Source organism: Amylolactobacillus amylotrophicus DSM 20534 (genome assembly GCF_001434555.1).
Taxonomy (GTDB): Bacteria; Bacillota; Bacilli; order Lactobacillales; family Lactobacillaceae; genus Amylolactobacillus; species Amylolactobacillus amylophilus.
Genome location: NZ_AZCV01000002.1, coordinates 296,361 through 352,971 on the forward strand (window position 1 = coordinate 296,361; position 56,611 = coordinate 352,971).

Annotated in this window: 57 protein-coding genes, 1 tRNA gene, 1 pseudogene and 2 riboswitches; of the genes and pseudogenes, 29 read left to right on the forward strand and 30 right to left on the reverse strand. The window is 44.6% G+C overall.

The genetic code is table 11. The annotated features are described in order from the left end of the window. Positions 1–18: 18 nt before the first annotated feature. Entirely contained in the window at positions 19–684 is a 666-nt protein-coding gene (locus FC62_RS04320) for an alpha/beta fold hydrolase (RefSeq protein WP_056945876.1), read from the reverse strand. Between the two features lie 90 nt (positions 685–774). Here FC62_RS04320 and FC62_RS04325 point away from each other — a divergent pair, with 90 nt between their 5' ends. Further along, complete coding sequence (locus FC62_RS04325; RefSeq protein ID WP_054746159.1) at positions 775–1,002, forward strand: hypothetical protein; 228 nt, start codon at positions 775–777, stop codon at positions 1,000–1,002. A gap of 78 nt (positions 1,003–1,080) precedes the next feature. On the opposite strand, the gene FC62_RS04330 is transcribed toward FC62_RS04325, so the two are convergent. Continuing rightward, positions 1,081–1,833 carry an alpha/beta fold hydrolase gene (locus tag FC62_RS04330; protein ID WP_056945875.1) on the reverse strand — a complete coding sequence of 251 codons (753 nt, stop codon included), beginning with the start codon at positions 1,831–1,833 and terminating at the stop codon, positions 1,081–1,083. Between the two features lie 102 nt (positions 1,834–1,935). Between FC62_RS04330 and FC62_RS04335 the strand changes: the two genes are divergently transcribed. Then, complete coding sequence (locus FC62_RS04335) at positions 1,936–2,901, forward strand: DUF1002 domain-containing protein (protein ID WP_056945874.1); 966 nt, start codon at positions 1,936–1,938, stop codon at positions 2,899–2,901. Between the two features lie 101 nt (positions 2,902–3,002). On the opposite strand, the gene FC62_RS04340 is transcribed toward FC62_RS04335, so the two are convergent. Further along, positions 3,003–3,674, reverse strand: a complete 672-nt coding sequence (locus FC62_RS04340; RefSeq protein ID WP_054746161.1) for a Fic family protein — start codon at positions 3,672–3,674, stop codon at positions 3,003–3,005. Between the two features lie 14 nt (positions 3,675–3,688). After that, the gene (locus tag FC62_RS04345; protein ID WP_054746162.1) at positions 3,689–4,390 is read right to left on the reverse strand and encodes a ribonuclease H family protein; all 702 of its coding nucleotides are present in this window, start codon (positions 4,388–4,390) and stop codon (positions 3,689–3,691) included. Between the two features lie 138 nt (positions 4,391–4,528). Between FC62_RS04345 and FC62_RS04350 the strand changes: the two genes are divergently transcribed. Continuing rightward, positions 4,529–5,359 carry an alpha/beta hydrolase gene (locus FC62_RS04350; RefSeq protein ID WP_082611540.1) on the forward strand — a complete coding sequence of 277 codons (831 nt, stop codon included), beginning with the start codon at positions 4,529–4,531 and terminating at the stop codon, positions 5,357–5,359. Between the two features lie 82 nt (positions 5,360–5,441). Here FC62_RS04350 and FC62_RS04355 read toward each other — a convergent pair whose 3' ends face one another. From FC62_RS04355 to FC62_RS04370, 4 genes are all read right to left on the reverse strand, one after another. Further along, positions 5,442–5,729 (reverse strand): hypothetical protein, encoded by a 288-nt coding sequence (locus FC62_RS04355; protein ID WP_054746163.1) that lies wholly within the window; start codon positions 5,727–5,729, stop codon positions 5,442–5,444. Next, complete coding sequence (locus FC62_RS04360; protein ID WP_056945872.1) at positions 5,726–6,277, reverse strand: DUF6036 family nucleotidyltransferase; 552 nt, start codon at positions 6,275–6,277, stop codon at positions 5,726–5,728. Before FC62_RS04360 ends, FC62_RS04355 begins: the two co-directional genes overlap by 4 nt. Positions 6,278–6,533: 256 nt before the next feature. Continuing rightward, on the reverse strand, positions 6,534–7,154 hold the full coding sequence (locus FC62_RS04365) for an alpha/beta hydrolase (protein WP_057890710.1): 621 nt from the start codon (positions 7,152–7,154) through the stop codon (positions 6,534–6,536). A gap of 1 nt (position 7,155) precedes the next feature. Then, positions 7,156–8,121 (reverse strand): ring-cleaving dioxygenase, encoded by a 966-nt coding sequence (locus FC62_RS04370; protein ID WP_056945870.1) that lies wholly within the window; start codon positions 8,119–8,121, stop codon positions 7,156–7,158. 222 nt (positions 8,122–8,343) lie between these two features. Between FC62_RS04370 and FC62_RS04375 the strand changes: the two genes are divergently transcribed. The 4 genes from FC62_RS04375 (at position 8,344) to cls (ending at position 13,903) form a co-directional block, all read left to right on the forward strand. Continuing rightward, positions 8,344–11,091, forward strand: a complete 2,748-nt coding sequence (locus tag FC62_RS04375; protein ID WP_056945869.1) for a YhgE/Pip domain-containing protein — start codon at positions 8,344–8,346, stop codon at positions 11,089–11,091. A 62-nt stretch (positions 11,092–11,153) separates the two neighbouring features. Further along, positions 11,154–11,672, forward strand: a complete 519-nt coding sequence (locus tag FC62_RS04380) for a GNAT family N-acetyltransferase (protein ID WP_054746167.1) — start codon at positions 11,154–11,156, stop codon at positions 11,670–11,672. A gap of 31 nt (positions 11,673–11,703) precedes the next feature. Then, the gene (locus tag FC62_RS04385; protein WP_056945868.1) at positions 11,704–12,396 is read left to right on the forward strand and encodes a zinc metallopeptidase; all 693 of its coding nucleotides are present in this window, start codon (positions 11,704–11,706) and stop codon (positions 12,394–12,396) included. Positions 12,397–12,445: 49 nt separating this feature from the next. Further along, positions 12,446–13,903 (forward strand): cardiolipin synthase, encoded by a 1,458-nt coding sequence (gene cls / locus FC62_RS04390; protein WP_057890711.1) that lies wholly within the window; start codon positions 12,446–12,448, stop codon positions 13,901–13,903. Positions 13,904–13,947: 44 nt separating this feature from the next. On the opposite strand, the gene FC62_RS04395 is transcribed toward cls, so the two are convergent. Beyond that, the gene (locus FC62_RS04395) at positions 13,948–14,418 is read right to left on the reverse strand and encodes a hypothetical protein (protein ID WP_054746168.1); all 471 of its coding nucleotides are present in this window, start codon (positions 14,416–14,418) and stop codon (positions 13,948–13,950) included. A 118-nt stretch (positions 14,419–14,536) separates the two neighbouring features. On the opposite strand from FC62_RS04395, the gene FC62_RS04400 reads away from it, so the two are divergent. Both FC62_RS04400 and FC62_RS04405 read left to right on the forward strand, forming a co-directional pair. Then, positions 14,537–15,355: a hypothetical protein gene (locus FC62_RS04400; RefSeq protein ID WP_056945866.1), complete on the forward strand. Its 819-nt coding sequence runs from the start codon at positions 14,537–14,539 to the stop codon at positions 15,353–15,355. Between the two features lie 45 nt (positions 15,356–15,400). After that, positions 15,401–16,087 (forward strand): NAD-dependent protein deacylase, encoded by a 687-nt coding sequence (locus FC62_RS04405; RefSeq protein ID WP_054746170.1) that lies wholly within the window; start codon positions 15,401–15,403, stop codon positions 16,085–16,087. Positions 16,088–16,137: 50 nt separating this feature from the next. On the opposite strand, the gene lepB is transcribed toward FC62_RS04405, so the two are convergent. Further along, positions 16,138–16,680, reverse strand: coding sequence for a signal peptidase I (gene lepB, locus FC62_RS04410; RefSeq protein ID WP_056945865.1), 543 nt, complete (start codon positions 16,678–16,680; stop codon positions 16,138–16,140). Between the two features lie 58 nt (positions 16,681–16,738). Continuing rightward, positions 16,739–17,512: a pyrroline-5-carboxylate reductase family protein gene (locus FC62_RS04415; RefSeq protein ID WP_056945864.1), complete on the reverse strand. Its 774-nt coding sequence runs from the start codon at positions 17,510–17,512 to the stop codon at positions 16,739–16,741. A 442-nt stretch (positions 17,513–17,954) separates the two neighbouring features. Between FC62_RS04415 and FC62_RS04420 the strand changes: the two genes are divergently transcribed. After that, positions 17,955–18,728, forward strand: a complete 774-nt coding sequence (locus FC62_RS04420; protein WP_056945863.1) for a TerC family protein — start codon at positions 17,955–17,957, stop codon at positions 18,726–18,728. A 4-nt stretch (positions 18,729–18,732) separates the two neighbouring features. Here the strand turns inward: FC62_RS04420 and FC62_RS04425 are convergent, their stop codons facing one another. Beyond that, the gene (locus FC62_RS04425) at positions 18,733–19,098 is read right to left on the reverse strand and encodes a DUF488 domain-containing protein (protein WP_056945862.1); all 366 of its coding nucleotides are present in this window, start codon (positions 19,096–19,098) and stop codon (positions 18,733–18,735) included. 41 nt (positions 19,099–19,139) lie between these two features. Here FC62_RS04425 and FC62_RS04430 point away from each other — a divergent pair, with 41 nt between their 5' ends. Continuing rightward, positions 19,140–19,772, forward strand: a complete 633-nt coding sequence (locus FC62_RS04430) for a DNA-3-methyladenine glycosylase (protein ID WP_056945861.1) — start codon at positions 19,140–19,142, stop codon at positions 19,770–19,772. A gap of 8 nt (positions 19,773–19,780) precedes the next feature. Here the strand turns inward: FC62_RS04430 and FC62_RS04435 are convergent, their stop codons facing one another. Both FC62_RS04435 and FC62_RS04440 read right to left on the reverse strand, forming a co-directional pair. Beyond that, entirely contained in the window at positions 19,781–19,966 is a 186-nt protein-coding gene (locus FC62_RS04435) for a restriction endonuclease subunit S domain-containing protein (RefSeq protein ID WP_056945860.1), read from the reverse strand. Continuing rightward, complete coding sequence (locus FC62_RS04440) at positions 19,953–20,639, reverse strand: NAD(P)H-dependent oxidoreductase (protein ID WP_056945859.1); 687 nt, start codon at positions 20,637–20,639, stop codon at positions 19,953–19,955. Before FC62_RS04440 ends, FC62_RS04435 begins: the two co-directional genes overlap by 14 nt. Before the next feature lie 74 nt (positions 20,640–20,713). Beyond that, a riboswitch (Lysine riboswitch) is annotated at positions 20,714–20,899 on the forward strand. A 95-nt stretch (positions 20,900–20,994) separates the two neighbouring features. Here FC62_RS04440 and lysA point away from each other — a divergent pair. The 11 genes from lysA (at position 20,995) to FC62_RS04495 (ending at position 33,192) form a co-directional block, all read left to right on the forward strand. Then, entirely contained in the window at positions 20,995–22,350 is a 1,356-nt protein-coding gene (lysA, locus tag FC62_RS04445; RefSeq protein WP_054746177.1) for a diaminopimelate decarboxylase, read from the forward strand. Beyond that, on the forward strand, positions 22,337–23,047 hold the full coding sequence (dapD, locus tag FC62_RS04450) for a 2,3,4,5-tetrahydropyridine-2,6-dicarboxylate N-acetyltransferase (RefSeq protein ID WP_056945858.1): 711 nt from the start codon (positions 22,337–22,339) through the stop codon (positions 23,045–23,047). The genes lysA and dapD overlap by 14 nt, the downstream gene beginning before the upstream one ends. A 4-nt stretch (positions 23,048–23,051) precedes the next feature. After that, complete coding sequence (locus tag FC62_RS04455) at positions 23,052–24,203, forward strand: N-acetyldiaminopimelate deacetylase (protein WP_054746178.1); 1,152 nt, start codon at positions 23,052–23,054, stop codon at positions 24,201–24,203. Then, complete coding sequence (gene dapA, locus FC62_RS04460) at positions 24,200–25,078, forward strand: 4-hydroxy-tetrahydrodipicolinate synthase (protein WP_054746179.1); 879 nt, start codon at positions 24,200–24,202, stop codon at positions 25,076–25,078. Before FC62_RS04455 ends, dapA begins: the two co-directional genes overlap by 4 nt. Continuing rightward, positions 25,078–25,848: a 4-hydroxy-tetrahydrodipicolinate reductase gene (gene dapB, locus FC62_RS04465; RefSeq protein ID WP_056945857.1), complete on the forward strand. Its 771-nt coding sequence runs from the start codon at positions 25,078–25,080 to the stop codon at positions 25,846–25,848. Before dapA ends, dapB begins: the two co-directional genes overlap by 1 nt. A 15-nt stretch (positions 25,849–25,863) precedes the next feature. Further along, complete coding sequence (locus FC62_RS04470) at positions 25,864–27,072, forward strand: aminotransferase class I/II-fold pyridoxal phosphate-dependent enzyme (RefSeq protein ID WP_056945856.1); 1,209 nt, start codon at positions 25,864–25,866, stop codon at positions 27,070–27,072. Further along, positions 27,069–28,121, forward strand: a complete 1,053-nt coding sequence (locus tag FC62_RS04475) for an aspartate-semialdehyde dehydrogenase (RefSeq protein WP_054746181.1) — start codon at positions 27,069–27,071, stop codon at positions 28,119–28,121. The genes FC62_RS04470 and FC62_RS04475 overlap by 4 nt, the downstream gene beginning before the upstream one ends. Before the next feature lie 24 nt (positions 28,122–28,145). Next, positions 28,146–29,516, forward strand: coding sequence for an aspartate kinase (locus FC62_RS04480; RefSeq protein ID WP_056945855.1), 1,371 nt, complete (start codon positions 28,146–28,148; stop codon positions 29,514–29,516). Positions 29,517–29,518: 2 nt separating this feature from the next. After that, a complete protein-coding gene (gene dapF, locus FC62_RS04485) occupies positions 29,519–30,496 on the forward strand; it encodes a diaminopimelate epimerase (protein ID WP_056945854.1) in 978 nt (325 codons plus the stop codon). Positions 30,497–30,561: 65 nt separating this feature from the next. After that, positions 30,562–30,737: riboswitch (Lysine riboswitch) on the forward strand. A 107-nt stretch (positions 30,738–30,844) separates the two neighbouring features. Continuing rightward, positions 30,845–32,446 carry an ABC transporter substrate-binding protein/permease gene (locus FC62_RS04490; RefSeq protein WP_056945853.1) on the forward strand — a complete coding sequence of 534 codons (1,602 nt, stop codon included), beginning with the start codon at positions 30,845–30,847 and terminating at the stop codon, positions 32,444–32,446. A 2-nt stretch (positions 32,447–32,448) separates the two neighbouring features. Further along, positions 32,449–33,192, forward strand: coding sequence for an amino acid ABC transporter ATP-binding protein (locus tag FC62_RS04495; RefSeq protein WP_054746182.1), 744 nt, complete (start codon positions 32,449–32,451; stop codon positions 33,190–33,192). 88 nt (positions 33,193–33,280) lie between these two features. Here the strand turns inward: FC62_RS04495 and FC62_RS04500 are convergent, their stop codons facing one another. From FC62_RS04500 to FC62_RS04525, 7 genes are all read right to left on the reverse strand, one after another. Then, on the reverse strand, positions 33,281–34,213 hold the full coding sequence (locus tag FC62_RS04500) for an HNH endonuclease (RefSeq protein WP_054746183.1): 933 nt from the start codon (positions 34,211–34,213) through the stop codon (positions 33,281–33,283). A 2-nt stretch (positions 34,214–34,215) separates the two neighbouring features. Further along, a complete protein-coding gene (locus FC62_RS04505) occupies positions 34,216–34,851 on the reverse strand; it encodes a YfbR-like 5'-deoxynucleotidase (protein ID WP_054746184.1) in 636 nt (211 codons plus the stop codon). A 99-nt stretch (positions 34,852–34,950) separates the two neighbouring features. Further along, on the reverse strand, positions 34,951–35,088 hold the full coding sequence (locus FC62_RS08240) for a hypothetical protein (RefSeq protein ID WP_169787588.1): 138 nt from the start codon (positions 35,086–35,088) through the stop codon (positions 34,951–34,953). 63 nt (positions 35,089–35,151) lie between these two features. Then, positions 35,152–36,180 (reverse strand): lipoate--protein ligase, encoded by a 1,029-nt coding sequence (locus FC62_RS04510; RefSeq protein WP_056945852.1) that lies wholly within the window; start codon positions 36,178–36,180, stop codon positions 35,152–35,154. Positions 36,181–36,255: 75 nt separating this feature from the next. Beyond that, on the reverse strand, positions 36,256–36,648 hold the full coding sequence (locus FC62_RS04515) for an iron-sulfur cluster biosynthesis family protein (RefSeq protein ID WP_054746185.1): 393 nt from the start codon (positions 36,646–36,648) through the stop codon (positions 36,256–36,258). A 97-nt stretch (positions 36,649–36,745) separates the two neighbouring features. Next, the gene (purB, locus tag FC62_RS04520) at positions 36,746–38,050 is read right to left on the reverse strand and encodes an adenylosuccinate lyase (RefSeq protein WP_056945851.1); all 1,305 of its coding nucleotides are present in this window, start codon (positions 38,048–38,050) and stop codon (positions 36,746–36,748) included. Between the two features lie 12 nt (positions 38,051–38,062). After that, positions 38,063–39,349, reverse strand: a complete 1,287-nt coding sequence (locus FC62_RS04525; protein ID WP_056945850.1) for an adenylosuccinate synthase — start codon at positions 39,347–39,349, stop codon at positions 38,063–38,065. Positions 39,350–39,535: 186 nt separating this feature from the next. Between FC62_RS04525 and FC62_RS04530 the strand changes: the two genes are divergently transcribed. Both FC62_RS04530 and FC62_RS04535 read left to right on the forward strand, forming a co-directional pair. Next, the gene (locus FC62_RS04530) at positions 39,536–40,510 is read left to right on the forward strand and encodes a GMP reductase (protein WP_056945849.1); all 975 of its coding nucleotides are present in this window, start codon (positions 39,536–39,538) and stop codon (positions 40,508–40,510) included. Positions 40,511–40,715: 205 nt separating this feature from the next. After that, complete coding sequence (locus FC62_RS04535) at positions 40,716–41,822, forward strand: SLC13 family permease (RefSeq protein WP_056945848.1); 1,107 nt, start codon at positions 40,716–40,718, stop codon at positions 41,820–41,822. Positions 41,823–41,828: 6 nt separating this feature from the next. On the opposite strand, the gene FC62_RS04540 is transcribed toward FC62_RS04535, so the two are convergent. From FC62_RS04540 to yycF, 8 genes are all read right to left on the reverse strand, one after another. Beyond that, positions 41,829–42,374 carry a cob(I)yrinic acid a,c-diamide adenosyltransferase gene (locus FC62_RS04540; RefSeq protein WP_054746187.1) on the reverse strand — a complete coding sequence of 182 codons (546 nt, stop codon included), beginning with the start codon at positions 42,372–42,374 and terminating at the stop codon, positions 41,829–41,831. A 13-nt stretch (positions 42,375–42,387) separates the two neighbouring features. Next, entirely contained in the window at positions 42,388–42,867 is a 480-nt protein-coding gene (gene rlmH, locus FC62_RS04545; protein ID WP_054746188.1) for a 23S rRNA (pseudouridine(1915)-N(3))-methyltransferase RlmH, read from the reverse strand. Between the two features lie 448 nt (positions 42,868–43,315). Next, entirely contained in the window at positions 43,316–44,569 is a 1,254-nt protein-coding gene (locus FC62_RS04550) for a S1C family serine protease (protein ID WP_056945847.1), read from the reverse strand. A gap of 84 nt (positions 44,570–44,653) precedes the next feature. After that, positions 44,654–45,448 (reverse strand): MBL fold metallo-hydrolase, encoded by a 795-nt coding sequence (locus FC62_RS04555; RefSeq protein ID WP_056945846.1) that lies wholly within the window; start codon positions 45,446–45,448, stop codon positions 44,654–44,656. Positions 45,449–45,469: 21 nt separating this feature from the next. After that, the gene (locus FC62_RS04560) at positions 45,470–46,288 is read right to left on the reverse strand and encodes a two-component system regulatory protein YycI (protein WP_056945845.1); all 819 of its coding nucleotides are present in this window, start codon (positions 46,286–46,288) and stop codon (positions 45,470–45,472) included. A gap of 1 nt (position 46,289) precedes the next feature. Continuing rightward, the gene (gene yycH, locus FC62_RS04565; RefSeq protein WP_056945844.1) at positions 46,290–47,612 is read right to left on the reverse strand and encodes a two-component system activity regulator YycH; all 1,323 of its coding nucleotides are present in this window, start codon (positions 47,610–47,612) and stop codon (positions 46,290–46,292) included. Next, positions 47,602–49,455: a cell wall metabolism sensor histidine kinase WalK gene (gene walK, locus FC62_RS04570; protein ID WP_056945843.1), complete on the reverse strand. Its 1,854-nt coding sequence runs from the start codon at positions 49,453–49,455 to the stop codon at positions 47,602–47,604. Before walK ends, yycH begins: the two co-directional genes overlap by 11 nt. A gap of 42 nt (positions 49,456–49,497) precedes the next feature. Beyond that, on the reverse strand, positions 49,498–50,202 hold the full coding sequence (gene yycF, locus FC62_RS04575) for a response regulator YycF (RefSeq protein ID WP_054746193.1): 705 nt from the start codon (positions 50,200–50,202) through the stop codon (positions 49,498–49,500). Positions 50,203–50,365: 163 nt separating this feature from the next. Between yycF and FC62_RS04580 the strand changes: the two genes are divergently transcribed. The 5 genes and pseudogenes from FC62_RS04580 (at position 50,366) to FC62_RS04600 (ending at position 55,497) form a co-directional block, all read left to right on the forward strand. Next, a tRNA-Lys gene (locus FC62_RS04580) sits at positions 50,366–50,438 on the forward strand. 419 nt (positions 50,439–50,857) lie between these two features. After that, positions 50,858–51,875: pseudogene (locus FC62_RS04585) on the forward strand (virulence RhuM family protein). 51 nt (positions 51,876–51,926) lie between these two features. Continuing rightward, entirely contained in the window at positions 51,927–52,856 is a 930-nt protein-coding gene (locus FC62_RS04590) for a Gfo/Idh/MocA family protein (RefSeq protein WP_056945842.1), read from the forward strand. 228 nt (positions 52,857–53,084) lie between these two features. Further along, on the forward strand, positions 53,085–54,728 hold the full coding sequence (locus FC62_RS04595) for a glycosyltransferase family 8 protein (protein ID WP_141322578.1): 1,644 nt from the start codon (positions 53,085–53,087) through the stop codon (positions 54,726–54,728). A gap of 82 nt (positions 54,729–54,810) precedes the next feature. Then, complete coding sequence (locus FC62_RS04600) at positions 54,811–55,497, forward strand: MgtC/SapB family protein (protein WP_054746200.1); 687 nt, start codon at positions 54,811–54,813, stop codon at positions 55,495–55,497. Positions 55,498–55,546: 49 nt separating this feature from the next. Here FC62_RS04600 and FC62_RS04605 read toward each other — a convergent pair whose 3' ends face one another. Then, positions 55,547–56,455, reverse strand: coding sequence for an IS3 family transposase (locus FC62_RS04605; protein WP_141322579.1), 909 nt, complete (start codon positions 56,453–56,455; stop codon positions 55,547–55,549). Positions 56,456–56,611 lie beyond the last annotated feature (156 nt).

The following is a 56,611-nucleotide window of genomic DNA, read 5'->3' on the forward strand; positions in this document are numbered from 1 at the left end:
TATTCAACAATCACAGTTTTACGATTCCTCGATGAAGAAGTCCTTCATGAGTCCCAGCAGCTTGAGGCTGTGTACAACATAGCTTGCGTGTGTCTGGCGGGGCATCACAACAATCCGGCTATCCGGAATCTGTTCTGCAAACTCGCGTGTATGCTCGACCTTCACCACATCTTTCTCACCCACAACGCAAAGCGTCTTTGCTCTAATTCGCTGCAATTCGGTATTCGTGATATCTGGCTCGGTCAGCATCATCGTGACTTCCTGCTTCCGCTGGAAAAAGTTCAAAAAATTATTCTTTACTTGCTCTCTTTTGAGCAACCCATTTGGATGAACATTCGCACCCGCGACCATCAGGCGGGGCACCAGATTAGGATACTGGCTGGCGAGCATCAGGCCCACAATTCCGCCGTCGCTATAACCGAAGACGAACGGATGGCGTAAATCGAGCTTCCTAATGAAGGCCGCCACATCCCCGACGTAGGTCTGATAATGGTATTCTCCTGTTGATTCGCTCAGGCCGTGTCCGCGAGCGTCGAGGGCATAGACCGTGTAGTACAAGGCCAAAGGCGCAATGATTTTATCAAAAATGGTACTGTCTTCTTGATTGCCGTGCAGCAGAATCAACGGGTGGCCCGAACCGGCCTGTTGATAATTCAATTCGACATCGTTAACTTTAATTCGCATATCTTCCCCTGTCACTAAAACCCTATTTCTTTTATTTTACACTCTCTAACTGGTAAAATTACAGTAACAATAATGTAAGGAGTGTTGCTGATGAATAACGAAACGGTTTTCTTCAATCCTGGTGATGCAATTGCTAACTCGCGCGACTTCCGTGAGGCACGGCGCAGTGCAGAAATCTTCAAAACAGAACGCCCCACAGAGCGCAAAATTGTGATTGCGGAGGCTGACGGCAAGGAACTATTTGCAGTCTACTACGCCGACACCCAAAAGACCGCAGAGGCCGGCGGAACTGCGCATCACATCAAGGATGAGTTATAGTTTAGTATGAGTCCACGAAAGTGGGCTTTTTCTATTATAGCATTGCTCGTCAGGGCGTTTTAACAATCAGCCAGCTCACTAATGCAGATTTGCTTGGAAAAATTGCACTGTCTGCTCCATGATACCAGCCGTCAGCATGTGGCCATACTGATTAGTATGCACGAACGTCAGCTGTTGATTCGCCGGATGGTTCTTAGTATGCTCGTAGAAGTCGGCCACATGCGCAAATGGAATGCGTTTATCCTGCTCGTCGTGCCAGACGTAAAACGGGCGATTATTGATCAGCTCCGGGTGGACCGAGAGGTCAAACGCCCTGACCCAACTCAAACTCAGCTCAAGCGCACGCGGTACTTGAATACTGTTTGCCCGAGCATGCGCAAACACAAGCTTACGGTAGTTTACCAACTCAGGTGTGCCCATCAGACACGCAGCAGCCTGAATATTTGGGTTGGCACTCAGCAATGCGGATGCGGTCATTCCACCCATCGAGACGCCAGCAACGCCAACACGTGCTGGGTCAATCAGCTCTAACTCGGTGGCATGGGCCACAATTTGGTTAAACTCATTAATGTTAGCGTTAATGGTCTGCCAAAAGGTGAAGGACGGCAATGGTGCAACCTCGGCCCACCGCTCACCGTGATTTAGGGCATCGGGCACAAGTACACGAAACCCGACGTCCGCCAGCTTGCGCACATTGGTCAGTACAAGTTCTTTATTCGAGCGCCAGCCATGATAATAGACAATCGCCGGGATAATCTGGCCTTCCGTCTCGGCCGGGAAGACCTCCAGTAGTGGAATTTGGTTGAAGTGTCGTTTACGAATAGAAAGCATAAAATTCTCCTATTTTTTCTCTAAGTAATCATTAAAAAGAGCGTACGGTTCTTTTGCACTCGTAATTTTTGCTATAATAACAAGGACAAAGGAGCTAAAACAATGAAAAAGATTATTACATTCTTCACGTCCATTCTAACAGTTTTTGGCATTTTTTTTGCATTCAACAGTAGCATCAACACAGTAGTTGCCGCCGACGATGATCCCATGGTCACGCTGGGGACGTCCCTGACCAGCAGCCAGCGCGATGGCACAATCACAAAGCTGACGAATCCGCTGAACGGCGCGAACTATAACACAATCACCATCACTGGTACCGAGCTGGTGAAGTACCTGAATCCCTCCGGCTCCAACTTCAACACTAATTCCGGCGTTTGGTCCAGCGCGATGATTCAAAAGACCAATAACGGGTCCGGGATTAACGTCAAGATTCTGCCATACAACGGCAAGAACAACATTACCACCATTACGGCCAACCAATACAAAAACGCGGCACTGACGGCCGGGATTGCCGACGCGAATATCTACGTCACCAGTGCCGTGCCGATTGATGGTTCAGGAGCCCTCGCTGGCGTCTACGCGGCCTACGCCAAGAACGGTGAGGCACTGAATCAGCAGCAGGTTAACGCTGCCCAAGACGAAATGAACACCCTGAGCGATATCAATGAGCAGAATTCAGGTAAAGATGGGTATTCTGACGCCCAGTTAAACAATGCCGTTGCCGGTGCGAAGGCCGAGATGGCTAAAATTGGCGATAACGTCTCAAACAGCCAGATTGCGGATATCATCAACAATCAGATTACCATCAATAATCTTGGCGACGTCATCAATAACAATCAGAAACAACAAATCATTAACATCCTGATTAACGTCCGTGATTCGGGCGCTTTGAAGAACAGCAACTTCAAGGAGCAGGCCCAAAAACTCGGTACGCAGATCAAGGCTAGTGCCCAGAATATTTTCAACAAGTTGAATACGGCAGAGAACCGGAACTTCATCCAGAAAATCTGGGACGCAATCGTCAACTTCTTCCAGAACCTCGTGCAGACCATTAGCAACTGGTTCTAAGATCTCAGCCCAGATTGCCTGTGTGAATTTAGCGGGTAGCTGCCCGACATGACATAAAAGGAGCCCGAAAAATTGGGCTCCTTTTTGGTTGTGTAATTAGACTAGATTTGCGGGACCTGCACGGCAATATCGTATGCCCATGCCTTGATGGGTCCTAACTCACCAGTATGATAGAAGGACGCAATCTGATTATTATATTCTTCCCAGTGATCTAATGGAACGTTGATTAGGCCGGCACCGTCGTCAATCATGACTTTGTTGGCGACAAGTGTTGCGGTTCTCTTATTACCGTCCCAAAATAATTGACCACGCATCAAATGAAACATCAACGTTAGTGCCTTATCTGTCGTCGAGATATCAGCATTGAAAAGTTCATGCAAAAATTGATTTTCCTTAGTTTCATCAACCAACTCAGGTATAAATTGCTCATCCAACCCGAGCGTCACAGCTCCACGACCCGTTCTAAACTCGCCTGGAGCTAAAGAATCATGTGCGGCTACGATTCGGTTAACTTTTTGAGCAAAAGCTAGTGTGACGGGTTCAGCCGTTTCCGTAACGAACTGCCACGCCCGCTTCAGGTCCACAATCACGTTAATATCAGCTAACGAAACATCGGAAACAGCCATTCCATCGATGATTGTCTGGGTCTGGGACAAGGTAGTATTCACTCCTTCGAACCTGGCACTAGTGTGAACTAAATTAGTGAAATTCTGTCGTGCATACCTGATATTAGTTGCCCGATTAAGAACTATTTTATCTGGAAATTTTGTCATTATTTTTTCCCTCTTCACATCCGATCCATGGTCTGATTCAACAACTCATCGACGAACACGTTGCCCTGATTGTTCTCATGGCCCTTCGTCCATTCGAAATTCATCTGCTTGAAACGGGGTAGTAACCGATAAATGTCCTGCCACAGCTCTTTGTTAGCTAGTTCTCCGGCAGATCTAGTCCAACCACGCTTAGCCCAGCCGTAGATCCACCGCTTCGTGAAAGCCTGCAGGACATATTGCGAGTCTAACACGAACAATAGTTTCTGTTCATTTAGGCCCAGCTCAATTAATTTCCGCATAGCTGCCAACAACGCGGTAATCTCCATCTTGTTATTAGTCGCCCCAAGTTCACCTGCCGAGGCAGAGATATTCTGGCCAGCCACCTGTATCAAGTAGGCCCAGGCTGCTTTATCGCCTGTTCGCACATGCCCACCGGCAACATTACCAGTATTCCGCGAACCACCGTCCGTGTAAATGATTGCAGCATATTGAGCTAGCTTTGGCTGCTTCACCGGAGCCTTTTGTTGGGTAGGTGTCGGGAGTTTAGAACTCTGTATCCTAGCTGGCTCCTCACCTGCCAGAAAGGCCTTGGCGTCTTGTACAGAGCTAAAACTCTTGTAGACAGCTCCGGGAAAGCCATCAACCTGCCGTTTCGTATCGTCCCAATTGTAATAAATTCCCGTAATTCGGCCTTTTCTTACTGCGTAGTATTTCATAATCGTCCTTCGCTATAGCTATTATAATTAATGTGTTAGAATATCAAGAGTATTTTAACATGAAAAATCTGGGAGGTGGTCAAGTTGGCTAAACAAATAAAAGAACCTAGTTTCGCACACTTGGTGCTACTTGGTCTCATGGCGACTTTCCCTCCCACCCGCTTTCTGCTAAACCTCCACCGCAAGAAAATAATCGATCATTCAACCATTGAGGAGAAGCCCCACCACCTGACCCAGATTCCCGTCATTTACATTCACGGCTTCCGGGGGGGCGACTACACAACAAAGGTGATGGTCGACGAGGCACTGAAGCAGAAGGGTAACCCCAAGTTTCTGAAGGTGACGGTCGACCTCTTCAAGAATGTGACACTAGAGGGCACATGGACCGCTGACGAGAATCCTGTTATACAACTGATTTTCCAGCAGAAGATTGTTGGGGTATACGCAATTTGCTACTACCTCAACTATATTCTACCGTTCCTGGCCAAAAAATATCATTTCGTCAAGTACAATGCAGTCGGGCACAGCCTTGGTGCACCAAGTATTATCAGGACTGAGATGAAGTCACCGAAGCGAAAGAGCTCGTTTCCCCACTTACAGAAGGTAGCCCTCGTGGCGGGTCCGTTTGACGGCGTAATGTTTCTCGGCGATATCCCAAACGTCAACTATCTCAACCGGCGGGGCCGCCCACTCCTGATGAATCTGAGCTATCTCAGTATGCTACTCAACCGCCGTAAGTTTCCGGAGAACATCTCGGTTTTGAACGTCTATGGTAACGTCGAAGACGAGACCAACACAGATAAATTTATCTCCGTCGTTTCCGCCAAATCGATTAGGTACATCCTGGCACCAATCGTGCGGCGGTTCAGCGAGGTTGAGGTGCGCGGAGCAGCAGCCGAACACAGCGAGATGCACGATAACCAACTGGTAATCGGGATCGTCAACAGTTTCATCTATTCGAACAAATAAATGCCAATTAACTCACAAATCCACTAGAAAAAATCCTTATTTGCAGGCTAATGAAGCTTGTAAATAAGGATTTTTTACTTTATCAGGCATGCTGCCACCGCGACACAGCCTCTTGGTAGCGCCAATTATCTTTTGCTGGCTCGGAATATTCAACAACTATCTGCCAAATAATAGTAGTCTTATCCATTGCCAATTCTAAAATGGCTTTCTGCCACTCCTGCAGCTTTCCCGATTCAGTAATAACTTTCACATCATCTGCCGTAATCAACGTTGCTGCGCGGCTTATATGCTTGTTTAAATACCTAATCCAGAGCTTGAAAGACCATTGTGACTCTTCCGCCGCCTTAATATAGTACTGTGCAATGTTCATATCAAGTACCTCTTCAATTCTGGATTATCACGGACCTGCTCATCAAATGAACCCCTCCCAAAAGCGTTAATATAGGCTTCAACAATTACCGCCGGATCAGTAGTTCCATCGGAGTATTCATAAATTTTCATTATACTTGCTAAATCATGTTTGTTTAAAGCAATCATCAACTCTTTAATATCTTCTCTATCTTTTACCCTAGAAGATACAATTTTATCTTCAAATATAGTTTCAAGTGAAGCAATATTGACTGTTAAGTTTGTACCTGCGTAAATGGTAGTCTCTTGGTCTAAATTGTTGTTAGAAATGATATTTTGAATACTATTATTCAGCCAAGGACTGGAGTTAGTCCCTACACCATATTCATTACCAACTTCGTCAATTAATCTATCTATCTTTTCGTTAGATTCATAAAACGCATCAATATCGCTGGTAGCTTTTAATCCATAATACTCTAGAACAAAGCCACCTACACAGTGAATATCCAATTCTAAATTTTCACGAGCGAGTTTTTTGTTTAAGCTATCAAATAATTTAATATATTCCATACAAAACATCCCTCACATTTACCATAACTAGCTTCACAACAGATTGTATCACGACATAACAGTTATCTACCATTTTATCTATCATTTATCGCTCACTTTATCTACCATTCCGTTTTTTTAGGCAAAATAATACCCCGAAGGAATCTTCGGGGTATTTGTTGGCGGCTATTTTTGTCGCCGATTTTAATCTTCTCTACAAATATAATTTTACTTATTTTACTGCCTAAATTTCGCTTAACTAAGGGATTAGCTTTGATTACAAGATATGCTCGTCGTACCACTGCTTAGCTGCAACCATCTCGTCACGGTTGATGTTATGTGACTGCTGGTGATTGAAAATTGTGTAGTCCATGCCAGCCGCATTGATCTCGCCCACCAGAAACTCAAAATTATCCGCACTCACGATTGGGTCACGGTCACCGTGTGATAACCAGACCTTATTCTCTGGCAAACGCGGAATCTTCGGCGATTCCTTCAAGGCCATTGGGTGGAACAGGATGGCATTTCTAAACTGGACATACTTCTCCAACATGCTGTAAATCGCAACATTCGCCCCGTTGGAGTAACCAATTACCGTCAGCTTAGTAACGTCAAATCCATGTTCTTTGGCCAATAGGTCAACCTGCTCCAGCAGCCAGTCGGTCTCGCTACTCAGACTCTCGAGGTCAAACCCACCACTCGCTGTGTGGTTAAAATAACGGGTTTGCCCATTTTCTACCAACCTTCCGCGTATACCAATCAAAGTCGCCTTAGCGTTGATCAGTCGCGCAATCGGCACAAGATCCTTCTCGTTTCCACCGGTGCCATGGAGCATCAAGATTGGGTGCTCGTTATCCTCACATTTTTCGAAGAAGTAGTTTGCTGTAATTTCGGCCATCTTATTTTCCCTTCGGTGAATCTGTATTGAATGGGACTAAGTGCGCCTCGATGTCCTCCCGTTCGCTCTCTAGGAACGGTGGCAACTCTAGGTGAACACCAGCTTCCTCGTAGGTTTCGTCTAATAGGAAGCCAGGACCGTTTGTAGCAATTTCGAAAAGCACGCCGATGCCCGGTCTGAAGTACTCAGACTTGAAGTAGAAACGGTCAACGAAGCCTGAGTTTGGCAAGTTGTAATTCCGAATCTTGTCAATCCACTCACGCAGAGCTGGTTCATCTTCAACTGAGAAAGCAATGTGGTGCACTGTGCCGTATCCTTGGAACTGGTCTAGCATAATCTCAGAATTTTCCACAATAATCTGCGCGCCATGACCGTTACCGTGGAGTTCATAGAGGTAGAGGTCACCATCGCGGTCTATTTGCTTGAAGCCCATCAGATCCGTCAGGACCTTGTCCATCCGGTTGAAGTAGTTCACGGTCACAAAGCTCGGTCCAAGGCCGACAATTGCGTATTCCTCAGGAATTGGTGAGTAACGGTAGTAATCACCGCCACCTAGGCCATAGTTCTTCTCGTCAGAGACCAGTTGATACTGTTGGTCATCGAAATCGTAGAAGTAGAGGTACTTTGCACCGAAACGCTCCTTGATTGCGGTATGCTCGACATTATTCTTGTCAAAGTGACCAGCCCACCACTCGAGTGCCCGATCATTTGGAACACGGAAGCCGATTCTAGTAATACCGTTCTTACCTTGTCTACCCTTAGGGATTCCTGGGAAGTCGAAGAATGTCAAATCAGTACCAGCCTTACCTTGGTCATCAGTGAAATACAGATGATAGGTCCGAACATCGTCTTGGTTCACCGTTTTTTTAATGAGGTGTAAACCGAGAATATTTGTCATAAAATCAAAAATTTTGGGAGCATCCGACATAATTGCAGTAATGTGATGCAAGCCAATTAATTCTGTCATGTGGGGGTTCCTCCTGTATAATAAGTATTAACAACCTTACAAATATAATAATACTTATTTTTTGTAAGTAAAGTTTTTTATTCTATTTTGCGTATTTTTTTAACCATAGGTATTTTAAGTCTAAGACAGTAAATTTTATTAAGAATTTTTTTAATCGGGCAAAAATATTTGGAATTATACTATCCTAGTATATAATTGTTTCTTTGAGGAGATTTGATACACATGAAGAAGATTCTACAATTATTCGTACTTGACTGGAAAAGAATATTCAAGAGCCCCCTAGCCACACTACTGTTTGTGGCCCTTTTAATTCTACCGGCACTATATTGTTGGTTTAACGTTTGGGCCCTCTGGGATCCCTATTCCAACACTTCGGACCTGAAGATTGCAGTCTACGCCGAGGATACGGGCACCAAATTCGATGACAAGGAAATAAACGTCGGGAAGGAACTGACGTCGCAGCTGAAGCATAACGATAAACTCGGCTGGACATTTGTCTCGAACAAACACACCGTTACAGAAGGCGTTAAGAGCGGCAAATACTATGCGGGTATTTACGTACCCAAGAATTTCTCAAAGGACCTACTGACTTTTGTCAACGGTAAGGTGACAAAGCCCAAGCTGGAATATTACGTCAACACCAAGATCAACGCTGTTGCACCCAAAATCACCGATACCGGGGCAAGCACCCTTCAGACCACCATCTCTGACGAATTCCAGACCACGGTCGGTAAGACGCTTGTGACTGTTCTCAACAAAGCCGGGATTGACCTTCAGAATAACCTACCAATGTTACAACGGTTTGCATCCCTCATCACCGAGACAAATGCAGATTTACCGACTATCGAGGGCTATTTGAATGAAATACAGACCGTTAAGCAGAAGCTACCAGAGTTAGATGAGAAGCTGGACCAAGCGAACCAAATCACCAAGTTTATTCCCGAAATAAATCAATTCAGCACCAAATTAATTGCCGCTAACCAATATCTCCCCCTAGTAGATAACGTGGGTCAAATGTCACTACAGGCTCAACAGAACATTCCAAACATCAAAAATGCTGGCACACTTTTGAACAACGCGGACAGCAACTTTGATAATGCGGCGGAGACATTAGACACCAGCCTAACTGTGTTGCAACAGAGTTCAACACTACTGACGAAGCTAGAGGCTGCCATGCCTGATATCAAACAGTTCAGTCAGGATGCAGAGAGTTTAACAACCTACACCAAGGGCTCACTCATTCCAGCCCTGAAGGCGGCCCTTCCCGTGGTTGACTCTACTGTGAAATCCGCCTTAAGCATTGTCCAAACCACTGTCACCGATGTTAATGATCTCTCCAGCCAACTGATTAAATTGATTAATGAACTTCAAAACGACCCCAATAGTGCACAACTCAAGCAGGATATTGAGGCAATCTTAACCAACATGGCGGAAGATACCGCAACTATTACCCGGGTCAACACCAGTCTGCGCAATACGCTCCAAAATGTAGAGGACGTTTACAACCAGATTGCACAAAATGCTGGATTACCACAATCTACATTACTTCAACCGATCATCAGCCGCCTAGACACGCTCATCGATACAGCGAAGTCGAGCAACCAACTCATTCAAGATATCAAAGAAAACATGCCGCAGATTAGTGCCGACGAGCTAATTAGCAAGCTCAACAACCTGATAACAGTCAACAAGCAGATTTCTGCTGGCATCGACCAACTAAACGCATTGAATATTGCCGGAACGGTGAGCGACTTTTTGGACAAAACAGCGTCGTTACTGGCTGATGCAAGTAAGTCACTTCAGACAGTTAACTCCGAGCTATTGCCACTAGTTCCAGACTTACTCACAAACACCAAAACCGTCCTCAACCAATTAACTAGCTTCTTAAAGAAGGTCCAGACTGATACGCCAATAATCAAATCTGCCTTACACGGGGCAAACACGCTAGTTAACGACAACATGGGCACGATTGTATCAGGTATTAATGCGTTAGCGAATCTCTACAAAGGTGACTATCCTGAGTTAAAGCTCAAATTAACACGATTGATGTTACTGGCACAAAACGACTTACCACGCATCGAGCGTGAACTGACTGATGCCATCAACTTAGCAAACGAGAAGATGCCTGAGGTCAAAGCCGGACTGGCTACTGCTGACAAGTTCATCAAGGAGGATTGGCCGACTCTGAAGGCTGGGATCCAGAAGGGTTCGAAGATTCTAGACAAAGTTGAACACACTGTCGACATGGATAAGCTGATCAAGTTGCTCAAAAGAGATGCAAACAAGGAAGCAAACTTCCTTGCTAATCCGGTTGAATTAGAGACGAACACGCTCTACCCAATTCCTACCTATGGCTCACAGAGTGCACCATTCTACACCGCCCTTTGTATCTGGGTTGGTGCCCTACTCCTTTCAAGTGTCATCTCGACAGACTTTGTCCTTTCTGACAAGCAAAAGAAGCAGTATTCGAAACGCCAACAGTACTTTGCGCGTTATCTGACATTCCTCGTAGTTGGGCTCACTCAAGCCATCATTGTGACGCTCGGTAACATGTTCTTAATTCACGCTTACGTTGCGTCACCTGTCTGGTTCGTCTTCACCACAATGTTCATCGCATTCGCCTTCTTTAGTGTCCTCTACTCGCTTGTCGCGTTATTCGGGAACATTGGTAAGGGAATCGGAATCATCATCCTGGTCCTCTCCATTTCTGGTGCAGGTGGTAACTTCCCGGTTGTGCTATCTGGCAAGTTCTTCCAGGCGATTAATCCATTCCTGCCGTTCACTTATGCGGTCAATGCGCTGCGTGAAACTGTCGGTGGTATCTACTGGAACAACTTCAGATTGGACTGGCTCTTCCTCGGTGGCGTTGGGCTCTTGTTCCTGATTATTGGTGCAATCCTCATCACAGCCATCCATCCCTGGATTGAACGGATCCACAAGAGTGCCCAGAAGAGCATGATTATTCATTAGACGCTTCGGCCGCTTATATTACATATTTATATGATAAAATAGGCTCAATGGAGGGCGAACTAATGAAACGCTTTGAACTATACCATCCCATCATGACCAAAAGATATAATCTCGACTGGCTCAACAAATTCACGGTCAAGGAGATTAATCCTTTAAGAGCTAACCAAGATGTTGCACTGAGTGCCGGCCGCACTGCTGATTTCGATTTAGAAGCCACTGTGAAGTTTATTCAAGATGCCATGCGCCAGGTAATGAAAGATCAATCGCTTATTTGGGGCATTGCAGAACGCTCCTCAAAGGAGTTTCTAGGCGAATTTGCGCTACTAAACTATGACGCAGAAGAGCGTACAATGGAACTGCACTATGAGTTGTTACCTGCGGCGCAGAATCATGGCGTAATGACCGAGATTCTAAAGCACATGATTGAGTTCTCATTTAAGGAACTTGGCCTGCAGTATCTAAAGGCAGTCACACCAATTAACAATGTGGTGGCACAACACCAGTTAGAACAGCTCGGTTTTGCACGGACCATTCAAACTAAACAAAGCATCCATTACAGACTCTATTCAACTGAACAGTAATTAACCATCATTTAAACATTGTGAGGTGTCTATGTTTCCATTCTTCTTTGACCCATACTATTTCCTAGTAATCATTGGCCTCCTAATAACTGGGTGGGCCGCAATCAACGTTAAATCAACTTTTGCACGGTATGATAAAGTTCGTAGCCACAAGAACATCACGGCGCGAGAAGCGGCAGAGTACATTCTCGAACACGCCGGCATTCATGATGTCGAGGTACGCCAGATTAGCGGTAATCTAACCGACAACTACAACGGCCGCGACAAGACGCTCAACCTCTCGGATTCAACAGCAAACTCCACATCTGTAGCGGCTATCGGCGTGGCCGCACATGAGGTGGGACACGCAATTCAAGATGCCCACAACTACCAGCCAATGCGCCTCCGCGCGGGCTTAGTACCCGTCGTGAATCTCGGTTCGACCTTGGCAATGCCACTAATCCTCATCGGGATAATTCTCGGCATGAACCAAACCTTGATTTATGCCGGTATCTGGGCTTTCGCCGCAGTTGTGCTTTTCCAACTGGTGACCTTACCCGTAGAATTCAACGCCTCTAACCGTGCCATCGCGATTCTGGGTGAGAGCGCACTCCTAGATAGTACGGAGATTCCCGCAGTCAAAAAGGTGCTGCGTGCTGCGGCCCTAACCTACGTTGCGGCAGTGCTTTCCACATTACTACAGTTACTACGTCTCGTCTTGTTGTTCACGAATCGAGACGACTAACTAATAACTAATTAAATCAACTAATTCATATTACAAGGAGGAGTGTAAAGTGGATTTTTTAGTCAGCCTTTGGCAAATTATCATTATTCTAAACGCCATTCTTGCGCTCTACCTTGTCTTTCGTAGGCCAAGAAGTATCGCAACCACACTTGCGTGGCTGCTTGTGCTCATCAGTTTTCCTGTACTCGGTTTTATTCTCTACGCATTCTTCGGCCGTGGGCTCGCACAGGAGAACCTCTTCGCCATTAACAGCCAAGAGCATATTGGTTTGAGTAAGGTCGAGGAGATGATCCCACCTGTGCCAAATCAGGCCGGCAAGACCGACACCACTGATGCGGGTCAGACAATCATCTCCTACTTCAACTCTAAAAAAGACGCGCCTCTAACCAAGAACAATGACGTCAGCATTTTCACTGATGGTCATGATAAGTTTGACGCCCTTTTCAAGGATATCGAGGGAGCAAAAGAGACCATCAACGTCGAGTACTACTCGTTCTTCAACGACCACATCGGCAATAAATTTCTCTCACTTCTCGAGAGAAAGCAGCTTGAAGGAGTTCAGGTCCACCTCATCTATGATCCGTGGGGCTCGCCCGGTGCGCGGAAAAGTTGGTTTGAACCACTGACTAATCTTGGTGGCAAGGTTGTCCCCTTCGTTACGGCGCGCAACCTAATTCGTAAATATCGACTCAATTACCATTTACACAGAAAGATTGTGGTCATTGACGGCAAAATCAGTTGGACCGGCGGTTTCAACGTTGGTGATCAGTATCTAGGCGAGAAGAAGAAGTTTGGTTACTGGCGCGACACCCATGTCCGCATCGTTGGGTCTGCGTCGTTGTTACTCCAGGAACGGTTCATTATGGACTGGAACGCCTCCATCACCACACCAGACGACGCAATTATTTTCGACACAAAGTACTTCCCCGAACTAAACGAACACCTCCTAACGGAAGTAAACGTTCCGACTCAAATTGTGTCGGATGGACCCGACAACGACGAGGAGTTCCTGAAGAACGGTATGACCCGCATGATGACTCAGGCGAAAGAGAAGCTTTGGATTCAGACGCCCTACCTTATCCCGGACGACGCCATGATCGCCACCTGGCAGATCGCCGCTCGCGCTGGCGTAGATGTCAGAATCATGATTCCATGCATGCCAGACCACCCATTCATCTACCGTGCTACGCAGTGGTACGCGAATGCGTTAACAGCCATGGGCATCAAAATTTACGTCTACAACAACGGTTTCCTCCACGCAAAGACAGTCATCACGGACGATAAATTTAGCTCAATTGGGACGATGAATCAGGACTTTCGGAGCTACATGCTGAACTTCGAAGTGAACGCCATCTTCTACGACGAGGCCATTACAAAGAAACTACAAGATATCTTCATTGAGGACATGAAGCAATCAACGCTGCTAACACCGGAAATTATTAAGCAGCAATCGCGCTGGCTCCGGTTCAAGCAGCGGCTCTCGCGCCTCCTCTCACCAATTCTCTAACCATTAAAAAAGGACAAAACCAAATTGGTTTTTGTCCTTTTTGTTTACTCTAAATTCTGAATTTCTATGTTTACCTGATCAGTCGTCTGGTTATTCAGCAGCGGAATCAAGTCTTCAATCGTCTTGCTGAACCGCAGATAGTATGACTGGTTCTTCAAGGTTGTGAAGATGGCCATCACCGCTGGTTTCTTAGCCCGTGGTACAGGAATCAGCGTTATCTTCGCCAAGTCAGTATACTTAACCGACCGCTTAAAATAGCCGCTGATGATGATTCTCTGTTCAGAAATCCCACCGAAGCCATCGACAATACTCATCAGAATGAATCCGGCAAGAAATATCTGAATGAACAAATCACTTTTATCAATCATGCCTGAGTTAAAGGCGAAAGTCAGGAGTAGCAACGACCAAATTAAAGATGAAATGCGATATTTAGCGTAGATACTAATTGTTGTTTGCCAGTACCAGCTATAGACCGCATAGCCAAGTACTAGTAGTACTGGAATAAGATAGAACATCGTATTTCCTCCTTCTTCTTTACCGTTAATTTTACCATTGTTCGGGGTAAATCTGGGACTCGATTTGCTTTTTAACTAAATCTTTCACATAATAGGTATACCATTAAAGGAGAAATGTATGTTAAAACCGTCATTTAAAATAATCACAGTCCTACTACTTAGCACTACTATCCTCACAGCATGTTCTCAGCAAGAACCGAATAATGACTCAACATCGCAATCAACTACCAACAATCAAACAGCTGCCACATCAACCTCAACTAGTTCTACCAACTCGGCCACGGAAACACAGAAGAAGGCTGAGGAGGTCCAAAAATTTAATATTATCGGCTCATGGGAAGCAACAAACCAATTATCGCTTAACTTCAATGAGGATGGGTCCTACACTATTCTCCGCGATGGCCAAGCAAAGGCTGGCACATTCAGGGTCGCTGCAGAATACGATAACACTTTTCTGCTCAAATTAACCAATTACAATCCGCAAACACCGGGTCTCGATACATATCTCTACCTCACAACTAATCTTGACCACACCATCAACGTTTCTAACCTCGGTATATTCAAAAGTATCGGAACCAGCTCAAAGCTTCCTACCGCCCTTTACCTATCCAATTACCTTCAGGAGGAGCCGGAAAATGCTGGTGACAAACTAGTCGGGACCTGGACTAACAAAAATCGGGAAAACCACGTAATCACGACAACCAACTATAACCCCGATGGTTCATTCGAACGTTTCTCCGATGCATCCGGCATCGTGACCCGCGGCAACTTCGCCGTGACAAGCAACGAGACCGAGGTTATTATTACCACCACTGTGCCCGATCATGAGCCCAACCAGGAGAAGTACACTAGAAATGACGCATTCACCGAACTTACTTCTACTACGCCAGGTTTCCAGACCACTTATAGCAAAAACATTTTACCTACTACACGTTAATTTACCTAATTGCTAGCTTTCGAGGCTAAAAAGATGGACGAAAAAATAACAGAACTACAACAAGACTTAACAGATTATGAACACATCGTTTTCCTAACTGGGGCAGGCGTCTCCACGCCCTCGGGCATCCCCGATTACCGCTCTAAAGGAGGCCTATATTCGGGCCACAGCAATCCAGAGTATCTCTTAAGCCATGATAACCTGAGCGAGCACCCAGATAGCTTCTACCGTTTCGTCATGGACAACATGTTCTACCCGGCCGCCGAGCCAAACATTATTCACCGCAAAATGGCTGCCATCACTAATGAAAAGGGCTGGATCATTACACAAAACGTGGATGGTTTGGATAGTAAGGCTGGCGCAAAGCATCTGATTGAGTTTCACGGTAATTTATATGACTTGTTTTGTCAGCAGTGTCAGCGCAAATTCACGTACCAAGAGTATGCTAAATCATACATCCACGCTTCGGATGGCGGTATCATCAGGCCGAGAATCGTCCTCTACAACGAGTCCATCAATCTGGACAAGTTAAGCCAATCTGCAGCAATCCTTAGTGAAGCAGACTTAATCGTCCTAGTCGGTACGAGCTTTCGCGTCTATCCCTTTGCGCAACTACTCAACTACCGTAACGCCCTAGCGAAGATCTGGGTTATCAACCGCGAACCGATTGGCGAAGATGCAGAACTCAATAGTATCATCGCCGACGCCACGGATATTTTCAATCAAATATAAAAAGATTAGCGTAGCCCGTTTCTCCGTTACGCTAATCTTTTTTCGACTTTTTAAAATAATTGAATATGCGTGAGCGGGAAGTAACGGACTAGGACAACACCAACGATGGTCGCGTTACTGACAAAGCCAAATACCCGACTATCGGTTGAGTTGGGGCGATTGTCCCCCATTACAAAGAATTGATTGACCGGGACATTGAACCTCTTCGTTAAGGTGAACAAATCAAAGTCTCCGGTATAATGATTGCCAGTTTGTTGTTGATAGTCCGTTCGTGCAGTACCAAGGTAATTTTCTGGCTGAATTTGATCATTAACGTATAAGACATCATTTCGCATCCTGATTGAATCCCCCGGTACGCCAATCACCCGTTTGATATAGAATTGACCGCTGCCATCCGGCGCCTTAAACAGTACGATGTCCCCGCGTTGTGGATTCGAGCGCCGCAAGGCAATCACCCGATCACCAGCATTTAAAGTTGTGTTCATAGAATCTCCGACCACCTTGGCGTTAGCGATTACCTTAGTAAAAATCAGGGTAAGAATCGCAACACTAACTACAATGGCGAGAATATTTCTAACAAAAAATTTAATCATACACGCTTTTGCTCCCATTTCGTTCATGATAACAGCAATGTATGAAATAAATGTGACTTTAAGCGATAGTTTTTGTAATGGCCTCCATCACGGCAGCTCTAAAGCCGTGCTGTTCGAGTGCATTCACACCCCTAATCGTTGAACCACCTGGCGATGCCACTAAATCCTTTAGCTGTGCTGGCAGGATTTGTCGGTCGAGGAGCAGGCTTGCCGTGCCACGGAGCATCTGTTCTGCCACCTGGTACGCAACCTTTCTACCTAAGCCATGAAGCACCATGCTGTCAGCTAAAGCCTCGACAAAGATTGCAGCAAACGCTGGTGCACTACCACCCCCGGCACTAACCACATCCAGCAAGTCAGCCTCTACTCGTACAATCTGACCTAAGCCCCTTAACAACTCCATTACAGGCGTGTCTTCACTTGCTTGGTCAACTGTACTGTCCACCGCAAGTACGCCCTGATTGACGCTCACCGGAATATTCGGAATCATGTAAATGAGCCCGGTCACACGCCCCAACAATTGTTTTAGTTCGGGTACATCAACGCCATATGCGACCGAGACTACGACCGTTTCTGCAGTAATTATGCTAGCCAGTTTGGGCAAAATAGTCCGGGTGACATCAACCGGAGTGGCATTAATCACTAGATCCGCACCAGAAAACTCGGCTAACTGGCCCACGGGATTAATTTGGTACTTATGGGCAATTTTCGCTGTCGATTCTGTGTGTCCCGATAAGACATAGATGTTTTCACGTGAAACATTTTCTAGGTTACACAATCCAGCAATCAGTGCCGCACCCATCGAGCCCGCACCTAATACATATATATTCATTATTTTGCTCCATTCTAATATGCTATTATTCTTAAGTTTCCGTTATTCATTTTGATATTTAACGCCAAGTCTTATACAATTAACGCAGTTAGAGACTTGGAGGGTACCATGGGTATTAAAAGAGACATCCTGTATTATGACTTTATTTAGTATAAAGATTACTACTATCTTGTCGCTGCAACCAATCGCGGGCTCGACTTCGTTAGTTCACGGGATAACCAATTCTACGAATTTTCTTCATTCTACCCCCAAAAGATGCTCATCAAGGATGCCGCCAAGATCAAACCATACGTTACCCAAATCAAAGAGTACTTAGATCACAAACGGAAGAAGTTCACCATTCCCATCGAGTTGTTCTCAACAACAAGAGCCTTGGTTTATACCGTGGCGGTCGAGAAATGCATGAGGACCTAATTGAATTAGAAAGAGAACCACGTGACTAGTGAAATTACTAAATATATACCAACCCTTTTTTGACCTGCACAATTGGGAGACTGTCCTAACCTCTGCCAACGACTGGCTCTTAATTTTAACATTAGTACTAATGGAATGTCTGTTGTCAGTCGATAATGCCGTCGTCCTGGCCGCACAGACGCAGAGCCTACCAGACAAGAAACAACAGAGGAAATCGCTGATTTATGGCCTCTGGGGAGCATACCTGTTCCGTTTCATCGTGATTGGCATCGGTACTTACCTCATTCATTGGTGGGAAATCAAGGCTCTTGGATCCATCTACCTCTTCTATTTGGCTGCTAGTTTCTTCTGGAAACAGCATCACCCAACGACTTCAAAGACACCAGAACATAAATCTAAGCAGGCACAAGCTCGCAAACATGTTTTGTCGTTATTCTGGCGGGTGGTAATCAGCATTGAGCTCATGGACATCGTCTTTTCAATCGACTCCGTTCTAGCAGCACTCGCCTTGTCTGGCAATCCCGTCATAGTCCTACTTGGTGGCATGATTGGCATCCTCGCAATGCGTGGGGTGGCCGAGATTATCATCAAGTTGATGCAGATCATCCCAGAATTGCAGTACATGGCCTATGTGCTCATCATGCTAATCTCATTCAAGTTGTTCTTGGCCCTACCGATTATCGACTATGAGGTGCCCAACAACATCTTTGCCATCATCATTTTGGTGATTATTGCCGGAACCATCCTCTATCATTTCCTCAGACCCAAGAAGACGATGTACTCACAGAATAAGCATGCTTAATCATTCACTCAATTAAATCCCTTAAATAATCCAACAAAACTACAGCCTCATTATGTGTCTGATTCTTCGCACCATATATCAGATAAACATCATCTTGCTGTAGTTTTTGTTTTACCAAATTGACCAATTCCTCAGTAGCTTGGTTATCGTTCAACTCAGCAGTATACTTTTCTTTGAAGGCAGGATATTTATCGTCCTCATGATTAAACCACTTACGTAACTCGGTGCTCGGTGCAGTCTCCTTACTCCACAAATCAATTCGCGCTCGCTCCTTTTTAACGCCACGTGGCCACAACCGATCGACCAGAATCCGATATCCGGTTGCTGGCTGCTCCTTATCGTAAATACGTAATAAACTTAATTTACCCATTCTGTTCACCTCAAACATAATCATACAACAAAGGAATAACGATGCATTCAAAATTAGTAAGCTTTTTCCAAAACCGTTCAACCGCAGAAATAGCCCGGGATCTCCTAGGCCGTGAGCTGACCTACGATTCACCAAATGGCCTTGTCGGTGGATTGATTGTTGAAACGGAGGCCTATCTTGGGCCGACAGATTGTGCCGCCCACTCTTATGGCGGTCACCGCAGCCCGGCCAACGAAGGACTTTACTGTGTTGGTGGATCCCTTTACATCTACAGCCGGCGCCAGTACTATTTCCTCGATATTAGCACCCAAGAAAAAGATAATCCTGAAGGAATCCTCATTCGGGCTATTCAGCCAACAATTGGGCAAGAAATCATGCTGGCCAACCGAATAAAGGGCGGTTTCGAGCTGACAAACGGACCAGGCAAATTTATGCAGGCATTCGGTGTAGTGGATAAATCAGCAGATTTACTTCTGCTAACCGACTCGCCTTTCACGGTCAATCTCGACCACAAAAAGACACCAAACACCATCGCAGCATCACCCAGAATCGGCATTAATGCTAGCGACGCAACCTGGGCTAATGCGCCTCTACGCTTCTACGTTTCGGGTAATCCATTCGTCTCACGGCTAAGAAAACGTGATTACGATTTGGCAAACTTCGGTTGGCGATAAGCTCAGCTCTACCAACCTTCATGATTCCAGAGCTCCCCGTCAATCTGTTGCTGCTTCTGCTCTATTCTCTTGTCTAACTCAGCCAGATGTTCCTGCAAATATGCCAGCAACGCCCGTTCCTCATACCTTTGATGTTCTGGAATCTCTCGTGCAATGATTTCTGCAAACCATGGTCGCTGTTCATTCTCGGTCATTTTTGATCTCCCCTAATGTCGCATCTAACAGTCGATACTCATCCAACTGTTGCTGCAAATAATCACGCAGGATCGCGCTATTCGCTGTCTGCTCAATCTTTGTGAGCTGAGCCAGTAGCCACTCGCTTCTCTGCTCGAAACTGGCATCCGCATCAGCGATATACATCAGATATTCGATCAGCGTCCGCTCCTGCTGCTTTGGTGTCTGATAATTAAATTGCTCAATGATAAACGGCTTCCTATAGCTAAATCCCACCTTCTCAGCGAAAGCCTGAAACGGGCTTAGTAGTTCACTAATGGTCCGGCCAATCCTCGCACCCGCGCCGAAATCGGCACTTTTATCAGCCATAGAAATAACCGCTGCAAGCGTTGCTGGCTGGACCTTGTTCTTCTCCTGTAGATCGTGGACAAACTTATCAGTGAAGAGCTCCTCCTGCCACTGAGCGAGCGAGGCTGGTGCCGAGTACCAATATAAGGGAAACTGAAGAAAAACTTCAGCACTGTTTAATATTAATTCGCGTTGTTCAGCCAAACTCAGGGTGGACCTCAACAACTTTTGGTCGAGTTTAATGATATTTACTCCGGCATCAAGCCAGTTTAATCCCTCGAGCAAAAATGATTGGACCGCCGATTCTGCTAGTTTTGGGTGAGAAAGCACAATAGTTTTTTTCATTGTTTTTCCATTTTCTAATTGACATTGTCTTGGTAGATTGCTAACATCAATATACATTCAAATATAAAAAACCACAACACTATAGAGGTTGCGGATAATCACGAAGGTACTGGAGTGTGTATTCACGATGAAGGTAACGTAAGGATGTCCGCCGAAATGTCTTGCAAGAATGCACTTGTTGGATGTTGGGCCACCGGGAAATACCCGCTGGACTGTCTCAATGAGTTTTACCAAGCTTATTGAGGAGCGCTATGTTTTTGGAAATGGTAGTTTAATTTCAGAAATCATACTAAACCTCTATCGAATCTATTTTCGATGGAGGTTTTTTTGACCGAAATTCTTGGAGGAATTGCTCATGCTATTTGGGACAACGAATTATGTAAATGACCACTTAACAATTGGCGGCGTGCCAGTACCATACCTGGCCGAAAAATATGGCACACCATTGTTTATCTATGATGTCGCACTCATGCGGCAGCAAATGCGGGCCTTCAAGGAGGTATTCACCAAACGTAAATTAGCTCATCGGGTCATCTATGCAAGTAAGGCATTCTGTAGCACGGCGATGTATCAGTTGCTGCAACAAGAGCAGCTCGGTTGTGATGTCGTCTCGGGGGGTGAATTATACGCAGCACTAGCAGCCGGAATGGATCCTGCCATGATGGAGTTCCACGGTAACAATAAGAGTAAAGCCGAGCTAACCGCAGCTGTGACCGCGGGTATTGGCAAAATTGTCGTGGATAACTTTCACGAAATCGAGTTACTGAATCAGGTGCTGGCAGAACAGCAAACTACCCAGGAAGTTCTCTTTCGGATTGCTCCCGGTGTCACCGCCGAAACCCATGACTATATCCTTACGGGCCAGCAAGACTCGAAGTTTGGTTTCGACGTGGCGAGCGGCCAGGCTGAGGAGGCACTCGTACAACTTCTCCACTCACCGCGAATCAAGATTCAGGGTATCCACTTCCACATTGGTTCACAGATATTTGCTGCTACCGGCTACGAGAAGGCACTTGAGCGCACGTTTAACCTGTTAACGAAGTGGCGAAGCAAATTCGGCTTCACGGCGAGAATCGTGAATATTGGCGGTGGCTTCGGCGTACGCTACACCGAAAACGACAACCCAAATACTCCTGTTCAGCTGATGACCCAGATAACCGATACTTTTGTCCAACATGTACAAGAACAGCACTATCCCTTACCGGAAATCTGGATTGAGCCCGGTCGTAGCATTGTTGCAGAGGCCGGAACCACGGTATATCAAGTCGGCTCTAGCAAGCATATCCCCGGTATTAGGCAATACATATCAGTCGATGGCGGGATGGGCGATAATATTCGCCCCGCCCTCTATGATGCCACGTATAACTTCGTACCCGTCGAGTTAACCAATGAACACAACCTGGCCCCTCAGACCATCAGAATCACGGGTAAATATTGTGAAAGTGGTGATATTCTTCAGAAGTCCATCACCCTCCCTCACCTTGCGCCCGGCGACTTGATTGCCATGCAGAGTACTGGCGCGTACGGCTACTCAATGGCCAGCTCATACAACAATAATCCAAGACCTGCGGTCGTGTTCGTGGAGGACGGCCAAGATCACCTAGTGATTAGACGAGAGACATACGCAGACCTGACCCGCTTAAACATCCCATTACCAAACGAAACACAATCACAAGGAAAAGTAGGAGTAACAGACAATGTCAGAATTTAGTGCCCAGGAAATAATCAATTTTATCGCGAACGGAAAGAAACAAACACCAGTCAAGGTCTACATTGGCGGCCAATTGGCAGACCTTGTAATCCCGGAGAGCATTCAGGCTTTCATCGAGCAAAAAACCGGCATCTTATTCGGCGAATACGAGGATATTAGTAAATTCATGCGGGAAAATCAAGCGTTTATCACCTCCTCCCGGATCGAATCGGCTGCCAGAAACTCAGCCGTACCACTACTCGATACTACCGAAATCCCAGCCAGAATTGAGCCCGGCGCAATCATCCGTGACCGAGTAGAGATTGGCCAGAATGCGGTGATTATGATGGGCGCCATTATCAATATTGGAGCCATCATTGGCACAAATACAATGATTGATATGGGCGCTGTGCTCGGTGGCCGAGCAACCGTCGGCGCTAACTGCCACATCGGTGCCGGTGCAGTACTCGCCGGGGTCATAGAGCCGGCATCGGCTACACCCGTGATTATCGAGGATGATGTACTGGTCGGTGCTAATGCAGTCGTCATCGAGGGTGTCCGTGTAGGTACGGGCGCCGTCATTGCTGCAGGAGCCGTTGTCATCGATGATGTCGCACCGCATACCGTTGTTGCCGGTTCGCCCGCTCGCAAAATCAAGGACGTGGATGCAAAAACCATCAGTAAGACCGGCCTGCAAGCCGCGCTAAGGAAGTTGTAGGACTATGTTAAAAGAAGCAGAATTAATTCTTATCAGAAGAAAGTTACATCAAATTCCAGAACTTGCCTTGGCGGAATATCAGACGCAAAAGCTTCTGTTGGCGGAGATTAGTAAGCTACCACAAGACTACCTAGAAGTAAGAACCGTTCAGGAGCTGCCAACCGCCATTTTTGTACGAGTGCGTGGGAGTAACCCTGAGAAAACGATCGGTTATCGTGCCGATATGGATGCCTTGCCGGTAGATGAACAACTCCGCTCCTCGTTCATCTCACAAATAGACGGACAAATGCACGCATGCGGGCACGACTTCCACATGACAGTTGCTCTCGGAGTGCTCAGCCATCTGAGCGAACACCAACCCAGGAACAACTTTGTCTTCTTCTTTCAACCCGGGGAAGAAAGTCAAAACGGCGGTAAATTGGCTTACGATGCAGGTCTGTTCTCAGGTGATTTTCGACCAGATGAATTCTTTGCTCTCCACGTCAACCCCGCGTTACCAGCGGGCACTATTGGCTGCAACGCTGGCACCCTGTTTGCGGGGACAACCGAAGTTAACGTCGACTTCCACGGCACGAGTGGCCACGCCGCCTTCCCGCACCAAGCAAACGACATGATTGTGGCAGCAAGTCAATTCATTACGCAAGCACAAACAATTGTCTCGAGAAACGTTAACCCAACTGAGGGTGGCGTGCTCTCTTTTGGCAAAATGACGGCAGGGACGATCCGCAATGTGATCGCCGGCGAAGTGCGCCTCGAAGGGACAATTCGTGGTTTTACCCAACCGATGATTGAATTAATTGGGCACCGACTTAAAGAAGTTGCTGCGGGAATCGCTGTTAGCTTCAACGCTGAAGTTAACGTCACGCTCAATCAGGGCGGCTACCTCCCTGTAGTCAACGACCCACACACCACGGCCGCCTTTATCTCATTCATGCAGAATAATTCAACCATTCAATTCACGCAGACTAAGGCTGCGATGACCGGCGAGGACTTCGGCTACCTACTGGCTCAGATACCCGGCACAATGTTCTGGCTCGGGGTCGGTCCAACAAGTTCACTCCATTCCGCTACTTTTAACCCCAATGAGGCCGCTCTTCAAAAAGGCGTGACTGCATTTACTAAATTTATTGAGAACTATGAGGAGATCAACCAATGAAAAATGCCGATATTGTTACCGCAATCGTCACTCCATTTACCCCGGAGAACGAAATCGATTTTAGCGCGTTAGAAAAATTAACTAATCACCTGATAGCAACTGGTTCCACCGGTTTCGTCATTGGTGGTACAACCGGTGAGACCCCTACCCTAACTAACGATGAGCAATTGGAACTCTACCGTAAATTCGTGCAGATAGTTGCCGGACGAGCAGTAATCATCGCCGGTACAGGCTCAAACAATACCGCTGCGACCATCGCCCTCACAAATGAGGTGAGTCAGATTCAGGGCATTGGTTACGCACTCGTTGTTGTACCCTATTACAGCAAAACCAGTCAACGTGGCCTCCTAGCACACTTTTCGGCCGTTGCAGCCAATTCAAAAGTGCCAATTCTAATCTATAATATCCCCGGACGGACCGGAATTGTGATGGAGAATGAAACAATCGTTGAACTTGCCCATAACAAAAACATCGCGGGCATCAAGCAGTGTACCTCACTGAATGACATCTCGTTCATCGTCGAGCACACCAACGATTTCCTGGTGTATACAGGTGAGGACCCACAGGCACTCTCCGCAAAGGAGCTCGGTGCAACGGGGGTAATATCTGTCGCCAGTCACCTCTACGGGGCGGAAATGCGGGAAATGTACACTTTGGTCGACCAGGGAAACGTGCTAGATGCCGCAAGTATTATGCGTAAACTACAGCCAAAGATGCTGGCTTTATTCTCTTACCCTTCGCCGACACCGGTAAAAGCAGCATTAGCATACCAGGGTTACCTGTACAACAGTTGCCGCCTACCACTGGTTCCCCTAACCTCCGCAGAGGAGGATGCGGTTTTAGCAGCACTAGAGTTAGTAGGGGGGCACGCCTAATGCAAAAAGTTATCGTAGCTGGCTTTACCGGTTCCATGGGAAGTCAAGTTGTACAACTGGTTGAACGTCTAGCAGAATTCCAGCTGGCGGGAGTCTATAACCCGCATATCGACTCGTTAAATCCTACCGATTTCAACCTAGCTAGTTCTGTCCAAGTATTCAATAATTTACAGCAGATTACCCTTAATGATGCCATCTGGATTGACTTCAGTGTGCCAAGCGCTGTTTTCACCAACGCAAAGTTTGCGCTAGAACACGGTCTGAAACCTGTCATCGGAACCAGTGGCCTGAGCACCACTGAGATCGCCCAATTGCGCCAAATCGCCGCCAAGAAAGAAATGAGTGGTATCATCGCACCGAACTTCGGACTCTCGGCGATTCTCTTACTCAAGTTTGCGCAAACAGCAGCGCGTTACTTCCCAGATGTGGAAATAATTGAGCTCCACCATGCAGATAAACTGGACGCTCCATCAGGTACGGCGCTAGCCACTGCCAAAGCAATCAGAGAAGTGACGCCCGAAAAGAAGTTCCACGACCAACAAGCTGCATCCCCCGCGCGTGGACTCGACCACGAAGGAATTAAGATTCATTCGGTCCGCCTCCCAGGTTACGTCGCCCATGAGGAAGTACTGTTTGGCGCAGCCGGCGAAGCTTTAACCATTCGCCAAGACTCCTTTGACCGTGCCTCATTCATGCGTGGGGTCGAGCTGGCACTGAATTACGTCTCAGACAATCAAGATTTCATCGTGGGTCTAGAAAATATTTTATAAAAAGAAGGTTTAAAAATGCCCCAGTTACGAACAGCACTTGCGCAAAACTTTAACCAGGCGGTCAACCAAATTCGGCCATCAGCAATTCGTGAATTCGACCAACAAATTTCTGATATAGATGGCATCATCAAGCTCACTTTAGGCCAGCCCGACTTCAATGTACCGGAGCATGTGAAAGAAGCCGCAGTTCGCAGTATTAACGAGAACCATTCTGGTTACACACCTCAGCGTGGTATACCAGAGCTCCGTCAAGCAATCAGTGATTATCTTCTGCAAACAACCAGTGTTCGTTACTCCCCCGAATCCGAGATTGTCGTGACCGTTGGCGCCTCCGAGGCAATCATGTCTAGCCTGGCAGCAATTCTTAATCCCGGAGATAAGGTAATCGTACCTACGCCGGCATTCCCATTGTACTTTGCCGCAGTTGAACTAAATCAGGCTACTGTAATTCCAATTGATACTTCTGCCGATGAATTTGTTTTGACACCAGAAAAGCTCCAGGCGGTCCTCGATGAAGAGCCTCGCGTCAAGGCGATTATCCTCAATTACCCGAACAACCCCACCGGGATTGAGTATACCGAACAGGAATTGGTAACGCTCGCAAATGTGCTCAAAAACCATGATATCTACGTCATTGCAGACGAAATCTATAATGAATTAACCTACGGAGTTACCCACCACTCCATTGCAGCTCTTTTACCGGAGCAGACCATTGTAATCAATGGTTTATCGAAATCACACTCAATGACTGGCTACCGCCTAGGATATTTCGCCGCACCCGCAGACTTCGTCACTAAGGCCAGCAAGGTCCACGCTTTCTGGGTGACATGTCCATCTAACCCCGCCCAATATGCTGCTCTCGAAGCACTAACGAATGGCCTGCAGGATGCCGCAGTTATGCGAACAGCCTACGAAGAACGACTTACTTATATTAAGGCAGAGTTTCGCAAAATGGGCTTTCAGATTGGTCAAACGACCGGTGCATTCTACTTATTTGCGGGTATACCGCCCACATTTAACGGCGATTCAACCACGTTCGCTCTAGCGCTAGCCAAATCTGCCAAAGTCGGAGTAATCCCGGGCGCCGCGTTTGGCCCCGGCGGGGAACGCTACATTCGCGTCTCTTATGCGTCATCTTTGAGAGATTTACAAACAGCAGTCAAGCGAATTAGTACTTTTTTGAAGACAAATACAAGTAATACCCTGGAGGAAGTAAACAAATGACTAAATATAATATTGCCGTGCTCGGAGCAACGGGTGCGGTGGGCCGGAGAATTATCAAGCTACTAGAGGAGACCTCAATTCCAATCAACCACTTGAAATTGCTGGCATCGGCACGCTCCGCCGGCACTACCCTTACATTTAAGGGCCAGGAGGTTACTGTGGAGGAGGCTACTCCCGATTCCTTTGCCGACGTAGCACTCGTTCTCTCGTCCGCTGGTGGCAATGTGTCCAAAAGACTTCTCCCAGAAGCGGTCAAACGGGGTGCGGTATGCATCGATAATACCAGCGCATTTCGCATGGAGGAAGATGTTCCATTAGTAGTACCAGAGGTCAACGCGGCGGCACTCAAAGAGCATCATGGAATCATCGCGAACCCAAATTGCTCCACCATTCAGATGGTATTATGCCTTGAACCAATTCGCCGCCAATTCGGTCTCAACCGGGTGATTGTTTCCACCTACCAGGCAGTTTCCGGTGCCGGTCAATCCGCCATCAAGGAGCTACAAGCCGAGAATGCTGCGCTAGTTAATGCAGTTAGTCAGCCCACTCCAACGATTCTGCCGACGGCCGCTGACAGGAATCATTACCAGATTGCCGGCAACTTATTACCTCAAATAGATGTATTTGAAGCCGACGGCTACTCCCACGAGGAGTGGAAGATGATTCACGAGACGAAGAAAATAATGCTGGGTGACATGGATGCGCCGGAATTAAAGGTCACAGCGACTTGCGTTCGAGTACCAGTTGAGATTGGCCACGGAGAGTCGGTCTACTTCGAAGTTGCCGATCAAACGGCAACTAGCGCCGACATTCGTGCACTGTTGAATAATGCGCCAGGAATCGTCGTAGAAGACGACCCCAGCACTCAACTGTATCCCCAAGCACTTACAGCCGCCGGTCGAAAAGAAACTTTTGTCGGTCGAATCAGACCTGATTTAGAAACCCACGGGGCCTTTAACATGTGGATTGTGGCCGATAACTTACTGAAGGGGGCCGCTTGGAATACGGTTCAAATTGCCGAAAAGCTGGTTACCCAAGAATTAATCTAACTAATTTCCCGAGGAGTATTCATTGTGAAAATTACTAAATTTGGCGGCACTTCGTTAGCCGATGCCAGCCAGTACCGCAAAGTGATCGACATCATTAGCGCCGACGCAGAGCGCCAGGTCATCGTCACCTCTGCTCCCGGCAAAAGATTTCCAGGCGACATTAAAGTAACCGATCTCCTGATTCAATATGCCCAGCTTACACTTGCTGGAGCAGAGACCGCTGAGCTAGCTGACACAATCTACGAGCGCTATGAAACAATCGGCCGTGCATTTCAAGTTGAACAAGCCGTACTGGAGGACATCCATACTATAATACTCGATTTGGTCTCCATCACATTTCACGATTCGGCTGAATTACAACACACTTTTAAGGCCCACGGTGAGATACTCAACGCATTATTATTTGCTAGTTGCCTTAATTCTGTCGGTATCCCCGCCCGTTTCGTCGATCCCCGCGAGTTAGGTATTGTTGCACAGGAACGCGACCATGAGGTGGTTTTAGCCGACGAAACATATCGTCACTTGAACCAGTTTAACTTGGGTGCGCAGCGCATCGTGGTGCCCGGCTTCTACGCCTACACCCCAGACAATAAAATCATTACTTTTGCCCGCGGCGGTTCAGATATCACCGGCTCGATTCTCGCAGCAGGCTTGCATGCAACGATGTACGAAAATTTCACGGATGTAGATGCCATCTTTGCCGCCAATCCCCAGATTATCGACAATCCTGCGGCCATCAAGTTAATGACCTATCGGGAAATGCGTGAACTCTCATATGCTGGTTTCTCAGTGTTTAATGACGAGGCGATCATTCCCGCAATTCAGGGCCACATCCCGATCAATGTGAAAAATACGAATCACCCTGATGCGCCAGGGACGCTCATAGTCTCAGACAGTGAGTACGAGGCCCGCCAGTTGGTAACGGGAATCGCCGCATCCAGTCGCTTTGCTGCACTCTATCTGCACCGTTACCTGCTAAATAAGCAGGCTGGATTCACGTTGAAAATCCTCCAAATACTGTATAAATACGGCGTATCGTATGAACATATGCCCTCTGGAATTGACGACTTGACAATCATCTTCGACAAGTCGCAATTGCAACCAGAAATTATCAGTCATTTTCTGGCCGAGATTAAAGAAGAAGTCTGTCCGGACGAAATGGAATGGATTGATGATTACGCCATTATCATGGTGGTGGGCGAAGGGATGCGCAATCGAGTTGGTATCATCGAAAACATCATCAATCCACTCGCACTGCACGATATCCCAGTTAAAATGATCAATCAAGGCGCGTCGCGCATCTCTATCATGCTCGGCACTGATCGGGCAGATGCGGCAAATGCAATTAAATATATCTACAACCGGTTCTTTAACAATAATTACTTGGAGGTCTGAAAATGGTCGAACTACTGAAAGTCCACGGCTCAGCAAACACATTTTTTCTATTAGATCAAAACACACTAGAGAAGAAGCTAACGCAGTCAGAATTGGCCTCCCTCGGCCAATTCATCGCAGCAGCAAATAACGGAATTATCGGCGGTGCAGATGGCCTGCTCGTCATCGACGAAGCAACAAATAGTCAAAGTCTTGCCAGCATGGAGGTGATTAATGCGGACGGTAGCATTGCATCGATGTGTGGCAACGGCCTCCGCACAGTCTCTCGCTTCCTATCAGAGAAGTATCATCTAGAAATGTTTCACGTGGAAACACCATTGAAGTCCCTTGCAGTCTCACGGGCACAGCCACTCCACGACAATTTACAAACTTTTAGCGTAGAGATTTCGCCCATCTCATTCGCACAGACAGACGTTGGCTTTTCGAACCTTGGCCACGAGGAAATTAGAAATATCGTGCTACCAGAGATTGATCCAGAGTTACGTTTCACCGCCGTAGCCGTACCTAACCCGCACTTGATTGCTTTTGTCGATCAGGAACAATTGCAATCTGACCGGCAACAACAGATTGGCGAAACACTGAATGCTCCGAATCCCTACTTCCCCGACGGCGTTAACGTTAGTTTCGTTCAGGTCATCTCTGCCAACAAAATTTTTGTTAAAACCTTCGAACGCGGTGTTGGCTTTACGAATGCTTGTGGCACAGCAATGGCAGCCAGTAGCTTGGTGACGGCTTTAACGTACCCCGATTTGATTAATTTTAACCAGAAAAACACCGTATTAAACCCAGGTGGAATGGTCCAGACCGTAGTGCACACGCTTGATGATCACTACCGCATTGAACTCATTGGTAACGCAACTTTTACCCACACAATCAACTTGTCTGAAACGGATCTTAGGGAACATGACTTCACCAATGCTCAGATTAGGGAAACGGGTGAGCAACGCATTTACCAAGATTTTGTCGACTCAATAAAATAATTTTATGCTTGACAACGACTCATATTAATCTCTATAATTCAGCTATACATTTAAATAAACAACCACAATGCAATAGAGGTCGCGATCGCCACCAACGCTATGGAGTGTGTATTCACTTTGAAGTAGCCGAGAGGACATTCGCCGAAGTAAGTTTTTGAAATACATCATCAACTTGCTGGGCCAGACGGGAATACCGGCTGGACTGTCTTAGACTTGTTGTCTAAGGAGCGCTATACGATTTGGGATTTTAATTTACTTTAAAATTATCAATGAATTAAACCTCACCTCTATTGGCCCACGCCAATAGAGGTTTTTTAATTGTAGCGGGTTGTCTTGGAGGAGAAACAAATGAGACAACTGATTACTTATTCGCGCAGAATCGCGTTGTTCGCGCTGATTCTGCTGACACTTGGTGTTTTTGCTAGAAACACAGAAACGGTTCACGCAGCTTCCAGTAGTAAGGACGTACTGCGCGTCGGAATGGAGGCTAATTATCCGCCTTACAACTGGACCCAACAGAATGATGCAAACGGCGCCGTCCCAATCGATGGTTCCGACGAATTTGCCAACGGTTACGACGTGCAAACCGCGAAGATTATCGGTAAGAAACTCGGACGAAAGGTGGTCGTTGTCAAGACGGTCTGGGATGGTCTTCTTCCTTCGTTAACTTCCGGCAAAATCGATTTAATCATCGCCGGAATGTCCCCTACGCCAGAGAGACGCAAGTCAATTGACTTCTCGCTCCCATACCGTCGGACTAAGATGATTGCCGTTGTGAATAAGGATGGTAAATTTGCCGATGCGACAAGCGTAAATGATTTCAAAAACGCAAAGTTCACTGCACAGTTAGCCACTTTCCACTACGATTTAATTAACCAGCTAAAGGGCACAATCAAAGAACCAGCAATGAAGGATTTCTCCGCAATGCGGGTAGCTCTACAGGCTGGCACAATCGATGGTTACGTCGCAGAGGATGCCGAAGGAATCAGTATCACAAAGGTTAACCCCAACGTGAAGATTGTCGACCTCTCGGGAAAAGGCGGCTTCAAGGTTGATCCTTCAGAAGTACAGACGGCCATTGGGGTTAAGAAAGGTAACCCACTTTTACAAAAGGTTAACCAAATCGTGGCAGACATTTCCCCGGCCCAACAAGAAAAGATGATTACGAAGGCTGTCCTCGACCAACCTGAATCAGCAGCCAAAGGCAACTGGTTCTTAAATATCTGGAAACAATATGGAGGGATGCTACTCCGCGGTACTGGCATGACCTTGTTCATCTCCCTTATCGCCACAATCATCGGTTTCGTCATTGGGCTCTTGATTGGAATTGCCAGAACAATTCCTCGGCCAACTACACGCGGTAAACGCTGGGCATTAAACGTTCTGAATTGGGTCCTCTCAGTCTACATCGAGATATTCCGGGGCACACCAATGATGGTTCAAGCCGCTGTGTTCTATTACGGCATTGCTCAAATATTTGGCTTAAATTTGGAACGGACTTTTGCCGCAATCGTTATTGTCTCTATTAATACAGGGGCCTACCTGGCAGAAGTCGTTCGCGGTGGTATTATTTCAACACCAACAGGTCAATTCGAAGCAGCCAGCGCACTCGGTATGACCCACTTCCAGAGAATGCGCAAAATTATTTTGCCACAAGCAATTAGAAACAGCCTACCTTCAATCACGAATGAATTCATCGTCAACATCAAGGATACCTCTGTATTAAGTATCATCTCAGTATCAGAGCTGTTCTTCACGGGTTCAACCATTGCCGGTCAGAATTTCCAATTCTTCCAGACGTACTTAACTATTTCTTTGATTTACCTAGTACTCACCTTTACGATTACCCGTATCTTCAGAGTAATCGAGAAGCGGCTTGAGGGACCAACCAACTACAACTTAATGGCCAATCAGCTTCAAGTAACTACCCCAACATTGGAGGACAATTAATCATGGCGGAAAATAAAATTCTCTCAATCAATAATCTCAAGAAAACATTTGGTGAGCACGAGGTTCTGTCTGACATCTCACTCGACGTCACTGCCGGTGAAGTTCTGACAATCATCGGTCCTTCCGGTTCAGGTAAGTCTACCCTTCTACGTTGCATCAACCTTTTAGAACAACCCACTGCCGGTGAAATAATTTACAATGATGCCAATGTGTTAGCTCCTGGATACGACATCACGAAATATCGCGCAAAAGTCGGGATGGTCTTTCAATCATTCAACTTGTTCAACAACCTGAATGTACTAGATAATTGTACCGTTGGTCAGCAAACCGTTCTCGGACGCTCGAAAGAGGAGGCAGAGAAGATTGCATTAGAAAACTTAGCCAAGGTTGGCATGGATCCTTATATTAAGGCGAAACCACGTCAGCTATCAGGTGGTCAAATGCAACGGGTTGCCATTGCTCGTGCCGTTTCTATGGATCCCGATATTCTCCTCTTTGACGAGCCAACCAGTGCACTTGATCCCGAAATGGTTGATGACGTACTGGACTCAATGAAGGCTCTCGCACACACGGGTCTGACCATGATCTTAGTGACACACGAAATGGGCTTCGCTAAAGACGTTTCCGATAAGGTAATCTTCATGGATCAGGGATATGTAGCTGAAATCGGCACCCCGGAACAAATCTTCAATCATCCGACAGAAGCAAGAACACAAGAATTTCTGAAGCGTTATCTGGCTCGTTAATTATCGTTCTACCCTAACAACCACTTAAATAGCAAAAGGCACCTCACGTAATCTGTGAGATGCCTTTTTGGATTGGTCAGTTGGTCAGTTAAATAATCGTGTCTTGCTCGACCATCCGATGCATTTTCCACTGCGAACTAAAGTATTTCCTACGACTGTTACGTAGTTCTAGATAATCGCTATTGACGCTATCTATTGCAGCCTGAAGCTCTTTATTTTGCTTTCTTAAATGTCGCAATTCAGGATCGTCTATCACATTTTTCAAATGGGTACGTGCAATTAACTGGTTGTGTCGGGCTCTGAAAGATTGTTCTAGGCTATTAATGAGGTTTTCATAGTCCACAAGCTGTCGATTAACCCCTTGAATCTGATTATTTAAGTGCACAAAGAAATAATATGGCATATTTCCTTTGATGCCGTTGCACTCCTGACAGGCAAGCGTCAAATTTTCCAGAGAATTGTCATCACTAAGGGAAACGGGATTCTTATGATCCACGCTATTTCCCCGCCTACCACAGTATTGACAACGGTGATTGTACTGCCGACGGATTATTTCCCGGGCAATAAAATCTAAGTTATTCAGGTCATATTCAATCCGTAGTCCCACGGCAGCAAAGTCAACCTTATAGTCACCGGTCAAAGTTGGTTTTATCTTCCCAGTCAAAATCGACCAGAGCACCTCGTTCAGTGTCTTTCGTGCCACCTGTCTTTGAACCAGCTCATTAGTATCGTAATTGACAATCAGGTTCTCCAGCTGACGCTTAAATTCGCTCTCCTGCACCACAGACGCGGCATGATAAGTCTCCTGCTCATTATTTTGTTCTATGAGCTTGCCAGCATACCGCATATTTAGTGTTTGGGCAAAAAGCTGAACCGGATCATTCTCAAAGTCCCTGGCTGACAGCCCTGCTTGCCGACAAATATCACAGATACTTGCCAAAGTGGGCTGGCCCCGACCTTCTTCACAGTGAAAATGGAGCGCCTTCATCCGTAGTCTACAGGAACTACACCTAAATTTCATAATTATCCCTCAATCAAAATATCCCAAGCAACTTTTTGTAACTTATCTCGATTACTAAATTCGCCCTTAAACAAGTCCGGCAATATCTTTTTGATGAAGTACTTAACCGAGGCAAGCTCATTAAACTTCTTGATTGTCTTCAGGCTCTCCTGAAACATATCTAAGAATACCTCGCTGGGATTACCCTTCTGTATTTCACCGTACGATTCATAAATCAAATCTAGTTTATCAGCAACCGACAGAATTTTACCTTCTAGAGTATCGTCTTTACCCTCCGAGAAGCGCCTTTTATACCGGTCTTGAAACTCCTTTGGCACCTCATTCTCAATGAAATTATTCGTTAAAGAACTTTCTACATCGGCGAGCATTTCACGCAGCTCGTGCGTTGCATACTTAACCGGAGTTTTGATATCGCCAATAAATCTCTCTGTGTAATCGTGATTCAGTGATTTTTCGTACAGCATTTGCCAGTCTATCTTGTTACCAGCAACCTCCTCAATATCACCCAACATTTGGGCAATTTCCGCCACCCGAAACGAGTGTGCGGCAACGGTATGCTGTTGATACTTGAAGTAGCCAGGAGCGCGATCAATTGTCTCCAAGTTATTTAGCCCCTGAATAAACTCGTGTAATCCCATGTGATAGCCTCCATTTATATTTAAATTGTTCCTATAATACTAAACTTACCATATTTTGCGCAAATAAAAAGACGAAGCATCAATAACTTCGTCCTTTTATTATTTACTCTTCTTGTCAGCAGTCTTGCCTTGTAAGAAATCAAGTGTTTCAGCTGTCTTCTCGAGACGTGCTTTCACGTTTGCAACATTAACAGGTCTGCGTTTTGGTGAAATACCAGTGTGTGTGTTTTGTGACATTGTAATCTCCTTTTAAAAAAGTTCTTTTTTAAGAATACACGGTTTTTCCAAGAATAGCAATCTTTATTGTTCGGATATCATTAAATCAGCTAATTCTGCACCAGTGATTTTGCCAAGGTTAGCAGCAAGGTTACTCTTATCAAAAGCAGCTGTGAGGCTCTGTTGGTCAAAGGATGTACCAACGAGATTCTGCTCAATTATATTAATATTCCCACCGGTAATAAAATCACCATAAATCTTAAATGCCGTTACTTTATGGTCTTCCACGGTGAAGTTGAAGGCAACTGTTCCAATATCGAAGTGTTTTGATTTATATTCCTTAAATCCCGGATTTTTACCAAAGTTCCATTCATCCGTATCATACTGTCCCTGCAGGCGATCATCAATGATGCGCCAGTCTTCATCGGCGAAATTATATGTTTCAATCTGTGACAATTGATCCACGTGGAACATATGTTTTAAAAGTTCATCTTTAAACTCAGCAGCAGTCATGTTCTGGAATCTCTCATCAAGGTATGGCTTGATGTTGGTCACGCGCTTATTGACCGATTTAACGCCCTTAGACTGGAGTTTGTTCTGGTCCGGGGTCAGAACACGTTCGGCATCTTCCATGTTCAAATCGAACATCAGCGTGCCACCAGCAGCGTAGGAGTCTCCCACCTTAACCATCGTCATACCAGAGAATTTCTTACCATCGATCACCAGGTCATTTCTCCCCTGCAGCACCGCTCCCGTGGCACCAAAGTCGTGAAGTGCATCTAAGATTGGCTGCGCAATTTTGCTGAAATCACCAAAGTCAGTTGTGTCACCAACAATGATATTCTCGAAAATAATGTTGCCATAATCTTGATAGACGGCTCCACCACCTGAAGAACGGCGAACCAACGCAATATCTTTCTCACGTAGATATTTTAAATCAACTTCCGCATATGCGTTCTGGTTTACACCAATAATCACCGATGGCCGATTGATATACATGATCAGCCCGTGGCCAGGCAGTTTCAAGGTATTGATGAGGTAGTTATCAAGAGATTGATTAACCGTCGCATCATTGACAGGTTTGTTATCTCGATCTGTGTTTATAAAGAACATGGCTCTTCCCCTCTCACCGAAAAAAATAAGACTTGCACGGCCGTCATTGGTCATACAAGTCTTATTTTAGCACTTTTAGCAAATTTTTCCGCCTAGTTCTTTCATATCGGAAGCGGTTACGCCAACTAACTCGTTCTTAGAGATTGTGACGCCACCATCAATGATTCCGCCATTATCCTTCAGAGAGAGCATCGCCCATCTGCCATCAAGAGTCAGTCCGTCACCAAGGAAGGTGGTCTCTGGTTCCGCGGTATAAATAGTGAAGCCTGCGTTGTTCTCAACTGGGATATTATAATCTGGGTCTAAAACGTCTGAGACTACAAATTGGAAGTTTGCGCCAATGGTACAGGTACCACCAATCTTAGAGTATTTTGTTGATCCATCGTTCAATGCGAGAAACATTACCTGATTTTCTGCAACCTTGTTTTTCAAAATCTCGGCTGCTGCAGGTTTAATCGTTAATTCCATAAGATACCTCCGTAATTAAATTGCACGCAATCTTTTCTTTACAATCATTATGATACACGCATTCCAGTTTAATTACAAAAAATAAGCACATCTCGCACTAATTATTTTCTTCAGCACCGAAAACCCGCGCGAAAATATCGTCAACGTATCTGAGATGGTAATGGTAGTCGAACGCCTCGACTAGCGTATCGCCGAGTTTACCTTTGATCGTTGGGTGATTCACAATCAGCTCCTTAAATGATTTATGCTCATCCCAGGCTATCGCAGCCTGAGACTGGACCAGGTCATAGGCTTCTTCCCGTGACATCCCCGACTCAATCAGTTTCAGTAGCACCCGTTGACTATAAATTAGACCGTAAGTTTGATCCATATTCTGCTTCATTCTGTCTTCGAAAACGGTGAGGTTCTGCAGAATACCGGTGAATCTGGTCACAATATAATCCACTAAAGAAGTAGCATCAGGTAGAATCACTCGTTCGGCTGATGAGTGTGAAATATCGCGTTCATGCCACAGGGAGACATCCTCATAGGCCGGCACAATGTACCCCCGCAAAATTCTGGCCAGGCCAGTTACATTTTCGGAGCCAATTGGATTTCTTTTATGTGGCATTGCTGACGAACCCTTTTGGCCTGGATGAAAACCTTCCTCGACCTCATGAATTTCAGTTCGTTGGAGACTACGAATCTCGGTCGCATAGTTTTCAATTCCCGTAGCAATCAGGGCGAGGGTAGCAATGTAGTTGGCATGCAGGTCACGTGGTAAGACTTGCGTAGAAATTTCCTGCGCATGTAATCCAAGTTGGTCCATGATATCCTGTTCAACACGCGGTGGAACGTTGGCAAAGGTCCCCACAGCACCACTTATTTTACCTGCCTCTACTTGATCAGCTGCATAGGCAAAACGCTCTTGATCACGTTTGACCTCAGAGTACCACCGCGCAAGCTTAAGACCAAATGTCGTGGGCTCTGCATGGACACCATGGGTTCTTCCCATCGTCACGGTGTATTTATATTTATGTGCTAAATCGGCAAGCGTTTGGGCAAGTTTAGCCAAATCAGCCGCAATAATCCGATTGGCCTGTTTCAGTAGCAAACCGTTAGCGGTATCCACCACATCAGTACTCGTGAGCCCGTAATGCACCCACTTCTTCTCGGCACCAAGTGACTCAGAGACCGTTCTGGTAAAGGCAACAACATCGTGTCTAGTCTGCTCTTCGAGCTCCGCCACCCGTTCCACGGTGAAACTAGCATTTTGTGCTATTTTCAAAGCATCTGCAGCGGGTACCTCGCCCTCCCTGGACCAGGCGTTTGTGGCCGCAATTTCGACCTCCAACCACGCCTGATACCGGTTTTCTAACGTCCATATTTTACCCATTTCTGGCCTAGTGTAGCGTTCTAACATTTGTCTTCCCCATTATTTCCAGATTGCGTCCCGAATTATTGTCTGCTCTCTGTCAGGTCCAACTGAGATAGTGGCAACTGGAATTCCGACCAATTCAGAGATTTTATTCAAAAATGATTTAGCGTTTTCTGGCAGATCAGAGAACTCTGTCACACCGGTGATATCCTCGGTCCAACCAGGTAATTCAACGTAAATTGGAGTACATTCAGCCAATTCCTGCAGACTTGCTGGATAGTAATCAATCTCAGTTCCGTTTAATTGATAACCCGTCGCAATCTTGATTGTAGAAATATTCGTTAAAACATCCAATAAATTAAGGCTGAGTGCCGTCAATCCTGAAACCCGAACGGCATGCCGCATTGCAACGGCATCGAACCACCCAATCCGACGCGGGCGCTTTGTCACCGTACCATATTCATGCCCGGTTTCCCGAATATAATCGCCAATCTCATTGTGCAGCTCTGTTGGGAATGGACCCGCACCAACCCTTGTTGAATAGGCCTTGCAGATTCCTAGCACTTCTGTGATCCGACTTGGCCCTATACCAACGCCCGTAGTGACGCCACCGGCGATTGGATTTGACGATGTCACAAACGGATACGTTCCGTGATCGATGTCGAGCATGACACCCTGTGCACCCTCGAACAACACGTTTTTGCCGGCGTCAAGCGCCTCGTTCACAACCACTGAAGTATCTGTCACAAATTCTTTTAGTTGCTGGCCATATTCATAGTATTCTTCGAAAATATCGTCAAAATTCAGAGGCTCAGAATCATATAACTTGGTAAATAATTTATTTTTCTCAGCCAAATTAATCTTTAACTTCTCGGCAAACGTCTCTTTCTCTAGCAAGTCGGCCATCCTAATACCGATTCTAGACGCTTTATCCATGTACGCTGGCCCAATGCCCTTGTTAGTAGTACCAACTTTGGCATCACCTTTAGACTCTTCTTGTAACTTATCCAAAAGAATGTGGTACGGCAGGATGACGTGGGCCCGACTAGAAATAAGTAATTGACCCCGCTCAACACCGTTATCTGCCAAATATTTCAGTTCTTCGACAGTCGCTTTGGGATTTAATACGACCCCATTGCCGATGACGCTCAGTTTATCTTTGAAAAAAATACCGGAAGGGATTAAGTGAAGCTTGTACTCCTTACCAGCAAATGCGATAGTGTGCCCCGCATTATTACCGCCCTGATAACGAACAATCACCTCAGCGTCCTGCGCCAAGAAATCCGTCATCTTTCCTTTACCTTCGTCTCCCCACTGGCTACCAACTAAAACTGTCGCTGTCATTTTTCCACCTCATTAAATTACTCAAATTAAACCTAATTTTAGCAGTTTACGGTAAGTGGGTCAATGCTTTTCCGAACTATAATTTGACTAGCAGAGATTATTATACGTATTTTGGTTGACATTTCATTTTTTTGATTGTATATTGAGCAGTGGTCTTCGAAAAAAAGAACAAAATTGAGGTAAATTATGCAAATATTCGATTATGACGATATCCAACTAATTCCCAATAAGTGTATTATCAAAATTCGTGCGCAGGCAGACACCAGTATCAAATTTGGTCCCCGAACTTTCAAGATACCTGTGGTGCCGGCAAATATGGCTAGCATTATCGATGAGGATTTGGCAGAATGGCTGGCTGCAAACGACTATTTCTACATCATGCACCGTTTTCAACCAGAGAAAAGGTTGGATTTCGTGCGTCATATGCAAGAACTTGACCTCTTTACCTCAATCTCCGTTGGCATTAAGGAAGATGAATACAAGTTTATCGATGAACTCGTTGCGGCGCATCTAACACCTGATTACATCACAATTGACGTCGCCCACGGTCACTCTGACTATGTGATTAAGATGATTCACTATATCAAGCAAAATCTACCAGGCTCATTCGTAATAGCTGGTAACCTGGCAACCCCCGAGGCTGTACGTGAACTCGAAAATGCAGGCGCCGATGCAACAAAGATTGGTGTTGGCCCCGGTAAAGCATGCATCACAAAATTAAAAACGGGTTTTGGTACCGGTGGCTGGCAGCTCTCTGCCCTGAGCCTCTGCTCGAAGGTGGCCCGCAAACCACTGATTGCAGATGGCGGCATCAGACATCACGGCGATATTGCCAAGTCCGTACGCTTCGGTGCATCAATGGTGATGATTGGCTCCTTATTAGCCGGCCACGACGAAAATCCAGGAAATATTATCAGAATTGACGGGAAACAATATAAACAATATTGGGGCTCCGCATCTGACATGCAAAAGGGAGCCTACCGTAATGTAGAGGGCAAGCAGATGCTTGTACCCTACATGGGCTCAATCAAGAATAAGCTCGTGGAGATGCGCGAGGATCTGCAATCTTCTATCTCCTACGCTGGCGGCAATGATCTAGAATCAATCCGCAAAGTAAACTATGTGGTCGTCAAGAACTCCATCATGAATGGCGACTACTAAGACAACCAACTAAATACACAGCAAGATAATAAAAGCGACTGCTACTAGTAGTCGCTTTTTGTTTCACGGGAAACAATTATGCCCGATGCGCGTACCAAAACACCCGAATTGGCTGAATATCCCCGCATATTTTAACAAAAAGTATTGTCAGTACTTCTAATAAAGAGCAAAATAGTAATGTTGTTTTTTTTTTGAGGTACAATTAATGACAGTAATAAAAAATATCGCGAAAGATCGCGTGCTTCAGATCACAGCCCTGTTAGTAATTATCAGTCTATTTCTGGGTAGACAACAACTTACTGATATTCATTTCTCAACATTGTGGTCCATCACCGCAATGATGACCTTAATCCAAATTTTCGAGTACCTTCATGTACTTGACTTTTTCACTTACAAGTTAACAAGCACGGCAGCAAATACACGGCAACTATCCTGGAAGTTCGTTATCTTAGCCCTTTTCTCCGGGATGTTCCTGACCAATGACATCACCGTCTTAACATTGGTACAGTTGTATCTAAAGATTGCCAATAAATACAAATTACCAGAAGCCGTCCCCGTAACTCTAATTGGTATGGCAGCTAATTTCGGTAGCGCATTTACGCCGTTTGGCAATCCCCACAACATCTTCATCATGGATCACTACCTAGTAAACGGCCTAGAGTTCTTCCGGTGGTCTATCCCGCTGTTGGCAGCCAGCATCATCTTGCTCTTTATCTTCAGTCTTTTTATCAAAAACAAGCCGGTCCCTACTGTTCCAGTGCGCGACATTCAGATTAATTTGCGCCCAACATTGATCAGCGTTGGCGTCGCCCTGCTAATCTTTGCTGGTGTTTTCCGCGTTATTCCATCCTACGTGGGCGCGCTAGCGGCAATCCTACTTGCAGTCCTCTTCAATCCCAGAATAATGCTTCACGTCGACTACCCAATTATTCTCACTTTTACCGGTTTCTTCATGATTGCCGGAATTGTCAGTCGTATTCCGTTCGTCGTCGCCGTCATCTCACACCTAATGTACTCGGAGGTCTCTGTCTACCTAACCAGCATCATCAGTAGCCAGTTCATGAGTAATGTGCCATCAACAATTCTCATCGGTAAGTTCTCGCCCTTTGCAGAAGCGCTCTTCCTCGGGTCCAATATTGGGGGGCTCGGATCAGTGATTGGCTCGATGGCGAACTTATTAGTCTTCAAGCAATATGCTAATCACGGCAGACAAAGTCGCTCATACTTCTTACTGAGATTCGGCTTGCTCCAATTTATTGGTCTAATTCTCTTAACCGGATTGGGCTACATCATTTTAATTCATCTACTATAAGCGAGGCTACTCGCTTATTTTTTTGCTCTCAATTTCCGCATAACCATCTAACTGATTGGCATATCTGGCTAATTCAAACAGATAGTCCGAAAGACGATTCAGGTATTGCATTATTTCATCCGCCACTGCTTCTTGATGCTCATTTAGCTCCGCAATCCGGCGTTCAGCACGTCTCGCAAGCGTTCTAGCGTACTGCAAGCTCGCACCTGCATCTCTTCCGCCCGGCAAAATAAATGCCTTGATGGGTTCGACAAGCTCAACTAACTCATCAATTCTTCGCTCCATTTGGCTGGTCAAATCTTGTGTTAGCTCGTGTCGTGATTTAACGACCAGGTCTGCTTGCAGAAGATAGAGGTTCCTTTGAATCTCGATTAGCTCCGGTTTGAGCTGGACACTTTCTACGGATAATTTGGTCACGCAATAACCAAGCCAGGAGTCTAGCTCATCTATTGCACCCAAGGCTTCAATCTGTAAATCATATTTCGGTACCATTTTACCCGTCACTTGTTTAGTGTATCCCTTATCTCCGACTTTTGTATAAATTTTAACCATCATTGCCCTCTTCTTACTTATGATAGGTACTACCACTGTTAATCATGAACGCTCGATAGATCTGTTCACTTAAGACAACTCGCATCAGCTGGTGTGGTAGAGTGAACCGACCAAAACTAACGGCGAGGTTAGACCGATTTAGAACTGCATCCCCCAACCCGTTTGATCCACCAATGACAAAGACAATCGAGCTCTTGCCGTAAGTCTGGAGCTCCTTAATTTTCGCGGCCAGTTTTTCAGACGAGTACTCTTCACCCAATATCTCGAGCGTAACTACAAAGTCATCCTCTTTGATCTTGGACAATATTTTATCTGCCTCTTTATCCTTCACGTGTGTTATTTCGGTCTCTGACATATTATCGGGGGCCGGTTCATCCTTTACTTCAACGATATTTAATCCACCAAAGCGTTGCATTCGTTTTGTATATTCGCCAACCGCTGCCGTAAAGTACTTCTCTTTGATTTTACCAACACCAATAATTTTTATCCCCAAAAGTTATCCCCCATCCATGAACAAGTTATCAACATTAATTATACACAATGAACATATGTTTCAGAGCACATTTTGTGGTCTAAACCAAATTAACTCTATCCCTTGTGGATACAGTCTCAAAAAACTTTTCTAACAAATTTTTTTATTCACATATTTAATCTTTGACAACTTATCACAAACATTTCCCGCTAAATGCCTATTTTAGTGGATGAACGCCTGTTCTAACTTGTCAAAATTACTAGGTTTACACACAATCCACAAGTTATCCACAGAATTTCACAGTTTAAATTTACGAGTTCTACACAATTCACAGACTTATCCACAGGACTGTGTTATTCCTCGTAACTTAGTTGTAACTTGACAACAGAAAAATCCGAACAAAAATTGTTTCACTTATCACTTTTGCATCAAAAAAGCTCTCGTATATACGAGAGCTTAATTTGATAGCTTATTTCAACTTAACAGAGAGCGTTTTGGTTTGCCCACCACGAGCAACTTTCACAGAAATTGTGTCACCTATCTTGTGTGAATACAGAATCGTATGTAATGAAACTACATCTTCAACCTTCTTCCCATCTGCTTCAGTGATTACGTCACCCTTTTTCATTCCTGCTGCGCTACCTGAACCGTTAGCGGTCACGGAGGCCACATATACACCGGTCGTAATGTTATCCGCCAGATCCAACTGTTCCTTCACAGCATCGGTTAATTCACTGACACTAGCAACACGAATACCTAGTTGTGGTCGAGTAATTTTGCCGTCCTTCACCAGTTTGTTGCTAATTGTCACAACCTCATCACTCGGGATAGCGAAGCCCATGCCCTCAACCGAACCACCATCAGTAGTGGTAGACATCTTCATTGAGTTAATCCCAATAATCTGGCCAGAAGTATTCACCAAAGGGCCCCCAGAATTACCAGGATTAATAGCCGCATCCGTCTGAATAACTGTTGTCTGACTAACCGCATTGCCATAGTCATCCGTGATTGTCAGCGTCCTATTGCTTGCCGAGATAATCCCTTGTGTGACGCTGGTTGCGTACTCACTACCCAATGGTGAGCCAATGGCAATGACTGTTTGACCAGGCTTAATATTCTTTGACTCAGCAAAACTTGCGACTTGAGACACATCATCGTCATCAATCGTTAGCACAGCTAGATCAGTCACACTGTCTGTACCAACCAGCTTAGCATCAAGTTTTTTCCCATTACTTAGAATAACCTGAATCTTATCCGAGCCTGCAACAACGTGGTTGTTAGTTACGATATAGCCTTTGCCATTTGACTTCATGTAAATAACGCCAGAGCCTTCGCTGTACTCTTCAAGCGAATCACTAGAACTATTATTGCTGCTGTCATCAGATTGAGAATTACCAAAGAAATAGTCGAGGGAACCATCACCAGCTGAACTTTCCTGTTTCTGCAAATTAATGACGGATACTACTGCACCCGATACTTTATTGTACGCAGATGTCGCGGAATTCGTTGCTCCATCAGATGTATTGCTGGTCGTCGTCGCCGTACCGCTAGAATTATTCTGCACAGTTTGTGTCTGAGGCGCATCGTTCAGCTGATCCAGGCCATAGTAAGTAACTCCACCACCTAAGATACCGGCCACGGCACCAATCACCGCGGTTTTAACAATTATCCCTTTAGTATTTGAAGATTTTTCTTTTGTTGGTTCGTTCTGCTTGTTTTCCATAAGAATCGCTCCTTTACTACAAAGACAATAGTAATCGAAAAATATGAAAAATTCATGACGTAAATTCGGTATTTTGTTGAGCTTTTAAACAACAAAAAGCGGCTGAGCAACTGCTGGGTCGGTTGTAAAGAGTGAGAATTCACTGTTTACCTCTGGCTCAAATTTAGCACATGTAAGCTCCGCAGCAGTCAATGCCAGCTTCTTAGTGTTGTTATGTGGACTCAAATGCCCCAGAAACACCTTCTTCGTGTGCCGGTCAACCAAATTGATTAAGGCATCCGACCCCGAGTCATTAGATAGGTGTCCTGTGTCACTGATAATTCTTTGCTTTAAAGGCCAACCATATGGACCATTTCTTAACATGTCTAAGTCGTGATTGAACTCCAATAAATAGGCATCCGCACCTTTAATTTGGGACTCTAGGCGCTCAGAAGCATACCCGGTATCTGTGAGTATCGCCATCCGTTTATGGTCGTTCATGAACTGGTAAAACTGGGGTTCTCTAGCGTCATGTGAAACGGTAAAACTATTGATATCAAGGTCATCAAGACTCATTAACGTGTCCGGTTCAAATATCTTGATTTGATCTTCTGGTACCTTGCCAATTTTATTGTGCGCCAGCATTTCGTCCCAAGTGCCTGAGTTAGCATAGACATTGACGTTTAGCCGCCGCATAAGAACGCCTAATCCCTTAATATGGTCCGAATGTTCATGTGTAATGAAGATTGAGTCGATATCATTAATGTCCCTACCAATCGACGCTAAAAGTTCCGTAATTTTTTTCCCTGAAAGTCCAGCATCCACCAAAACCTTGTGTTGCTTCGTTTCAATGTAGGTGACGTTCCCAGACGAACTACTTGCTAATACTGCTGCTTGCATAATAATTAAACATTTAACTTTCTATTTTGTTTCCGTTGGATCAGCGAGACTGTCGTTAATCACGGTTCCGTTGAACGCATTAACTTTCTTAATTTGAATATTTTTAGTATTTTTATTCTCAATAGTAATCACCCAACTAGGAAACAAGATAACACTTCCTTTAACCTGCGTTAACTTGGTGTATCCGAGTTCAACTGCCAATACCTTTGAATCATTGGGTAACTCGCTATAAGTGTACAGATTCGTGACAGCCTGTTCCTGACTGATTGTCTCCTGCTTCTCACGGACAATGGTAATTTCTTCCTGATAGCTCTGTGTATAACTATTGATCTCACCATCCTTGACTGGAAAATGCAGTTGGCCAACAGGATCAATAATCTTACCATAGTCCGTTAATTGCACAAATACAATGTCATGATCGGAGGAGAGCTGTTTCGAATACGCGTATTCGTCACCAAATAGGATGTGATTATCACTATCCTTATACTTGGTAAGTGCACTGATCAATTTAGAACGTGTTGCACCTTTAATTACCATATTTAGTCGGCTACTCAACACCCGCGTCGTTTGATCATAACTAATCCGTTGATCTTGGAGCTTGCCGATACCATCCGCAAAGTCATTATCAACCTTTCCAGCAAGATAGTATCCTTCCTCACCGTCATCTTCGAGGCTGATAGTTGTAATATTATCCGCAGCCATCTCTGTTCTGATGCTACTCTCAGTATTTGTTGCCTTATTCTGTGATAAATACGGGATCTGCCATATTGTGTAGAAAAGGAAGATATTAATAGCAACGAATACACCAAGAAAAATAAGTTCAATTTTTTTGAAATCCATCTTATTTCACCTCATCCGCTGTTCTTCTGGCAAAAGCAATGTCGCTTTGTAACCAAGATTGAGCATCTTTCCATTCACCAAATATCTTGAAATACATTGTTGGTACTAAATCTACCAAGTCAGTATTTTCTTTATCATGAACTAACTTTAGTCCGAGCTCAATCCGTTGAATCTCATTATCATGGACACCTTTTTCATTAATCTCCTTCACCAGAGTCTCAGTTGCTGGAATAGTGCTGGTCCTACCATCGACAGGAATCGGTATCTGAAATATGATATTTTTGAAGATCATGATAGTAACGCTGCTCGAGTAACCAATGCTAATTGCAGCCGAGTTATCCGACTCTAAGAACACTGGTAGCCCTTCAAAATAGTATCTATATGAGAGGGTATTATCCTTATTCTCGAAATAGCGCATATCCTTGACGGTTAAGCCCGATTTGAGTAGGTAAGATGAACTTTGCTCGAACAACTGAGCCGTATTCCTTGGAACGGTATTGTCATCAAAATTACTGTAAGAAAAAATATTTTTATCACGATTTACAATAACTTTTTGATACGGTCCAGTACTATATGTTGCAATCCCCGAGCTCTCTTTACTATCAACGTTCGTAACGCCCAATAATTTCGAAACAAAGAAATTCTCAGACTGTTTAGTAATGAGGTAACTGTACACGCCAACCTGAGTATCCTCCGTATAAAACGGTGTATATTCTGTACCAACTCGGCGTAATTCTACCTTAATTTTTTGATTTGCGGTATTAATAATCTGCTGCAGTCCCTTGATAGGATTACTAGATATGTCAGTTATATACAGTTTACTAGTCTCATCATCACCAAAATAAAGCTTTCCCTTACCGCTAATCGGAACAAATATTCTATTTATCAGGCGCTTCTCTTTTGTAATTTTACCGGCTATCTTAGAAACTTTGGCAAAAGTCCCTAAAGTCACTTTATCGGGATAGACCAACTGAAGATACTTGCTATTAGCCAGCATTGCCGTGTAACGATTAGGATTCCGGGAATAACTTGAGACATTCGAGAGACTTATCTTACCAAATTTTTTCGAGAGTTCGAGTGGAATATTCCGTGTTTTATCATAGATTTGCATCATTCTATCATTATTATCACGATATAAAACCTCGGTGGGTAAATAAGCATTATTAATTGCTGTGCTAGCATCCTTTGAAACAACCACGTTCTTCGTCCTGTCGGACCGGTTATCGAAGCTCTGGTTATTCGACCAAATAATAAATGAGAGTACGATACTCAATAGAACAGTAACAATGAGACCAACCCTAATTATAACGTTACTAAACTTCATCCCATTCACCCCCATCACTTATTGGTTCAAACGGTAATGAGATATAAAAAGTAGAACCACGATCCTCAGCGCTATCCGCCCAAATACGACCATGGTGCGCTTCAACAACTTCTTTTGAAATTGCCAATCCCAAACCAGTACCGCCTTGTTGCCGCGAACGAGCTTGATCAACCCGATAAAAGCGATCAAAAATCTTGTTGAGATCCTTTCTTGGTATCCCCAATCCTTGATCGGAGATACTCATAATCACGTGATTGTGGGTCTGAAGTAACCTTGTTGTGATTACTCCGCCATCTGGTGAGTACTTAATTGCGTTATTCATGATGTTATCAAGTACTTGAGTCATTTTATCAGGGTCTATTTCAACCCACAGTTCCCTAGAAGCAAACTCTCTCTTAATACTGTACTTCTTTTGGTTAGCATCATCTTCATTTGTGTTCTTAATCATCATATCGAACCGGTCGAGGATATAACCAAAGAACTCGTTTAGATTGACCCACTCAAGCTCCATTCGTGCAGTTCCCTGATCAAGCCTTGAAAGGCTTAAAAGGTCGTTAATCATCCGAATCATCCGCTCTGTTTCGCCCTGGGTTACCTGCAGAAACTTTGGTGCAATTTCAGGGTCTTTCCACGCACCATCATTTAAGGCCTCGACATAACTTCTCAGACTAGTGAGTGGCGTCCGTAACTCGTGTGAGACATTCGAAACGAATTGGCGTTGCTCACGTTCATTCTTTTGTTGTTCAGTCACATCATATAACACACAAATGAGACCCGAGACAAATCCGGTCACACGTTGGATTAGAGAGAAATTGGCGTGGAGAATGAGCTCGCGTGCGGTTCCCTCATTGATTCCGATTATCAATTCCTGCTGATTAGACATCAAATCTTGCGTGGTCATCTGCGCAGATAACCCAAGTAGATCGGTAATTGACTCGCCAATCACCTCACCCTCCTCCTTATTGAGGAAGCTCAAAGCCATGTCGTTAATTATGGTCACGTTCCCATGTCTATCAGTTGCAATAACACCATCTGTCATGTGCGTTAGCACGTTATCCAAACGTCTTCTCTCAGACTCAGAGACTTCTTGAGCCTCCTCGACCCTGACCGATAGATTATTAACCGCCATGGCAAGTTGACCAAGTTCATCGTGCGAATAGACCCGAACCTGACCGGAATAATCGCCACTGGCCATCCGAATAGCTTGTTTCTTCATTTCATCAATTGGCCGAGTTATTGCCCGGGAAATAACTAGAGATAGGATTGATCCCAGGATTGCAGCGACTAGCGAAGCTGTTAGGAAGGTAATCGTTGTGCTTTTAACATCCTTGAACACCTGCTCCATACTTGCTCTGATGTAGATGACACCATTTGTGCTGTTACCATTTCTGGCTGCAAGTGGACTTATTTTCACCAAGTATGTAACACCATTATCACGGACAAACTTTGTCGTTTCTCTGCCAGTATAGCTAGAGGATTTGATGTCTGCACTAGCCGTTTTTTGGCCCACTCTGTCCGTATAGTTGATATTACTAACGGCCCTAATTACGCCGTCATTGTCTACAACTTCAATATCTGATATTTGTGAATTATCATAGTCATTCAGTATTGAAGAAATTGACTGATTAGCTGATTTCTTATCCTTTTGCTCAATTTGTGCAGAAATCTGTGACGTAATAATCGATGGAACTTGGACTGATGTTTCGAACGAATCAATACTATTCTGTTCAAGTTGACGTGTGAAATAGGCCCCAATTATTTCAATAGTTGCTAATAAAAGGAGGATGAAGACCATCGCTACTTTGAAGTTAATAGATTGAAAAAGCTTTAGTTTATTATTCATTGTTCAGTTCACATAAAATAAAAGCCGCCTACTTCTGGCAGCCTAATCTTCCTCTGGATTTTTCATATAATAGCCGACACCACGTCTTGTAACCAACAGTTCAGGCTGACTAGGATTATCTTCTATCTTCTCCCTTAAACGTCTAACAGTTACATCAACCGTCCTGACATCGCCAAAGTAGTCGTAGCTCCAAACAGTTTGCAATAAATGTTCTCGCGTCATAACCTGGCCTAGATGTCGAGCTAAATAATGCAAGAGCTCAAATTCTCGGTGCGTGAGCTCTATTTTTGAACCCTTCTTGGAGACTACGTAGGCATCGGGCATAATCACTAAGTCACCGACCTCAATATTTTCCTTGCTTTTGTCAGTTGTATTTTCAGTTATTTCTCTTCTTCTCAGGTTGGCTTTGACTCTGGCAACCAACTCCCTATTCGAGAATGGTTTCGTCACATAGTCATCTGCGCCCATCTCTAGCCCGAGTACCTTGTCGATTTCGGTGTCTTTGGCCGTAACCATAATGATTGGTAAGTCGTGAGTCTTACGAACCTCACGCGCAACCTCTAGTCCATCCTTTTTCGGTAACATTAAGTCAAGAATTAATAAATCAGGATTATATGATTCTACCTTCTCTACTGCTTCCTCACCGTCGTACGCTGTCTCAACTTCGAATCCTTCTTTGGTAAGATTGAACTTGATAATATCTGAGATTGGCTTTTCGTCATCCACTACTAAAATCTTTTTGGCCATATATATAAAGCCTCCTTAATTGCTTGACCCCATTATACTTGTGCGGGCAAGTTTCTACAAAAACTATCTCCATTATAACTGAAATTTAAATTCTTTGGATATTTTTGCAAAAATAGTCTTGAAAAGGTCATATAGTCATGCTAATATAATTAAGTTAAGTTTTGGGTGGCTAGCTCAGCTGGCAGAGCAACGGACTCTTAATCCGTGGGTCCAGGGTTCGATCCCCTGGCCACCCATTTTTGCGTTCTTACGCAGTTTCAAATAGCTTCAAACCGTTGATAAATCAACATTCTTAAATTTTAAGACTTTCACTGAAAAGCATTGTTTTTCAAGAAAAGAAAACCACGGAGAAAACCGCGGGATAATATAAATTAGGTTTGCGAGGCGTTGGAATCACTCACTTTTGTGGGTGATTTTTTTTGTACTCCGAAAACACTCATGTTAGAGCTGATTTAGTAAACAAATCTCCTTCTGGACACAATTTAAAATATATTAACTGTACATCAAAGCTGGTCATGTTAACATCTTAGTTAAGATAAGAAAGTTACTCAAACAGCGATAACATTACAAAATATCTAAATACTTAATCATTTGAAACTCAAGATCTTTAGATCCAGAAAATATCGATTGAAAATATATAGCGGGGTAAGCAGAAATGGCAAACGAAAATCAGTTCATACTTTACCAGTCAAATAATCACAACGTGGCAATCGATGTTGTAATTGGCCAAGATACTATTTGGGCTACACAAAAATCGATGGCGGAATTGTTTTCTGTTAATAAATCATCAATTTCCAGACACTTAAAAAACATCTTCGAAACAGGTTAATTAGAAGAAAATCGAACTGTTGCGAAAATTGAAACAGTTCAAAACGAGGGAGATAGAGAGATTTCTAGAGAGGTGAATTACTACAACCTCGATGCAATCATTTCTGTTGGTTATCGGGTTAACTCAATTCAGGCTACTGAGTTCAGAAAATGGGCTACTAAAACTCTAAATGAATATATGATAAAAGGGTTTGTTCTTGACGATGAGCGCCTCAAACAGGGCTCTAATCTGCTTAACCAAGATTACTTTGATGAATTACTAGAACGCGTACGTTCAATCCTTGCTAGTGAGAGAAGAATTTGGCAAAAGATTACCGATATTTTCCAAGAAATCAGTTCTGACTACGATAAAAATTCACCTATTACTCGTAACTTTTATGCCACTGTTCAGAATAAGTTTCACTACGCTATTAGTGGTCACACAGGTTCTGAGATTATCTACAACAAAGCCAATAAAGACCAGCCCCACATGGGATTAACTACCTGGAAAAACGCACCTGACGGCCGTATTTTAAAGAGTGATGCAATGGTGGCCAAGAACTACCTAACAGAACCACAAATTAAAAGTCTTGAACGTAACGTTTCTGGTTACTTTGATTATGTTGAGGACTTGCTAGAACGTCGCCATAATTTTACGATGCAAGATTTTGTAACCAGTATTAACCAGTATTGATAGGTTCCTAGAATTCAGGGAGTATGATGTATTAACCGATAAGGGACATGTGTCAATGACCATGGCCAAAGATAAGGCATCACAAGAATACCAAGAGTTCAATAAGCATCAAAAAATCGAATCAGACTTCGATAAGCAAATCCGCCAGATGCTAAACAACCCCGATAAATAACCAACGTTCTAGCAGAATTTTGGTAAACTAAATCTATATGGAGGTTCAATAATGTTAAAAATCGGCGTACTAGGACTAGGTAATATCGCGCAAAAGGCCTACCTACCAGTCTTTTCCGGAATTCAGGATCAGGCAGAGTTCTATCTAAGCAGTAGAAATGAAACGAAATTAAAATCATTACAGGCAAAATATCGATTTCCGCACGTAACAACGAATATGGACGAGCTACTGGAAGTTGGGCTTGATGCCGTTTTTATTCATACTCCTACTGCCACGCATTACACGATCATCAAAAAATTCCTCACCGCTGGAATCAACGTCTACGTAGATAAACCGGTTAGTGAGGATTTATTAGAGGTAGACGAGCTCTACAAATTGGCGGAACAACATGATGTCCAGCTGACAGCTGGCTTTAATCGTCGCTTTGCTCCCTACAATCAGCAAATTAGACAAATAACCGGCAAACAGCTCATTACAGTTGAAAAAACACGTGTCTCAGCTCACCAGCCTGTTCAAGAGGCAATATACGACCTCTTCATCCACGTCGTTGATACTGCGCTTTTTCTCGCCAATATCACCACCTTCAAGCCGACCGAAGCCAACTTCAGCTATCAGATCAACGCTGACGCTGCCGGTATTTTAACAAATTGCAGTATGACACTTAAGCTGGACGGTCTCACTGTCCTAGCAAAAATGAATATGCAATCGGGTGTTGACCATGAGACAGCCACAATCGAGTCGAGCAAGGGAATTGCCACCGTTACTGATCTAGAGACGCTCACCAAAGATTCCGCGAGTGGTCAGCTGTCCAGCTCGCTAGCCGGATGGACGCCAATGCTCACCAGACGTGGCTTCGAACCACTGATTAATGAATTTATCCATTCACTATCTGATCGAGCCTATGATAACCCGGTTTCACCTGCATCCAGTGTGCTCTCGCATCAACTATGTCAATTGATGCTTGACGGAACTGTCAGCTAATTTGCTTTAATTTCCAAAGTTACGTATAATACCCCCTGGTGCCAAACCCATGAGCAGAAACACCGTTGGTGCACAATGTGCATTTGGAAAACGGAGTTTGCTGCTCTTTTTTTGTCTAAAAATAACAATGTCACAGAATAATATTATGATATCGATAAGCTTTTATTTTGAATTATTTTTTTATCTTAGTTATATTGGATATATAAACCATAAAAATTCAAAGGAGAGGTGATTATTATCAAAACAATAAATATAATGCACGCGGCGGACGAAAATTATGCCACACAACTCTGTGTTGCGATTAATTCTATTGTTGAGCACAATAGTCCTGAGACACACATCAACTTTTACATTATTGATAAAAATCTTAGTTCAAAGACAAAATCTACAATCTCCGTCATCACGCAGGAACTTCATTCTGTTGAATACATTACTTTAGACTTTGACCTGTGCAAAGATTTTCCAGTGAGAAACCATATCAACGAAACGTCCTATTATCGAATCATTGCGACCAAGACGCTACGAGAAAAGGGCCTCGACCGTGTACTTTACCTGGACGTAGACATACTTGCTCAAGTTGACCTCACCCCCCTCTTCGAATGTGATTTAGAAGGTGCTGTCGTTGGTGGCATTCCAGATCCCGTGGAGGAGAACCACCTAGCACGCCTCGACGTGCCGTTAGAGTTAGCAGAGCAAAATAAGTATATCAACTCAGGTATCTTATTAATTGACCTTAACCGGTGGGAAGAAGAGCAGATTAACGAACAAATAATCAATTTTCTCGATAAGAAACCACATTTAGTTAAGTTTCACGACCAGGATGGATTAAATGCCGTGGTAACCGGCAAAGTTAAGCTACTCAATCCCCGCTGGAATCAGCAGACTGCCCACAGCAATCATCCGGATAAAGTTAAGCATCCAGCAATCATCCACTTCACCACACACGAGAAGCCTTGGCACGCCTCGCTCCATCACCCTTATGCGGATCTTTATCATGAATACTTGGCACGTGTGCTAGAAAAGGTTGCAACTGCCCATCGAGATGCGATTCACGTCGTATCAGCAGTTAATCCACCTTTTATCAAGACACTCTCGGTTTTATATCGTTCTTTATTGGAACACAACGGCTCAGATGCACATATCATCTTACATGTTTTAATGGACCACCTATCGACCTCTGACAGGCAGGAATTAGAACAGACTATCGCCCCATTTAACGCAGAGCTAAATTTCATCGATGTCGATGAGAGTAAGCTGGTCAACTGCGTCGAGAGCGCTAGAATCCTTAAGCTGGCATACTACAGAATTCTCATTCCTGAGCTGATTCCAGAAGCGCACCGTGCAATCTACCTGGATTGTGATGTCCTATGCAAGACAGACATTAGCGAGCTGTGGAACATTGATTTGGAAGGAAAACCGCTAGCAGCCGTCGAAGATGCAGGATTCCACCTACGTCTCGAAGCGATGGGAATTGATTTTGAGAGTCAGAAATACTTTAACTCTGGTATCTTAGTAATGGACTTAGATAAATGGCGTGAGGAGAGCATTACTGACCAAGTGCTCGACTTCATCAAAAACAATCCGGAAAAACTCAAATTTCATGACCAGGACGCCCTAAATGCCGTACTTCATGATAATTGGAAAGAACTACCACAACGCTGGAACGCCCAAACAAACGTGATTGTTAATCGCATTACACCACTCTGTCCAATCAGAAAAAAGGATTACATAGATGCTAGAAAGAATCCCAAATTGATTCATTTCTGCGGCCATATCAAACCGTGGCATAAGGAAACAAATCACCCATATGCCGTGGAATACGAACAATACGTGTCAAAAATTGGCGAAAACAGCCTCTCAGCTCAGCCCTAACGGGCTTTTTTATCCACCGGCATCCTAAGATAGTGGTAAGCTTATAAGAGTAGTTTGCAGGAAATAAGTGGGTGATAATTTAATGTTTATACAAGATATGGAATGGCTGCTCCGCGTAGTGGTAGCCGCTTTGTGTGGGATGGCCATCGGTTACGAACGGGCAATTCAACGTAAGAGCGCCGGTATTAGAACTCATATTGTCGTTGCAACGGCAGCCGCCCTTTTCATGATTATTTCTAAGTACGGTTTCTATGATATATTGCGAACTCAGGGGGTTGACCTTGATCCATCACGGGTTGCAGCACAAATAGTCAGTGGGATCTCATTCCTTGGTGCCGGGGCAATTCTTGTTAGAAAAGAGCAGATTAGCGGTTTAACCACAGCTGCCGGAATCTGGGCCACCGCGGCAATTGGTACCGCAATCGGTGCAGGAATGTACTTCGTCGGTGTGTCCCTGACCCTCTTCATTGTACTCATCCAATTTGTTTTCCATGACGATACGCTACTCAACAAGTTTATTTTACAGGTACACGTGCACATGCAAATTGAGGCAGAGAATAGACCAGATATTCAGCAAATAATCACGCAATGCTTGGAACAAAACGATGTTAATTCGATCAACATGCGGATTATATCGATTACAAAAGATGTGATTGCAATCCAAATCGATGGTGTAACTAGAAATAACTATAATCAGAATGAAGTCATGATTGGCATGGAGAAAACAGCGGGAATAATTTCCGTGAAGACAATTAGTAACAGTAAATAACTAGGTAGAAGATGAAGTGCAACAAAAAAGTTAGACATCTTGAATAATTTTAAGCAGCGGCTCGATTTCGGTATTCAACCGGAGTCAGGCCGTTTTTGTTTAGTGAAATACGATGATTGTTGTACCAATCAATGTAATCTTCCACTTCTTTTACTAGTGCTTCAAAGTTTGAAAGCTTGCGGCGATTGAGCCGTTCTCGTTTCATCAGGCTAAAGAAACTTTCTATTGGTGCATTGTCATGGCAATTACCTTTTCTTGACATGCTGGGCACAATTCCCAGTTGTTTTATTGCTTCTTGGTACTCTCTAGTTTGATATTGCCACCCCTGATCTGAATGCAGAATAGAATTACTATTCATTGGTAACTTCTCCGATAGATTTTCGATTGTCTTATTAAGTTGTTCCTTGTTGGCACTCTTTGATACAACTGCGGTAAGTATTTCTCTGCTGGCTTGGTCTAATACCGCAGAGATATATCCCCACGTTCCATCTGCTAATCTGACTTGCGTAATATCTGTGTGCATTACAGCGAAAGGTGTCGTCTCGTCGAACTTCTGCTTAAGAAGATTATCATTCACAGTACCAATCTTACCTCTGTAGGAGGAATAACCGCTTGTGTGTCTTGAATACAGTGTGACGGACAATTTGAGTTGGCCCATTAGTCTTAGAATTGTATTCGGCGAGATCTTAAATCCTGCTTTTAAAGCTTCTCGATGAATTCTACGATATCCATATGTTTCATCTGACTCCTGAAATGCCTTTAAAATGAACTCTTTCAAATTTGTGTATTTATCAGGTTTCTTGGCTCTCTTCAGACAATCATAGAAAGTAGATCTGGGTAACTTAAGCTCACTTAATAGTTCGTTCAACGGATATTTAGGCCTTAATGAGTTAATTACTTGTGCTTTGTGGATTGATCTTCTTCTCTCAGTAAGGCTTCGAATTTTTTGCGATATCAAGTTTCATCTGGGCATGATAAAGTTATTCACGCAAGCGCATATTCTCTTGAATTAGTCTCTCTTTTTCGGCAGGACTGAGCTTGTCCTGTTTGTTTTTATGGGATTTTTTGGTCACGGTGGGTTTTCTTCCTTTCCGTTGGCGTCTCAATCCACTTG

What these genes read in the sequence shown, in the direction of transcription:
- FC62_RS04505 (WP_054746184.1), bottom strand. Translation starts at nt 34,851, where the DNA reads ATGGGATTACACGAGTTTATTCAGGGGCTAAATAACTTGGAGACAATT.
- walK (WP_056945843.1), bottom strand. Translation starts at nt 49,455, where the DNA reads ATGAATAATAAACTAAAGCTTTTTCAATCTATTAACTTCAAAGTAGCG.
- FC62_RS04350 (WP_082611540.1), top strand. Translation starts at nt 4,529, where the DNA reads ATGGCGACTTTCCCTCCCACCCGCTTTCTGCTAAACCTCCACCGCAAG.
- FC62_RS04325 (WP_054746159.1), top strand. Translation starts at nt 775, where the DNA reads ATGAATAACGAAACGGTTTTCTTCAATCCTGGTGATGCAATTGCTAAC.
- yycF (WP_054746193.1), bottom strand. Translation starts at nt 50,202, where the DNA reads ATGGCCAAAAAGATTTTAGTAGTGGATGACGAAAAGCCAATCTCAGAT.
- FC62_RS04555 (WP_056945846.1), bottom strand. Translation starts at nt 45,448, where the DNA reads ATGCAAGCAGCAGTATTAGCAAGTAGTTCGTCTGGGAACGTCACCTAC.
- FC62_RS04340 (WP_054746161.1), bottom strand. Translation starts at nt 3,674, where the DNA reads ATGACAAAATTTCCAGATAAAATAGTTCTTAATCGGGCAACTAATATC.
- FC62_RS04475 (WP_054746181.1), top strand. Translation starts at nt 27,069, where the DNA reads ATGACTAAATATAATATTGCCGTGCTCGGAGCAACGGGTGCGGTGGGC.
- FC62_RS04345 (WP_054746162.1), bottom strand. Translation starts at nt 4,390, where the DNA reads ATGAAATACTACGCAGTAAGAAAAGGCCGAATTACGGGAATTTATTAC.
- FC62_RS04470 (WP_056945856.1), top strand. Translation starts at nt 25,864, where the DNA reads ATGCCCCAGTTACGAACAGCACTTGCGCAAAACTTTAACCAGGCGGTC.
- FC62_RS04375 (WP_056945869.1), top strand. Translation starts at nt 8,344, where the DNA reads ATGAAGAAGATTCTACAATTATTCGTACTTGACTGGAAAAGAATATTC.
- FC62_RS04415 (WP_056945864.1), bottom strand. Translation starts at nt 17,512, where the DNA reads ATGAATATATATGTATTAGGTGCGGGCTCGATGGGTGCGGCACTGATT.
- purB (WP_056945851.1), bottom strand. Translation starts at nt 38,050, where the DNA reads ATGTTAGAACGCTACACTAGGCCAGAAATGGGTAAAATATGGACGTTA.
- FC62_RS04530 (WP_056945849.1), top strand. Translation starts at nt 39,536, where the DNA reads ATGCAAATATTCGATTATGACGATATCCAACTAATTCCCAATAAGTGT.
- FC62_RS04370 (WP_056945870.1), bottom strand. Translation starts at nt 8,121, where the DNA reads ATGACAGAATTAATTGGCTTGCATCACATTACTGCAATTATGTCGGAT.
- FC62_RS04495 (WP_054746182.1), top strand. Translation starts at nt 32,449, where the DNA reads ATGGCGGAAAATAAAATTCTCTCAATCAATAATCTCAAGAAAACATTT.
- FC62_RS04590 (WP_056945842.1), top strand. Translation starts at nt 51,927, where the DNA reads ATGTTAAAAATCGGCGTACTAGGACTAGGTAATATCGCGCAAAAGGCC.
- FC62_RS04385 (WP_056945868.1), top strand. Translation starts at nt 11,704, where the DNA reads ATGTTTCCATTCTTCTTTGACCCATACTATTTCCTAGTAATCATTGGC.
- FC62_RS04540 (WP_054746187.1), bottom strand. Translation starts at nt 42,374, where the DNA reads ATGGTTAAAATTTATACAAAAGTCGGAGATAAGGGATACACTAAACAA.
- FC62_RS04395 (WP_054746168.1), bottom strand. Translation starts at nt 14,418, where the DNA reads ATGTTCTATCTTATTCCAGTACTACTAGTACTTGGCTATGCGGTCTAT.
- FC62_RS04550 (WP_056945847.1), bottom strand. Translation starts at nt 44,569, where the DNA reads ATGGAAAACAAGCAGAACGAACCAACAAAAGAAAAATCTTCAAATACT.
- dapA (WP_054746179.1), top strand. Translation starts at nt 24,200, where the DNA reads ATGAAAAATGCCGATATTGTTACCGCAATCGTCACTCCATTTACCCCG.
- FC62_RS04600 (WP_054746200.1), top strand. Translation starts at nt 54,811, where the DNA reads ATGTTTATACAAGATATGGAATGGCTGCTCCGCGTAGTGGTAGCCGCT.
- FC62_RS04525 (WP_056945850.1), bottom strand. Translation starts at nt 39,349, where the DNA reads ATGACAGCGACAGTTTTAGTTGGTAGCCAGTGGGGAGACGAAGGTAAA.
- FC62_RS04500 (WP_054746183.1), bottom strand. Translation starts at nt 34,213, where the DNA reads ATGAAATTTAGGTGTAGTTCCTGTAGACTACGGATGAAGGCGCTCCAT.
- dapD (WP_056945858.1), top strand. Translation starts at nt 22,337, where the DNA reads ATGTCAGAATTTAGTGCCCAGGAAATAATCAATTTTATCGCGAACGGA.
- FC62_RS04440 (WP_056945859.1), bottom strand. Translation starts at nt 20,639, where the DNA reads ATGAAAAAAACTATTGTGCTTTCTCACCCAAAACTAGCAGAATCGGCG.
- dapB (WP_056945857.1), top strand. Translation starts at nt 25,078, where the DNA reads ATGCAAAAAGTTATCGTAGCTGGCTTTACCGGTTCCATGGGAAGTCAA.
- FC62_RS04360 (WP_056945872.1), bottom strand. Translation starts at nt 6,277, where the DNA reads ATGGAATATATTAAATTATTTGATAGCTTAAACAAAAAACTCGCTCGT.
- FC62_RS04510 (WP_056945852.1), bottom strand. Translation starts at nt 36,180, where the DNA reads ATGTTCTTTATAAACACAGATCGAGATAACAAACCTGTCAATGATGCG.
- FC62_RS08240 (WP_169787588.1), bottom strand. Translation starts at nt 35,088, where the DNA reads ATGTCACAAAACACACACACTGGTATTTCACCAAAACGCAGACCTGTT.
- lysA (WP_054746177.1), top strand. Translation starts at nt 20,995, where the DNA reads ATGCTATTTGGGACAACGAATTATGTAAATGACCACTTAACAATTGGC.
- FC62_RS04560 (WP_056945845.1), bottom strand. Translation starts at nt 46,288, where the DNA reads ATGGATTTCAAAAAAATTGAACTTATTTTTCTTGGTGTATTCGTTGCT.
- FC62_RS04515 (WP_054746185.1), bottom strand. Translation starts at nt 36,648, where the DNA reads ATGGAATTAACGATTAAACCTGCAGCAGCCGAGATTTTGAAAAACAAG.
- dapF (WP_056945854.1), top strand. Translation starts at nt 29,519, where the DNA reads ATGGTCGAACTACTGAAAGTCCACGGCTCAGCAAACACATTTTTTCTA.
- FC62_RS04380 (WP_054746167.1), top strand. Translation starts at nt 11,154, where the DNA reads ATGAAACGCTTTGAACTATACCATCCCATCATGACCAAAAGATATAAT.
- FC62_RS04490 (WP_056945853.1), top strand. Translation starts at nt 30,845, where the DNA reads ATGAGACAACTGATTACTTATTCGCGCAGAATCGCGTTGTTCGCGCTG.
- FC62_RS04400 (WP_056945866.1), top strand. Translation starts at nt 14,537, where the DNA reads ATGTTAAAACCGTCATTTAAAATAATCACAGTCCTACTACTTAGCACT.
- FC62_RS04355 (WP_054746163.1), bottom strand. Translation starts at nt 5,729, where the DNA reads ATGAACATTGCACAGTACTATATTAAGGCGGCGGAAGAGTCACAATGG.
- yycH (WP_056945844.1), bottom strand. Translation starts at nt 47,612, where the DNA reads ATGAAGTTTAGTAACGTTATAATTAGGGTTGGTCTCATTGTTACTGTT.
- FC62_RS04435 (WP_056945860.1), bottom strand. Translation starts at nt 19,966, where the DNA reads ATGACCGAGAATGAACAGCGACCATGGTTTGCAGAAATCATTGCACGA.
- lepB (WP_056945865.1), bottom strand. Translation starts at nt 16,680, where the DNA reads ATGATTAAATTTTTTGTTAGAAATATTCTCGCCATTGTAGTTAGTGTT.
- FC62_RS04430 (WP_056945861.1), top strand. Translation starts at nt 19,140, where the DNA reads ATGCATTCAAAATTAGTAAGCTTTTTCCAAAACCGTTCAACCGCAGAA.
- FC62_RS04335 (WP_056945874.1), top strand. Translation starts at nt 1,936, where the DNA reads ATGAAAAAGATTATTACATTCTTCACGTCCATTCTAACAGTTTTTGGC.
- FC62_RS04365 (WP_057890710.1), bottom strand. Translation starts at nt 7,154, where the DNA reads ATGGCCGAAATTACAGCAAACTACTTCTTCGAAAAATGTGAGGATAAC.
- FC62_RS04320 (WP_056945876.1), bottom strand. Translation starts at nt 684, where the DNA reads ATGCGAATTAAAGTTAACGATGTCGAATTGAATTATCAACAGGCCGGT.
- FC62_RS04455 (WP_054746178.1), top strand. Translation starts at nt 23,052, where the DNA reads ATGTTAAAAGAAGCAGAATTAATTCTTATCAGAAGAAAGTTACATCAA.
- FC62_RS04535 (WP_056945848.1), top strand. Translation starts at nt 40,716, where the DNA reads ATGACAGTAATAAAAAATATCGCGAAAGATCGCGTGCTTCAGATCACA.
- FC62_RS04330 (WP_056945875.1), bottom strand. Translation starts at nt 1,833, where the DNA reads ATGCTTTCTATTCGTAAACGACACTTCAACCAAATTCCACTACTGGAG.
- FC62_RS04425 (WP_056945862.1), bottom strand. Translation starts at nt 19,098, where the DNA reads ATGGGTAAATTAAGTTTATTACGTATTTACGATAAGGAGCAGCCAGCA.